Genomic DNA, 57671 nt, shown 5'->3' on the forward strand with positions numbered 1-57671 from the left:
TCCATTAAACCTTGTGACAAAGGCGCTGGTATCTTAGCATCTGCATGCATCTGCATGCATCAGCTGTGAAAATGCTGTGTTTCTGCCAGAGTCTAGAAGTAGTTTACTACAAACCAAAGATTTCTATGAGTCTCAACTCACTTTAGGCATTTCAAAACGAGTCCATTATGAGTACGAAACGAGCATTAAAAAAATCGATAGCCTTCTTTCAGTATTAGTATTAAGTTAAGGAAAAACAATATGAAAACCAGTCAAGCAGAACAGGTTTATTGGGATGCCTTAGAGCGCCTCATAACTAATACAGCTAAAATTGTCGATACGAAGTCATCCCGTTTCAAGCTTACTAGGGACGCTGTAGATAGAGAGGCAGGTAAAGGAAAAGGATATGTTAGAAATGAGAGGTATCCAAAACTGTGCGGGGCTATAAAAAAAGCGGAAGAAGAACGTAAAAACCTTGTTCCAAAAACCCTTAATGGTACTGCTAAGCTAAAACACGAAAAAGAACTTAAATTAATAGCTAAATCAAAGTATATTACACTAAAAAAAGAATATGACCTTCTGATGCAGGATTATCTTAATATTCTAAGACAGAATTTTGAGCTTCAATCAGAACTAGTAGATTCCTCTAATGCTAGATTGGTTAGAGGAGCCGATAAATAGCTTAACCTTTTTACTGCTCATTTAGCTCTAATCTATTTATATAGCCTATTTAAAGCATTACTTCCCATACTACGTTTATTAAGATATTTTATGAGTATTCCTATGAATGACGATGATTTATGTATTAGCCTAATAAATTTATTCGAACATCTATTTCCAAATTTATCAATAATTAGTGGAGCAGATGAACCTTACTATAAAGCGCCAATAGCAAATACAAAAGCAAGGATATTTTTTAAAGAGAATTATCCAAGAAGTCTATTACATGAGATAGCTCATTATTGTTTAGCGGGACAGAAACGACGTAAACTAGATGATTACGGTTATTGGTATACTGAATGCGGTAGAACAAATGAAGAGCAGCAACTGTTTCAATTGGTTGAAGCAAGACCACAAGGTTTAGAAAAAGCTATGTGTAAAGCTATAGGTATACATTTTTCACCTAGCTTTGATGATTTTTCAAGTCGACCGATATCAGAGTTATTTTTAAAAGACTTAGAGGTTCATTATCAGGAAATGATCACGAACCCTCCTCCCGCAGCTAAAATAGCTTTAGAAGCCCTATTACTTACTGACTTTGCTATAGCAACTAAACGTAGAATTATTACTTAAGCGATACGATTTCTGGTAAATTAGCTAGCTACTACTATTTTTCAGTATATCTAAAACTTACCCACGCTGAAGTTACTACATATTATATTTTAGGGACATTCACAATAACTGAAGAATAGTCATTCTGCATATTCAATAAATTTGTATATGGTGATTGATTTGAAACTTCTTCTGATTCGAAACTATTTAGTAGAGCTTCAACAGTACATCTGAATCCACAGTCTCTAATTCTATATACCCTATCAAAAAACACTTTCTCAACAGCAGACTGAGGGTGCTGACTATCACGGTTGTACTGTCTTTTCTTGAGGTTGTAATTAGTTATATCGTCATACCTTCTTTGAATATTACCGTAAATTGAATTTGATGCGTGAATTCTAGTAATACATGGTTTATTGCGATAAGAGGACGCATTCTCTACTGCTCCCCAGATGATGTAGTACACCTCACTAATAGAATAACTCAATAAACAGATATCTAATAAGCTCTCCATCTTTTCACTAATGCTAGGTGATAAGTCATTCATCTCAGACCGTTTATTCAAATATCTAATGCATTCCTCTAGCTGGATACGCTGACACCATTCTCTATACTCTAGACTCTCACCTAAATTATTTCTAAACTCTTCACCTTTACTATCAATAATTAGTTGATGTAGCTGCGCTTTGTTGTAAGCGAAATTAAAGTTTATTTGAAAAAAATCAATCTTAAGATCACCTTGTTCACCAGCTTCTACATAGTGCTCAGCATCGTGAGTATTAAACAGCAATAGGTTTTTACTGCATAAACGCCGAAGTATTTTAGCATCTAATCTATGCAGTGGAGATAGAGGGATTTGTAAATTGTCACGTAGCGATATGGTCGTTTCGAGATTATCAGCACCAACGCTTTCAATCACAGCGACCAGTAAGAGGTGGTCTATATTGCTGATGTCCTTGACACTAGGTATTGATAGGTTTTGAAATTGTCGATGACGCTCAAGCAAAGCTATTAAATTTCGTTTTACCTCTAACTCTTGCTGTCTAATTTTTTCAGCTTCAATTAAATAGTCCCTGCGTTCAAGTTGTTGTATTTGATGTCTACAATCATCACATGTCCAACTATTTATACTTAGTTGTATAAGCTCTGAGCGCGTACAACAGGTCTTATGAGTACCACAGCTGCTACATTGGCAGTCGAGTATGATAAGGGTCGCATGTTTCTTGGCTATGGTGGATATTTCGTTCGAGCTAAAGCCGAACTCTTTACCTATTTCTCTACACGTATATATGAAACTGTTTTTTCTATCAGTAGCTAACGACCAGTATTTTTCACAGATTAGTTTAAATTCCTGAGTTGCGTCTGACTTGTACTCTATTTTAGTTTCCATAGCTACCTCGTTAATACCGACTATATCCCGTGGATATTATAGCGAACCACTGTGACTATTGCTATTTTAATAGCGATTAATCCTATGACGGCAGACGAGCGAATGTTAGCTTTTGGACAGCGAGTACGTGAGGCGCGAAAAAGCAGAAGAATATCTCAAGAAAGACTAGCTGAGATGGCAGGTATTGATCGTAGCTATATGGGTAATATAGAGCGTGGTGAGAAGAATATTACTTTAAAGAAAGTATACGAGCTATGTGATGCGCTGGAGATTAAAATAGAGGAGCTGGTTTAGGATAGGATAATGTAAAATAGCCAAAAAGATTTATATTATGTTTAAGTCAACATCAAGATAGTCTCACTACCTAAACAAGAATAAATAGTTGGATGTCATTATGAACGAGTCTAAAGGTCAAGTACTAGCCACTGATGATGAGCGTCTGACTCTTGTGAGTCAAGAAGAGATAAGACGCCGACGCCGAACTAATGCGGACGCTTTAGCGAATTTTGCAGTTGATAATATTCCTACCAATCCTGATACGCGCCATATTTTGATGATTACGTTGAGAGCCGTATTGCGACTCGTGAAGAAGCAAGAGAGCTATTACGTGCGCATTATATTAAAGAAATATCTCAAAGATGATGCTAGCTTATTGTTAGTTAATAACAACCAGGTATTATTAACTGAACCTGGATAATCTCTATAACTCTAGTCCTTCCTACGGCTGTTGTTTATCTTTTTCATCGCTATATGAATAGAAGGTTTAGGTATAGTGCACAATGCAAAGACTTATCTCGTGTCTGTACACAAATGAGTAGCTGTGAACAAGCTAAACAAGTGCTTAAATGCGGAAATACTAGGTTAGATCGTGACAAGGACGGTGTGCCATGCGAATCAATATCCCCTAGTGGTTAATTACGGTAGCTTCTGTTGTGCTTGTTGGGTGCAACTCAGGCACCACAGAGTATGATCTTTACGGTGCAGGCTAAATTGTTGTCAACGAGCAGACATGGAGTGAGAATAGCGCGACTCCTTATCCGTTTACGGTGGCTGAAGGTGAGATCTCATGCGGATACAATCCTGGCTTTGGTCGTAAAGTGTATTTTGAGCCTGAAGGATATATTGATGAGTCCAGTATCGGAACACCACTTAATAAGTCAGCTGTAGATGCTTTAAAGCAAACTGATATGAGTACTAATGTGTCTTACAGGATAAAAGAAAATGCTGATCTAAGCGATGCCGTACAGATTGGATTGAAGGTCTGTGGTGAGCAACAGGATATAATCGAAAATCGTTGATTTGATACCAGAGAAAACACAACTTTTTCTACAAGCTGAACTTATGTTGTATTGTCCAAATATAGTTCGGACAATTTATTACGTAATTTAGATTAGCTGATTAAATACACTATTTTACTTAGTGTACAATATCTTATTTTTTAAGAGAAATTGTACATTCTTTCGTTAAAAAACCACTTTTTGATGATCTCAATTATATCTTTATTATTCATACACTTAACGACGTACATTTATTACTAGGAGTTTACTAGAGCTTAGCCATTGGTGTGTGGCCGGAGAAGCTCGTAGAAGGTTGTCTGACTTTGGCTACTGGTATGCACCAGATGGACGATCAGCAGCTCAGCAGCAGTCTTTTGAGCGCGTCGAAATTAAGCCGCAAGCATTGGAATGTCTATTTACTTTAGCTTGCGGGCGACCTTTCCAAGTATCGCAGGACAATTTATTTGCAGCGTTTGATACGAGTGATAGCACCTTCGAACATGACGTTTATCGACAAGCAGAACAGTATATTACTGAGCCTCAGACACTACCACGTGATGCTAAAATCTTATTACTTACTTTACTTGAGGTTTCCACACCCAATTAGACTAAACCGATGGCAATATAGCTTTCAATGGTATGATTTTTATAACGCAAATGGTTAAGGATCTTATACGAACAATAACGCCTTGCCACTAAAGTTACATGTGCTATGCGCTATACTAATAATCAAATCGATATTTTAAACCAATAAAATTTATTAACGTTTAAAATATACTTTATGAATCACGCCCTATATTAAACAGACTTAACTCAGCCACCGAAACACTTATTTAAATGAAGAAAAACCTCATAATTATAAGATAAGGAAGCACTATGCAAGTATTCTATATTCACCCAGACAATCCACAGCCTCGATTGATTGAGCAAGTGGCTGACCTGCTACGTAAAGACCAACTGATCATCTACCCTACCGATACCAGCTATGCCTTTGGTTGTCGTCTGGGTGCAAAAGATGCGTTAGAAAAACTTAAACAAATTCGTGAGCTTGATGATAAACACCAATTTACCTTATTATGTCGTGACTTAAGTGAGATTGCTAATTACGCTACAGTAGATAATGTGCAGTTTAAACAGCTAAAAGCACATACCCCAGCACCTATTACATTCATCCTAAATGCCACAAAAGATGTACCCAAGAAGCTGTCTCACGCTAAGAAAAAAACAATCGGTATCCGAGTACCGAGTAACGCTATTGCTCAAGCACTTTTAGAAGCTATGGATGAACCAATATTGACCAGCTCACTAGTCTTACCTAACCGTGATGACATACTTGACGATCCATTCGAGATTGAGGATATCTTAGGCAATCAAATTGATGGTCTAATCAATGCAGGTATAAAAACAACCAAGCTAACCACCATTGTAGATATGACTAGCAGCCAACCTGAGATTGTCAGGCAAGGTGCTGCTGATGTTAATTCACTACTGCTCTAATAAAATGAATAATGTGATTAACCAAATTCAAGACATAAAAAAAAGCTCCAATTAATTGGAGCTTTTTTATGAATCATATATTCAGTATAAAACTAGTCACGATCAACTAATTCTACATATGCCATTGGCGCATTGTCACCATCACGATGACCGCATTTTACGATACGCAAATAACCACCTGGACGAGTCTGGTAACGAGGACCTAACGTGCCAAATAATTTGCCTACCATAGCTTTGCTACGCATACGGCTGAATGCTAAACGACGGTTAGCAACGCTGTCTTCTTTAGCCATAGTGATTAATGGCTCGGCAACGCGACGTAGTTCTTTAGCTTTTGGTAAAGTTGTTTTGATCAGTTCATGCTCAAATAATGAGTTAGTCATGTTCTGAAACATTGCCTTACGATGACTGCCGGTACGACCCAGCTTGACTCCACTCTTACGATGGCGCATAGTCAAAAATCCTTAAAGTTTAACGGCTACGATAAGAAAAGCGATCATCAACACGTAAATCAGCTGGTGGCCAGTTATCTAGGCGCATACCGAGCTCTAAATCTTTAGACGCTAAAACGTCTTTGATTTCAGTTAATGATTTCTTACCAAGATTTGGGGTTTTTAGAAGTTCAGTCTCTGAACGTTGTACCAAATCACCGATATAGTAAATGTTTTCAGCTTTCAAGCAGTTGGCTGAGCGAACCGTTAGTTCAAGATCGTCCACAGGGCGTAATAGCACCGGATCAACCTCTTCTTTCTCTTTCACAGGCTCAGGCGCTTCTTCAGCTTCTAGGTCAACAAAGATAGAAATCTGTTGTTGTAAAATAGTGGCTGCTTTACGAATTGCTTCTTCTGGATCTATAGTGCCATTAGTTTCAAGCTCAATGATAAGACGATCAAGATCAGTACGCTGCTCTACACGAGCGTTCTCAACCTGATAAGCAACACGAAGCACAGGACTAAAACTTGCATCAAGCTTTAAGCGTCCAATTGCTTTAGTATCACCATCTTCACGGCGCTGGTTTGCTGGCTCATATCCACGACCCATTACTACGCGCAAACGCATCTTAAGATGACCACGATCACTCAATGTACCCAATACCAATTCTGGATTGATGATGTCAACATTGTGCGGTAACGTGATATCTGCAGCAGTAATAGTGCCTGGACCTTGTTTATCCAAGGTCAAAAATACTTCATTTTGGTCATGAAGCGTAATTGCCAAGCCTTTTAAGTTCAAAAGCAAGTCAAGTACATCTTCTTGTAGCCCTTCAAGCGTAGAGTATTCATGGTCAACACCATCAATCTCGGCTTCAATGACTGCAGCACCAGGTAATGAAGATAACAAGATACGACGTAAGGCATTACCTAGGGTATGCCCAAAGCCGCGTTCTAACGGTTCGAGCGTGACTTTCGCAATCGTTTCGTTAACCGTATCCACGTTAATGGCATTCGGCGTTAGAAACTCAGTTGCATTTAGCATCATGATGTCACCTCGATTTATTAAACTGGTTTAATTAACGTTAATTGCTCAATGCCATTTTCATGACATCGAGCAGTACGTCATTTACTTAGAGTATAGCTCAACGATCAAGCTTTCGTTGATTTCAGCAGGTAGATCAATACGATCAGGCGCATGTTTAAACGTGCCTTGTAGTTTGCTGTGATCAACATCTAGCCATTCTGGAATACCACGTTGTGTCGCTAGTTCAATAGCGTTTTTAATACGTAGTTGTTCGCGAGACTTCTCTTGGATAGCGATGACATCACCATCTTGAAGCTGAATTGATGGAATGTTCACACGAACAAACTCATCACGGCCAGCTTTCTTTACCATAACAGTACGATGACTGACTAGCTGACGTGCTTCTGCGCGAGTTGAGCCAAAGCCCATGCGATATACAACGTTATCTAGACGGCTCTCAAGCATGGCTAGTAGGTTTTCACCTGTAGCACCGCGCTTACGAGCAGATTCTTTATAGTAATTAGCGAATTGACGCTCTAGTACACCATAAATACGCTTAACTTTCTGCTTTTCACGCAGCTGTAGAGCATATTCAGAGGTCTTGTTACGGCTTACGCCATGTTGACCTGGTGGACGACCAGCTTTTTTCGTTTTTACGTCGTATGGTTTAACGCCAGACTTAAGGCCTAAATCCGTACCTTCACGACGTGATAATTTGAGTTTTGGTCCAATATAGCGGGCCATTGTTATGTCTCCTATAAGCTTTCAATATAAAAAGCTTCGTCTTTAATATTAGACGCGGCGCTTTTTCGGCGCACGGCAACCATTGTGTGGGATTGGGGTTACATCAGAGATGCTGTTGACTTTATAACCCAATGCACCTAGTGCTCTTACCGCAGACTCACGACCCGGTCCTGGTCCTTTGACCAAAACGTCGATATTCTTAACACCATATTCTTGGGCCGCTTTACCAGCGACTTCAGCTGCAACCTGAGCTGCAAATGGTGTAGATTTACGTGAACCACGGAAGCCTTGTCCACCTGAAGTGGCCCAAGCCAATGCATTACCCTGACGATCGGTAATCGTAACAATGGTGTTATTAAAAGACGCATGGATATGGGCTACGCCCTCCGATACTGAACGGCGAGTCACCTTTTTGCGACTGCGAGTGTCTTTTGCCATCTTTTAGCTTCCTAAGTTAATTATCTTTTGAGAGGGCGTGTCGGACCCTTACGAGTACGAGCGTTGTTCTTGGTGTTCTGACCTCTAACTGGTAGGTTACGACGATGGCGGATGCCACGGTAACAACCAAGATCAACTAAACGCTTAATATTCATTGAAACTTCACGACGAAGGTCACCTTCAGTCATGTAATTTGCAATTTGTGCACGGATAGCATCTAACTGTGTATCATCTAACTGACTGACTTTAGTAGTAGGGGCAATGCCAACTGCTTCTAAGATTTTCTGAGCAGTGGTACGACCTACACCAAAGATGTAAGTTAGTGAAATAACAGCATGCTTATTATCCGGAATGTTTACGCCGGCAATACGAGCCATTGATTTCTCTCCATTAAAGAAAAATAAGCGTTATCTAACGATAAGGCATTACTTTTCAGATTTGTTGCTGTCAATACTAAAGCCTTTGTAATCTCAATCTCTGCTTTGGTCTGATAACAGACTTATTCTTCGATAGTATTATAAAAGTTTTTGCATAAACTACGGCAAGTGGCGGATGATATCGCATCCGCCGTTATTTTTCAAGTATTAATTTAAATAGTAACAAAAACCTAAGGCTTTGTGATACTAAGTATTAACCCTGACGTTGCTTGTGGCGAGGTTCTGCTGTACAAATAATATGTACACGGCCTTTACGGCGCACAACTTTACAGCTACCACAAATCTTTTTAACTGATGCTTGAACTTTCATAGCATGCTCCTTGAAATATCGTACCGCTCATTTAAGGTTGAGTGGGCGATTGAATTAACGTCTGATCATGATATTGATGGGTCATCAAATGCGCTTGAATCTGCGAGATGAAGTCCATTACCACAACCACCATAATCAGTAAAGACGTACCACCGAGTTGAAACGGCACACCAAACGATGACTGGACGACCATTGGCATTAAACAAATAACCGTCATATACATCGCGCCAATAAAGGTCAATCGGTTTAATACATGATCGAGGTAACGCTGAGTTTGTTGTCCTGGGCGAATACCTGGGATATACGCACCACTACGTTTAAGGTTTTCAGCTACTTCACGTGGGCTAAATACTAGCGCCGTATAAAAATAGCAGAAGAAAATAATCATTGCACCAAACAATACCAAATATAGCGGCTGCCCTGGAGACAATACTAACGCCATATTCTGTAATATTTTTTGTGTAAAGGTAGGATCGGTTGATTGACCAACCCACTGTCCTAAACTTGCTGGAAACAACAATAGAGAACTCGCAAAGATAGCGGGAATAACCCCTGCCATGTTTAGCTTCAACGGCAGATGAGACTGCTGCTGAGCATAAATTTTACGACCCTGTTGCTGCTTTTGTGCGTAGTTTACGGGAACACGGCGTTGGGCACGTTCAATATAAACAATGCCAGCAGTAACCGCGATACCTAGCAACACAAAAATAAATAGTACAATCAAGTTCATCTGACCTTGATTGACCTGTTCGATAGACTGCGAAATCATACCTGGCGTACCAGCCACAATGCTCGCAAAAATGAGCATTGAGATACCGTTACCTACACCACGCTCTGTAATCTGCTCACCAAGCCACATTAAAAACATAGCGCCTGCTACTAAAGAAGTAACAGCTGGAATATAGAAAGTAAGACCAGAAGATAAGGTAAGGTTTTGACTGATTAAGCCAGCACACATCCCTAATGACTGTACTAGGGCTAAGGCAAGCGTTCCCTGACGGGTATACTTGTTTAGCTTGCGTCGTCCCGCTTCACCCTCTTTTTTGAGGGCTTCAAGCGATGGCAATACCGCAGACATCATCTGTACAATAATCGATGCTGAGATATATGGCATAATACCAAGTGCCATAATAGACATACGCTCTAGTGCACCGCCTGAGAACATATTAAACATGCTCAGAATGGTGTTTTCGTTGCGCGAAAACAGATCAGCCAAGTTAACCGGATTGATACCCGGTACTGGAATATGTGACCCTAAACGATAAACAATCAATGCGCCGATTAAGAATAATAAACGCGTCCATAATTCATCATACTTGCGTATAAATGCAAATGGATTGAGCGGTATACCAGTCGATGACATTGATTGTTTTGACACGTTATTACTCCTCGATGCTACCACCAGCAGCTTCGATTGCTAGCTTAGCGCCTTTAGTCACTTTGATACCTTTAAAAGTATAAGCTTTAGTGACTTCGCCTGATAACATAACACGGGCACGCTTCATATCATGACGGATAAGGTTAGCAGCTTTAAGTGTTTCAATGCTAACAACATCGCCTTCAATTTGGTTTAGTTCAGACAGACGTACTTCAGCTGTCTTCATTGCCATTTTACTGGTAAAACCAAATTTAGGTAGACGACGATATAAAGGCATTTGACCACCTTCAAATCCTGAGCGTACGCTAGAACCTGAACGAGATTTCTGACCTTTTACACCACGACCACCAGTCTTACCAAGACCTGAACCGATACCACGACCACGACGTTGTGCAGTTTTCTTTGCACCAACACCTGGTGATAATTCATTTAATCTAAGACCCATTACGCTTCCTCCACTTTTACCATGTAGTTAACGCGATTTACCATACCACGAGTTGAAGGAGTATCTTCTACTTCAACAGTATGGTTAATACGGCGTAAACCCAATCCTTTCAAGCTCGCTTTGTGGCTCTTTAGGCGATGGGCACCCGATTTAAATTGAGTGACTTTCATTTTTTTCATCGTAACTCACCTAGTCTAAGTTAACCCAAGATTTCGTCTACAGATTTACCACGTTTAGCTGCCATCTTCTCTGGAGTTGACATATCACGTAAACCGTTAAACGTTGCGCGAACAACGTTAGCAGTATTGGTAGAACCATAACATTTAGTCAAAACATCTTTGACACCAGCAACTTCTAATACAGCACGCATTGCGCCACCAGCGATTACGCCAGTACCTTCAGATGCAGGCTGCATATAAACTTTACTAGCACCATGACGTGCTTTGATCGGATGATACAAAGTTGCATCATTTAGCTCAACAGTAATCATATTACGTTTGGCAGCTTCTAGTGCTTTTTGGATAGCAGCTGGCACTTCACGTGCTTTACCGCGACCGAAACCAACACGACCGTTGCCATCACCCACTACAGTTAGTGCAGTGAAAGAGAAAATACGACCACCTTTAACAACTTTTGCAACACGATCAACGGTAACTAAGCGTTCTACTAGACCGTCAGTCTGTTCATTTTTATCATTTTTATCATTTCTAGCCATGATTAAAACTCCAATCCGTTCTCGCGAGCTGCTTCTGCTAAAGCTTTAACTCGACCATGATATTTGAAACCACTACGGTCAAAGGCAACTTTAGTGATACCAGCTGCTTTTGCGCGTTCTGCGATCAATTGGCCTACAGACGTTGCTGCATCAGCATTACCAGTAGCGCCTGAGCGCAAGCTGACGTCTAAGGTAGATGCCTGAGCAATCACTTCACCACCGTTCGGAGAGATAATCTGGGCATACATATGTTTTGGCGTGCGGTTAACCGTTAAGCGATTAACGCCTAAAAAACGGATATGCGCGCGGGTTTTCTTAGCTCGACGCAGACGAGCTGCTTTTTTATCAAACATTTCAACTCACCTTATTTTTTCTTGGCTTCTTTGCGAATCACATGCTCGTCACTATAACGAATACCTTTGCCTTTATAAGGCTCAGGTGGGCGGAAACCACGGATATTAGCCGCTGCTTGACCAAGCTGCTGCTTATTGTTTGATTTCAAAACAATTTCAGTTTGCGTTGGGGTTTCAGCTGACACACCTTCAGGTAACGTATACTCTACTGGATGAGAGTAACCAACGTTCAAAGTTACTTTGTTGCCAGTAACTTGTGCGCGGTAACCAACACCAATTAATTGAAGACGTTTTACAAAGCCTTCATTCACGCCTGTAACATAGTTGTTAAGCAGAGCGCGCATGGTGCCAGTGTGCATCATAGCTTCTTTTGAATCGACTGTAGGTGAGAAAATGATAACATCATCTTCCTGTTTCAGCTCGACCAATGCATGCAGGCGTAAAGACAAATTGCCGTTCTTGCCTTTAACTTCGACCTGCCGATCGTTCAAAGTAACGCTTACACCATTTGGCAGCGTCACTGGGGCTTTAGCCACACGAGACATAGGAATATTCCTTAAAAAATTAACTTCTTTATATTAGCGAAAAAACTAACAGGCTAAAAAGCGTGTTAGTTTAGCATAGTTGACTACGTTAGACACCTACCAATGTTAAATAATTTACCATTACCACATTGATAGAAGCCCAACAGTATCAAATAGACTTTATCGTCGTGTAACTTACGCTACAAATGCGACGATTTCACCACCGATACCAGCAGCGCGTGCAGCACGATCACTCATGATACCTTGGCTAGTTGATACGATAGCAACACCCATACCTTGCTTAACAGTAGGGATAGCGTCTTTACCGCGGAACTGGCGTAAACCAGGACGGCTAAAACGTTGAATAGTTTCGATGACAGCACGGCCTTCGAAGTATTTTAGTTCAATAGTAAGGCTTGCTTTGTTGTTTGCTTTTTCAGTAACAACAGCACTAGCCACATAACCTTCGCTAACTAGTAAATCAGCAATTGATTTACGTAATTTAGAGCTCGGCATTGCTACCGATACTTTGTTAGCCATTTGTGCGTTACGAATACGGGTTAGCATATCCCCAACGGTATCTTGCATACTCATATAGTTACCCCTTACCAGCTTGCTTTACGAACACCAGGCACATCGCCTTGCATGACACGCTCACGCAGCATATTGCGTGATAAGCCAAACTTGCGGAAGTAACCGTGAGGACGACCGGTGATAGCACAACGATTGCGCAGACGTACTGGCGATGAGTTACGTGGAAGAGCTTGTAGCTCTAACATCGCTTCCATACGAGTTTCGTCACTTGCAGTCATATCACTGATAGTTTCTTTTAGCTTGATACGCTTATCAGCGTACTTAGCAACCATTTTTTCGCGCTTCAATTCGCGGTTAATCATGCTCTTCTTTGCCATAACGTCTTTACCTTATTTAAATGGGAAGCCGAATGCTTTAAGCAACGCACGACCTTCTTCATCAGATTGAGCTGACGTGGTGATTGTCACATCCATACCGCGGATACGATCAATCTTGTCAAAATCTACTTCTGGGAATACAATTTGTTCTTTGATACCCAATGAGTAGTTACCACGTCCGTCAAAGGCTTTAGGTGAAAAACCGCGGAAATCACGAATACGAGGAATTGCAATGGCAACGAGACGATCTAAAAATTCGTACATTTGCTCACCGCGTAGCGTTACTTTACAGCCAATTGGCCATTCTTCACGAATCTTAAAGCCAGCAACTGATTTACGCGCTTTGGTGACAACAGGTTTTTGACCAGCAATTGCAGTCATATCAGCTACAGCACCTTCAAGTAATTTCTTATCTTGAGACGCACCGCCTACACCCATGTTAAGTGTGATTTTAGTGATTTTAGGCACTTGCATCACATTCGCCAAACCAAGCTCTTCTTGGATTTGCTGCTTTAATTTATCGTTATATAAAGATTTTAATCTTGCCATTACCATTACACCCTTAGTGTCTTACGCAGTCGCCACTACTTCACCGTTCGAACGATAGACGCGTTGTTTCTGGCCGTCTTCGCTGAACTGATAAGTAATACGATCAGCTTTTTGGGTTTGCGCATTTAATATTGCGACATTTGAAATATGTAGGAAAGCTTCTTGCTTAAGAATGCCGCCTTCAACGCCAGCTGCCTGATTTGGCTTCTGATGTTTAGTGACAATGTTAATGCCTTCTACTTTAATACGATCATTTTTTACAGCTTGTACAGTACCTTGCTTGCCTTTATCTTTACCAGCAATCACGATAACTGTATCGCCTTTACGTAATTTTGACATGGATTACCTCACAATACTTCTGGTGCTAGTGATACAATTTTCATAAACTGATCACCACGTAGTTCACGAGTTACCGGTCCAAAAATACGAGTTGCAATCGGTGCTTTGTTTTGGTTCAACAATACCGCAGCATTGTCGTCAAAACGTAACACAGAACCATCAGGACGACGAACGCCTTTTTTGGTGCGTACAACTACAGCATTCATCACGTCGCCTTTTTTAACACGACCACGCGGAATGGCTTCTTTAACCGTTACTTTAATAATGTCGCCAACTGATGCATAACGACGATGAGAACCACCCAGTACTTTAATGCACTGAACTCGTCTTGCACCGCTATTGTCTGCAACTTCCAGCATTGACTCAACCTGAATCATAGCGTTACTCCACACGTATGAGCAATAAAAACCAGTTGCTGCCGCTAGCACAGTATGAGTAGACGGCATTGTAATATAAATAACCGCGACTTACTCTTAATGTGAGTGATATACGCTCGGCGCAATCAGCATCCTTAAAAAGGCGGATATTTTAACAGCTTCTGGCTTTTAATGCAATTTACTTAGATTTTTTCTACTTTTTCAACCACATCAACCAAAGTCCAAGACTTGGTTTTTGAGATTGGACGCGTTTCTTTGATACGGACAAGGTCGCCTTGTTGGCAAACGTTGTTCTCATCGTGTGCTTTGATTTTCGTAGAACGACGAAGCTGTTTGCCATATAGAGGATGACGAACCAGACGCTCAATCAAAACTGTGATGGACTTGTCCATCTTGTCGCTGACAACTCGTCCTGTCAATACGCTAGCATTGGTAGCTGTTTGATTGTTATCGCTCATGAGTCGCCTCGTTGTTTCTCGTTAATCAAAGTCTGAAGCTGTGCAATCGTACGACGATTGCCACGTACTTCATGGGTATTACCCAACTGACCAGTTGCTTTAGCCATACGAATACGGAAAGCATCAAGTTGCTTTTCATCAAGTAACTGGGTCAGTTCTTCTAATGATTTATCACGTAATTCACTGATCTTCATTACATTATCGTCCGCTTAACAATGGTAGTTTTAAAGGGCAATTTTGCTGCAGCAAGTATAAATGCTTCGCGAGCAAGCTCTTCTGAGACCCCTTCGATTTCATATAACACTTTACCAGGTTTGATTTCGCATACCCAATATTCGACTGGACCTTTACCTTTACCCATACGTACTTCTAATGGCTTGTTGGTAATCGGTTTGTCAGGGAATACACGAATCCAAATCTTACCGCCACGCTTAATTTTACGAGTGATGGTACGACGTGCTGCTTCAATTTGACGGGCAGTCATACGACCACGAGTCAAAGATTTTAGACCAATTTGTCCGAATGCAACGGTGCTTCCACGATGAGCTAGCCCAGTGTTACGACCTTTGTGCATTTTACGAAACTTGGTACGTTTTGGCTGTAACATAGTTTAACCTCTGTCTGAGTTTCGACGATTTCCGTTTCCACGACCACGGCGTTTTGGCGCACGAGCCTGCTCTTCTTTAACGGGATTATATACACTGTTCATACCGTCAAGGATTTCGCCACGGAAAATCCAAACTTTAACACCGATAGTGCCGTAAGTTGTCTCTGCACGTACTGACGAATAGTCAATATCAGCGCGGAGTGTATGCAGTGGCACACGACCTTCACGGTACCATTCAGTACGAGCAATCTCAGCACCGCCAAGACGGCCAGACAACTCAACTTTAATACCTTTAGCACCAGAGCGCATGCTGTTCTGTACAGCGCGTTTCATCGCACGACGGAACATAACACGACGCTCAAGCTGGCTACTGATACCGTCTGCTACCAAACGTGCATCAAGATCAGGTGACGTGATTTCTTCAATGTTGACCTGAGCAGGTACGCCCATTATTTTGGTCAATTCTTTTTGAAGTCTTTCGATATCTTCGCCTTTTTTACCGATAACAATACCAGGGCGCGCAGTGGCGATGGTAATCTTAGCAGCGCCAGTAGGACGCTCGATCATGATGTTGCTGATCATAGCGTTGTCTAGCTTTTTGCGTAGATATTCACGAACTCTAATGTCGTTGATTAGGTATTCTGAGTATTGTTTAGGGCTAGCATACCAGTTTGCGTTATGCTTTTTTACAACACCAAGACGAATTCCGATTGGATGTACTTTTTGACCCATAACTTATTCCCCTACCTTAATAGTGATGTGACAGGTACGCTTACTGATACGATCAGCGCGGCCTTTGGCACGTGGTAGGATACGTTTTAGCGTAATGCCTTCATCAACGTAGATAGTTGATACTTTAAGAGTATCGATATCTAGACCGTTGTTGTTTTCGGCATTGGCGATGGCTGAGTTAAGACATTTCTTAACAAACACAGCGCCTTTTTTATTACTATACGTTAGGATATCCAAAGCACGCTCGATAGATTTGCCACGAACTTCATCAGCAACGAGTCTAACTTTTTGTGCCGATATGGCGGCACCGCGTAATTTTGCAGTTACTTCCATGATAAGCACCTTATTTCTTAGCTTTTCTGTCAATGCCATGACCACGATACGTACGAGTCGGGGCAAATTCACCTAGTTTATGACCAACCATCTGTTCGCTCACAATAACCGGTACATGAGTACGGCCGTTGTGAACAGATAAAGTTAGGCCAACCATTTGTGGCAAAATCATCGAGCGGCGCGACCAAGTCTTAATTGGCTTGCGTGAGTTGGTGTCTAATGCATTCTCAACTTTAGCAAACAAATGCGCGTCTATGAATGGACCTTTTTTCAATGAACGAGGCATGAAATTCTTCCTTTATTTCTTCTTGGCGCGACGGCGGATGATCATGTTGTCAGTACGCTTATTGCTACGCGTTTTAAGTCCTTTAGACTTCTGACCCCAAGGGCTAGTTGGATGGCGACCTTTGTTACGACCTTCACCACCACCATGTGGGTGATCAACCGGGTTCATAGCGACACCACGAACTGAAGGACGAACACCACGCCAACGTGAAGCACCGGCTTTACCAAGTGATTTCAAGTTGTTTTCAGTGTTAGAAACTTCGCCGATAACAGCACGGCAATTCACGTGTACGCGACGAGTTTCGCCAGAACGCAAACGTAGAATAGCATAAATACCGTCACGACCTAACAACTGAACACTAGCACCCGCTGCGCGAGCCATCTGTGCACCTTTACCGATTTTAAGTTCGATATTGTGAATCACAGTACCCAATGGGATGTTTTTCAGTGGTAAACAGTTACCTGGACGGATTGGTGAAGTTTCACCTGACATTACTGTATCACCAACTGCTTGTTTTTTAGCAGCGATGATGTAACGGCGTTCGCCATCAGCGTACTTAAGTAGTGCAATATGCGCAGTACGGTTAGGATCGTATTCAATACGCTCTACCGTAGCTGGGATATTGTCTTTAGTACGTTTGAAATCGATAATACGATAATGTTGCTTATGACCACCGCCAATGTGACGAGTAGTAATGCGGCCATTATTGTTACGACCACCGGTCTTGCTTTTTGATTCTAGAAGCGCTGCAAACGGACGACCTTTATAAAGGTGTGGATGCACTACTTTTTCAACAAAACGACGGCCTGGTGATGTTGGCTTTGCTCTTACGATAGGCATGAGTGTAATCCTTATTCGTTATTCGCTGTTTCACTAGTAGAAGCAGTCGTGTTCGCGACCTCTTCACCAGCATCAGCCATTTGTACATCTTGACCAGCTTTTAAGGTAACATAGGCTTTTTTGTAGTCATTACGACGGCCAATACTTTTACCAAAACGCTTTGTCTTACCTTTAACATTCAAAGTGTTTACTTTTAATACTTCAACACCTTCAAACATCATCTCAACTGCTTTTTTAACTTCAAGCTTAGTAGCCTTAGAGTCAATTTTAAATACCTGCACACCAAGTGAGTCGCCAAGCATTTGAGATTTCTCTGAGAATACAGGTCCTCTTAGGATCTGATAAAGTCTTGCGTTATTCATGCTAGTGCTTCCTCAAATTGTTTCGCAGCTTCAACTGACATGATTACTTTGTCAAAAGCAATCAAGCTCACTGGGTCAACTTCACTTGTATCAAGTACGTTGACATGTGGAATGTTGCGAGCGGCTAAGTATAAGTTTTCGTCAACTTCTTTAGTGACGATCAATGCACGAGGTGCACCAAGCTCATTTAACTTTGCGATCAGCTCTTTGGTCTTAGGACCAGAAACGCTCAACTCTTCTACCAAAATCAGACGCTCTTGGCGAATCAATTCGGCTAGGATGCACTGCATCGCACCGCGATACATCTTACGGTTTACTTTCTGTGACCAATCTTGTGGTTTGGCCGCAAATGCACGTCCGCCCCCACGCCAGATTGGGCTACGAATAGAACCCGCACGAGCGCGACCAGTACCTTTTTGGCGCCATGGCTTAATACCACCGCCAGAAACTTCGGCACGGGTTTTTTGTGCGCGTGTACCTTGGCGAGCACCAGCTAAATAAGCGGTGACGACTTGATGCACTAGTGCTTCGTTGAATTCACGACCAAATGCCGTATCAGAAAGCTCAACCGCAGCACCTGTAACTGTTTTTAAATCCACGTTAATCCCCTTGCTTAGGCTTTGACTGACGGACGTACGATAACATCGCCACCGGTGGCACCTGGGATAGCACCCTTGATGACAAGTAACCCTTTTTCGGCATCAACCGAAATCACTTCTAGGCCTTGAACGGTAACGCGTTTGTTACCCATCTGACCCGCCATCTTTTTGCCTTTGAATACTTTACCTGGTGACTGGTTCTGACCAGTTGAACCATGTGCACGATGAGATACTGAGTTACCATGAGTCGCATCTTGCATACTAAAGTTGTGACGCTTTACAGGACCCTGAAAACCTTTACCTTTACTGTTTCCTGTAACATCAACCATCTGACCTTGTTCGAACAAGTCAGCTAGAATCTCGCCACCAATTTCACGACCTTCAAGATCGCTTTCGTTGGCACGAAATTCCCAAACACCACGACCAGCGGCAACGCCAGCTTTAGCGAAGTGACCTTTTTGAGCTGCTGTTACGCGGCTGTCACGACGAGTACCTGTGGTGACTTGGATGGCTTGATAGCCATCTACATCAGTATTTTTTACTTGAGTAATGCGGTTAGCACTGATCTCAACCACTGTTACAGGGATAGATGCGCCTGCTTCAGTGAAGACACGGGTCATGCCGCATTTTTTACCGACTAAACCGATCGCCATTTTAGACCTCTTTATATCTTATATTAATGGGTTGGGTGTTTATGTGCATTAACCCAAAGCAATTTGAACGTCAACACCCGCCGCTAAATCTAATTTCATTAGCGCATCCACAGTTTTATCAGTAGGCTGAACGATATCAACCATACGCTTATGAGTACGGATTTCGTACTGATCACGAGCGTCTTTGTTTACGTGTGGTGAAGTTAGAACGTTGAAGCGCTCAATGCGAGTCGGCAACGGTACAGGACCACAAACTTGCGCACCGGTGCGCTTTGCAGTATCAACAATCTCTTGTGCAGATTGATCGATCAGACGATGATCAAAAGACTTAAGACGGATACGGATTCTCTGGTTAGCCATGCCAGCAAGCTCCTAATATGTGCTTTTGTCATTCTTGCTTTGCAAAGATATGATCAAAAGCCGTTTGGTTAAATATTTACTTAAAGCTGCCTTCTGTTCTTAACCAGAATGAGTTCTTTATTGGAACTTATAGCCTGCTAAAAGCAAAATAGTTTAAAGCCCCACCAACCCTTCCATTATCGGATGTTAGTAGAGGCATAATGAAATAGTGCTAGAAACGATGCTCTAGCTGTCATAGCGCCAGCTGTTTGATTGGCTGCGCATATATAATTCAGTGGTGTATATTATACATAGTATTTCGTTCATTGCAAGGGCTATATCTATAGCGAATCCAGATATTACGCTTTATAAACAAAGCTATCTATTTCTAATAATTACCTTTATCTATGTTAGTAGTGGAAATCGTATCAATCCAAAACGATGTCGTATTGCTCTTGAGTATAAAGATTTTCTACATCAAAAGTAATGACTCTACCTAATAAATACTCTAGATCTGCGACGGTGTCCGACTCTGAAGTTAGTAACAAGTCAATAACGGCTGCATGCGCCACTACGGTGAACTTTTTTGGAGAATTATAAGTACGGGCACAACGCATAATTTCACGGAATATCTCAAAACAGACCGTCTCGGCAGTTTTTACAAACCCACGACCTTGACAGGTCGAACATGGCTCACAGAGCTGCTGCCCTAGTGACTCACGTGTGCGTTTACGGGTCATCTCTACCAAGCCAAGCTCACTGACTTGCGTAATCTTAGTTTTGGCATAATCTTGCGTAAGCTGTGATTGTAAGCTCTCGAGCACATCATCTTTATGCTGTTGTTCAAGCATATCAATAAAGTCCAAGATGATAATGCCGCCTAGATTTCGTAAACGTAACTGACGGGCAATAGCATGTGTAGCCTCTAGATTGGTTTTATAAACCGTGTCTTCTAAAGAGCGACCACCAACGAAAGACCCTGTATTGACATCTATCGTTGTCATTGCTTCGGTCTGGTCGATAATGAGATAACCACCCGACTTTAGGTCGACACGGCGCTTCAAAGCATCTTTTAAGTCATCTTCGACACGGTGTACATCAAAGAGTGATTGCTCAGCGGTATAGTGTACGATTCGATCATATACAAAAGGAACAAACTCTTTGGCAAAGTATCTGACTTGCTCATAGATTTGCGCATTATCAATGATAACTTTTTCGGTATCAGCATGTACCAAGTCTCGGATCGAGCGCAATGGTAACGCTAGCTCTTGATAAATCAGCTCTGAGCTTTGATGATGATTGATTTCTTGGCGACGGGCACAGATAGTACGCCAAAGCTGCAATAGGTAGTAAATGTCTTCTTCGAGCTTATCAACAGGAACACGTTCAGCAGCAGTGCGAGCAATCAATCCGCCTTTTAGGTTGACCGTCTGCATCAAGCTAGTCAGCTCAGTCTTTAGACGAGTACGTTCCTCTTCACCATCGATGCGCTGAGATATACCGATATGTTCACTTGATGGCAGATAAACCAAGTAGCGTGACGGTAGTGATACATTGGTGGTTAAACGAGCGCCTTTGCTGCCCAATTGATCTTTTGTCACCTGTACTAAGATACGTTGGCTTTCGTGCAAACGATGCTGAATGAGTGTTTTAGAAGTCGGTATGACTTCCGTATTCTGAGTGTTGACTATCGGTAGTGTGACGTCCAAGTCATCAGTAGCACTTTCTATCGCGCCATTGGTTTGATTTTTGGCAGTGTCAGTCGTTTTCTTTACTGCACGAGGCTCACGCTGCATATCATTGACATGTAAGAATGCTGTGCGCGACTGCCCGATATCAACGAATGCTGCCTGCATTCCAGGTAGGACACGTACGACTGTACCTAGGTAAATGTTACCCACCAACCCCAGTTTATGATGACGTTCAATATAAATCTCGCCCAAGATGCCGTTGTCTAGTACTGCGACACGGGACTCCATTGGACTAATATTAATCAGCAGCTCTTCGGACATAATGTTTTCTCTTATCTCTCAGCTTTCTTGTTAGACGTTCATCGCCTATTATCTTTATAGTGTAACAAATGCGGCTTGCTCTCGCCCATTACTCTCACGTGTCATTATGTGCAGAGAGTTGACGACTGATTTCTCGCTAATAAACCCTCTCTACATAGATTTATCTTATCTATTTAATCGAGATTCGCATCGGTAAGCGTTTTAATTAATGCCAGCGTTTGCGAAAGCGGTAAACCAACAACATTGGTATAGCTGCCATTGATACTGCTGACCCATGCCGCACCCAAGCCTTGAATACCATAACCACCTGCTTTATCAGCAGGCTCACCACTATCCCAATAGTTACTCATCATCTGTGGTGTCAGCGGGATAAAGCTCACTTCTGTACGTTCAGTGATTTTCTGCTGCTTGATAATCTGGAAAGTTGGATTATGCGTTGATACATCGTGCTCTGATGTTGTGGGCAACAGCTGTATGTGAGTTGCTTGAACCGCGGTCCATACTTCATGAACACTATCAGACATTTGCTGCCACATACTATAAGCGTGCTCGCGATCGATTGGTTTAACCAAAACCGTTTTACCGTCTGGCAGTACACCAATGGTGTCAGACGTTAAGATGAGAATCTGCTTAGCAAGGTCACTCTTAGTTGCATTGCCCGTCTCATTTAGCTTTTGTATCGCAGCCTCAGCTTTGGTGACGACCATGCGCTCGATATAGTCTTTTGGCGATTCGTTATCATATTGCGTTTCATCAATATCCACGCTCAAGATACTAAAATCCAGTTGCGCTCTTTCTAATAGCTCACGACGACGCGGCGAACCAGATGCTAAAACGATATCCATCGCAACTCTCTTTATATAAATTCATGTGTATTGAATACTAAAAAATTTTATTAATAGGCGTGTCAGAATCGGCCTGAACAATCGCTATCGCTCTATGAGTTATGAACGAGCATCATTATTCATAGGTATTATTGTTCATAAGCACTGTTGCTCATAAACGTAGTGATTAACGCGCAAACTTACGTAGAGCGAATAAAACCAGAGGCCAGCTCAGGATGCTCATTAATAATGATAGGGTGGCTTGAGCGACAAAAACATTTTGGATGAACATCTGTAGCATCCACAAGTTCAATTGAAAAATGATCAATCCAAAACTGGCTACTAGCCATGCACTAGCGGTGTTCATTTGTCTGATATATACACTGGTAATTTTGATAAAGAGAGCGACTACTACTGCGGCAAAGGCCTGCTCTCCCAAGTGGGTATCCATCAGTAGATCAGCAATAATACCGATGGTAAATGCCGTAAAGATGCCAACATAGCGCGGTTGAAACAACAACCAAAAAATCAGCACCATAATCATGACCATAGGACGCAGCGTGGCCATACTAGGGCTCAATGGATATACATTAAGTGAGGAAGCAACGACAAAGCTTAGAATAATCGTAACAATGAGTACTACCGTTGCATTCTCAGAATCAGGATACGACATGAGTACTTACCTTAGCGGGTGTTAGCGGCGGCTATTAGAGCATAGCTAGGCATTAATGGGATGAACACTGTGATTGAGAATATACCAATAAATAGGCTATTCGGCGACTATCAACGCATTGTTCGCTAAATGATGCTTATCTAGCGCTCATCGAGAACAATATCATTGCTGTTGGCTCGTTTGTCTTGCAGAATGAGAACATACGCATTGTCAATAAAGTTAGCTGCTGGCGTGACTTCTATGCTTCTAAAGTTGTCCGCTTGTCCATCTTTGACATGAGCAACACGGCCGACACGGTAACCCGCTGGAATACGACCACCGAGCCCTGACGAAACCAACTCATCCCCCACACGCACGTCTGAGGTTTTGAATACGTAATCGAGGCTCAATGACGTTGGTATCCCTTTCCCTGTAACGATAGCACGTTGACCTGTGCGCTTGACAGTAACGGCAACCGATTGCTGTTCGTCAGTAATCAATAGCAAACGACTGGTATTAGGATAAACGTTAATAATTTGCCCTAAGATACCTTTTTCATCAATGACCGTTTGTCCAACTTGCACACCATCTTGTGCGCCTTTATTAAGCATCACAATTTGTCTGAGCAAATTGGTATCTGTACCGATAACTTGTGCGAGAGTGAGATCAAACTGTTCAGGCTCAGTAGTCGACAGAATACCTTGCAGGCGCGCATTTTGTGCCAAGATATAGTCTTGCTGCTGGAGCTTGGCTTGCGCGTGTATCAATTGAGACTTTAGCTGTATGTTTTCGCGGCGTAGGGCTTCTTTAGATTGCAAGCTTCCACTCACCCAATGCTTGGCGTAGCTCGGTAATAACGATAACTCATAAATAGGCTGCATAGCGGCATGGCTAGTATTACGTATTGGTTTAAACCAGTCTGAGTTTTTGCTATCAAACCACATCAACACTAAGGCTACTATCAATACGATGGCAGTCTTGCGAAGTGCTAATGGCTGGCGCGCAAAAATACTTGGAATCATAAGTCGTCTAACTCAGAGGTTATAAAATAAGCGGTAGCCAGTACGGAATTCTAGCATTGAATAATGTGATTAAAGGTAGCGCAGCGGGCTACCTTTAATTTTATATCTTTATAACCTGTTACTTCATTTTAACAATAACTAAGCACTGTGTACTATCAAAAACGATAGAACTTAGTTAATACGTTTTACACAAAAATCATGTTTAAACTTTTGTTGTTGATAAAGTCAAGAGCGATACCACCGCCGCGGCTGACACAAGTCAGTGGATCTTCGGCAACTGTTACAGGCAGACCTGTTTCTCTTGAAATTAATTTGTCTAAATCACGTAATAAAGCGCCGCCACCCGTCAATACAATACCGCGCTCTGCGATATCCGATGACAGCTCAGGTGGTGTTTGCTCAAGCGCTGCTTTTACTGCGCTAACGATACCACTCAATGGATCACTTAGTGCTTTCTGTACTTCTTCTGAATTGACTGTGAACGTTTTTGGCACGCCTTCTGCCATGCTACGACCACGCACTTCTACTTCTAACTGGCCTTCTTCGTTCAGTGCAGAGCCAACTTCTTTTTTGATACGCTCAGCGGTCGTCTCACCAATGACACAACCGTGCGTACGGCGTACATGGGTAATGATTGCTTCATCAAAAATATCGCCACCGATACGGATAGACTCAGCGTAGACGCAGCCAGATAGAGCGATAACAGCAATCTCAGTCGTGCCGCCACCGATATCAACGACCATAGAACCACTGGCTTCGTGAACTGGCATACCCGCACCAATCGCTGCCGCCATTGGCTCTTCTAGCAACAATACTTTGCTAGCGCCTGCTGATGATACTGCCTCACGAATCGCTTTACGCTCAACTAGGGTAGACTTACAAGGCACACAAACGACCACATTAGGCTGTGCCATAAAACGCTTGGCTTTTACCTTCATGATAAAATGCTTGAGCATCTTTTGGGTCACTTCAAAGTCAGCAATCACGCCGTCTTTTAGTGGGCGAATCGCCGTGATATTGGAAGGTGTACGACCAAGCATCTGCTTGGCATCGATACCAACAGCAGCAACAGTAGGGTTTTGCGTACGATTACTTCGTAGCGCCACTACCGTAGGCTCGTCAAGTACGACACCTTTATTAGGAATAAAAATGAGGGTGTTCGCAGTACCGAGGTCGATAGCGATATTATTTGATAAAAATCCAAACAGGTTCATGACTAATATATCCAGCGTCTTACGAATGAGGCGAATGAGATTGACTGAGGTGTTACTCGTCAGTGTTGAGCAGGTCGTCATTAGACATTACCTGAAGCGAAAGCTGAACATCGCAACAAGCCAAACCTAAGCAATAATGATGAAATGAAAAAATCGAGCTAAATTATACCTATTTAGCTCAAAAAAAACACAGGTATTTGCATCAATAAGTAAGGAATTTAGTCTTAAACGTTAAAAGTTGTTTCAAAGTTTGAAATAGCAGTCTCTATCGCTCAAATCTAATGAAACACCATTTAATTCAATAACTAACAAGGGTTCTACAGGCAGATGAGGTTTTGCTTAATAGCACAAGTGCATACTGTAACGTATTTCAGAACATAATGGGGAAGCAATTGGAAATCAACCGTGAATTATTCAGTCAATTTTGCAAATCACTTGCTCTTGGTTGATATTGTGCATCAATCAAGCGTCATGCTCTGTAAACTTAGGTCAGATGCTTTATAATAACGTAACTCTATATCAGATTTTATCTTAGTACCTGTTCAGTATCTAATCTATTATTTAAATCTAACTAGTACCCAAATCTAACAAAAACTGTCCTTCACTGGAGAAACTATGTCACAGCAGCCAACAACGTCTGACAGCAACGTCAGTCGTGAAGAAATACTAGAAGTTGCCAGCCTTGCGCGTTTAGGTGTCGATGAGACTACGGCCGATAACTATGCCGACGACATCAGTAAAGTACTAAAGCTTATGCATACGCTTGCTAACGTAGATACCACTGATATCAAACCATTATCGAACATCCATGAAGCCTGCCAAGAGCTGCGTGTCGATGTTGCCAAACACGATATCAACCGCGAACGCAATCAATCGGTCGCGCCAGCCATTGAAGACGGTTTGTATTTGGTACCACAAGTGATTGAGTAAGCGGTCGGTTATTTCTCTTCCTTTATTTCATTCGATTTTATGTTATTAACATTTTGACGGACGACACCTTATGTCTGAACTTCATTTATTAAGTACCCAGCAGCTTATTACGGGCTTACAAGACAAACAATTTAGTAGCCTTGAGCTGACAGAACACTATATCAAGCGTATCGATGCGCTAGACAGCAAAATTAACAGCTTTATCACTCACACCTCTGAGACAGCACGCGCACAAGCAAAAGCGGCAGACGAGATGCGTGCACAAGGCGATCAGCGTCCACTACTCGGCGTCCCTATGGCACACAAAGACATCTTTTGTACCCAAGGCGTATTGACGACTTGTGGCTCAAAGATGCTGCATAACTTTGTGTCGCCTTATGATGCTACTATCGTCTCGAATATCGACAAAGCAGGCATGATTAGCTTGGGCAAGCTCAATATGGATGAGTTTGCGATGGGCTCAGACAACAGCAGCTCATACTACGGTACAGTACAAAACCCTTGGAATCTAGAGCGTGTCCCTGGTGGCTCATCAGGTGGTAGTGCTGCCGCTGTTGCCGCTGGTTTCGTCCCTGTCGCCACAGGTAGTGACACTGGTGGCTCTATTCGTCAGCCAGCCTCATTCTGTGGACTAACAGGCATCAAGCCTACTTATGGCCGCGTATCACGCTTCGGTATGATTGCTTATGCTTCAAGTTTGGATCAAGCTGGCAGCATGGGACGCAGCGCTAAAGATTGCGCCTACCTACTACAGCCAATGATTGGTCACGATCCACGCGATGCAACTTCTATCAAATATGACATGCCTGACTATGTACAAGACATCAATGATGCAGAAGCCTCTGCTGGTGACAAACCATTTGCTGGCTTGCGTATTGGCGTGGCTAAAGAATACTTCGGTACAGGACTTGATAGCGAAGTTGAACAAGCAGCACGTGCCGCTCTGAAGAAATATGAAGAGCTGGGTGCAACGATCGTAGAAGTGAACATCACTGATCCTGAAATCACGCTTGCCACTTACTACATGCTAGCCCCTGCCGAAGCATCATCGAACCTATCTCGCTTCGATGGCGTACGTTTCGGCTATCGCTGTGAAAACCCAACGGATCTGATCGATCTATACACGCGCTCACGCTCTGAAGGCTTTGGGCCTGAAGTACAGCGCCGTATCTTGACCGGTACTTATGCACTATCGGCAGGCTACTTTGATGCTTACTATACCAAAGCACAGAAAATCCGCCGCTTAATCGTTAAAGACTTCGATGAAGCATTTGCGAGCTGTGATGTGATTGCCAGTCCAACCGCACCAACCGCTGCTTACAAGCTCAGTGATAATCTCGACCCTGCGACCATGTACTTAGGCGATGTTTATACCATCGCGGTCAACTTAGCGGGTTTGCCTGCGCTTAGCCAACCAGTCGGTTTGACCTCAGACGGTCTACCAATTGGATTGCAATTAATCGGTAAGCATTGGCAAGAGAGTCAACTGCTCACGACCGCGCATCTGTTCCAGCAGCATACGGATCATCATCTACAGCACTCTGCCATCGCAAAGGAGACGGTATAATGAATACAGCAACTACTACTGATAACAATGCCGTCCGCGAGCACGCCGTGCGTAAAGAGCTATTCGTTGATGGCTATGAAGTCGTCATCGGCATCGAGATTCATTGCCAGTTGAACACGGAAAGTAAGATATTCTCAAGCGCGCCGACTGACTTCGGTCACGAGCCAAACAGCCAAGCCAGCATCGTCGATTTGGGCTTGCCTGGTGTGTTGCCAGTTCTAAATGCTGGTGTGGTCGATCGTGCCTTAAAATTCGGTATCGGCGTCAACGCTGAGTTAGGTCTATTTAATACGTTTGACCGTAAAAACTACTTCTATCCAGATTTGCCGAAAGGCTATCAAATCACCCAGATGGCCAATCCTATCGTGGGTGAAGGCTACATCGATGTCGTGGTCAATGAAGGGGATAAGAACGAATATCCTAAACGTATGGGTATCACTCGCGCGCATTTGGAAGAAGACGCTGGTAAATCTGTCCATGATGCCGTCGATGGTATGACTGGCGTCGATCTCAACCGTGCTGGTACGCCACTAATTGAAATCGTCTCTGAGCCTGATATGCGCTCGGCTCACGAAGCACTTGCCTACATCAAAGCGATTCATCAGTTGGTCACTTGGCTAGGTATCTCAGACGCTATCATGGCAGAAGGCTCATTCCGCTGTGATTGTAACGTCTCTGTGCGCAGACCAGGTGATGAGCTTGGTACGCGTACCGAGCTAAAGAACTTGAACTCGTTCCGCTTTATCGAGCGCGCTATTAACCGTGAAATCGAGCGTCAAATCGATATCTTAGAGGATGGTGGCAAAGTCGTTCAAGCGACGATGCTGTATGATCCAGAGCGCGACGAAACTCGTGTGATGCGTACCAAAGAAGATGCCAACGACTATCGCTATTTCCCTGATCCTGATCTGCTACCTGTCCGTATCGAGCAGCATACGGTTGATTCGATTAAAGCTGCCATGCCTGAGCTACCTGTAGCCCGTCGTGCGCGCTTTGAAGAAGCGCTTGGTCTATCAGAATATGATGCTCGCATCCTGACTGGCAGCCGTCAAATTGCTGATTACTTCGAAGATGTGGTCGCAGAAGTGGGTCAAGCAGACGCCAAAATGGCTGGCAACTGGGTCATGGGCGACTTGCTAGGCGCGCTAAACAAAGACGACAAAGACATCGTCGACTCCCCTATCAGCGCCAAGCAATTGGCAGGTATGCTAAAACGTATCAAAGACGACACGCTATCTGGCAAACTGGCTAAGAAAGTCTTTAGTGCTCTATACGAGCGTGAAGGCGGCGATACAGATGATGCAGCCGATAAGATCATCGAAGAAAAAGGCCTCAAGCAAGAAACCGACACTGGCGCTATCAAAGCCATCGTTGAAGAAGTCATCGCTAAGAATCAAGCGATGGTTGATGAGTATCGTGGCGGTAAAGAAAAAGCCTTTAACGGTCTGGTCGGTCAAGTCATGAAAGCCAGTCGCGGTAGTGCCAACCCGCAACAAGTAAACCAAATCCTAAAAGAGCTTTTGGGTTAACTTTGTGATAAGAGCACGTTGCTTGTACTTTTACATGAAAAATTACTATTCATCAATAAAAGTACAAGTAACTTATAAGAGGGATTCTCTTACTATGCTTGCAATGAATTTAGATTAGCATTTTGATTTATACATTCTAGGTGTTTCATAAGCTTTTTAAATATTTCTACATACGTAGCTTTAGGGAAATTTTAAATGATCAATAAGTATAGCTTGAGCAAGAATGTTACGTCTATACAATGTCTAGATTCCTTGAATTCGCAAGAAAATATGGTCGTTCAATATTTTAATTCTGCTTTGTTTGATAAAGATGCGGCAGAATTAAATATTATTATTGCAAATGAATTTGATGTGCGTTTGACTTTAAATGAAGGCGAATCTACCTCTGATTTATTACAGCGCGCTAGAGAAGTTATGTCTCAAATAGTAGAGATGGATTTAGAGGCAAACGAAAATCAGCAAAATACGATTGAAAAGTATCAGCCGTACATATATGAAGTCGAAATTAATTTGCAAGACGATGAAGTTAATCTAGAGTATGTTTCAAGCGTTGTTAATACCGCTTGGGGCATGTTCTTTAGACGTACAAAAGAAGGCAAGTGGCTTTTTGACAATATAGGTTAGTGGGTTATTTGTACAACAATTAATCCTTGCAATATGCATAATTTTGCGTAAAATAGTCAGTCACTCGGGGCGTAGCGCAGTCTGGTAGCGCACTACACTGGGGGTGTAGTGGTCGCAGGTTCAAATCCTGCCGTTCCGACCAAACATAGATATAGGGCAGACCGTCATTGACCGTCTGCCCTTTATTTTGGGCGTTTTTTGGGTTTTACTACTTTATAGGTGTATGGCGTTCCATATAGAATGTTGGTATTATTGTTGGTATCGAGCAGTACCAACACAAACAATACCAACAGAGGATAAGTCCATGCCTTTAACCCATACAGGTATAAACAAGCTTTCACCTAGCCCCACCTCTATAGAGACAAAGCGACCTGATAAGCATAGCGATGGTAACGGGCTGCAATTATGGATTAGATATACGGGCGTTAAGTCATGGATCAGCGCCTATCGCTGGCAAGGTAAACAGCAAACCCTCACTATCGGCACTTATCCAATAATGAGCCTTCAAAATGCACGGCAACGTAATATCGAGATCAAAAGGTTATTGGCTGATGGTATCAATCCAAAAGAGGATAAAAAAAAGACACAAGCTAATAGTGACGGCTCAAAAGCATTCGATACCCTAGCACAGCGCTGGCATGATGACCGTAAAGCCCACATAGCCCCTAATACCTATAACCGTGATTACTCACAGTATCAGCGTGATATTAAGCCCGTTATTGGTCATATGAATATAGAAGACATTACCGCGCCTGATGTATTAGCCATAGGCAAAGCAGTAGAAGCGAGGGGTGCAACTGACATGGCAAGGCGTGCAATACGTCAAACGGGGCAAATATTCAAACAAGCTATACGTGAGGGGTTGATTGATCATAACCCAGCCAATGATTTAACCGAAGCCCTAAAACCCCATAAAGTTAAGCATCATAGTCGTATCACTAGCCAGCAATTACCAAAACTACTACAAGACATTGAGGCTTATGGCGGTGACCTACTGGTCAAGCTGGGTTTTTGGGTGATGTGCTATACATTTGTGAGAACGCAAGAACTGCGCCTGATGGAGTGGAGTGAGATTGACCACAAAGCCAAAATATGGCGCATACCAGCCGAAAAAATGAAAATGGATAGACCTCACTTAGTACCACTAGCACCGCAAGTTATAACAATATTAAAACAGATCAAGGAGCTAGGATTTTCGGATAAATATGTATTTTTTAACCCCTCGAATTATAAGCCATATAGTACTAACGCTTTTATAACCGCTCTATGGCGTATGGGTTATAAAGGGCGTATGACAGGGCATGGTTTCCGTGGACTTGCCAGCACTACCCTACATGAACAAGAATACATGCACGAAGCCATAGAGTTACAGCTAGCACATGAAAAAGAGAACAAGATTAGTAAAGCATACAATGGAGCGCAACACCTACCCTATAGAACCAAGATGATGAATGAATGGGCAAACTATATTGATGATGCCTATGCTGGCAAAACTGACAATTTGATAGTGATGCCAAAGGCTCAAGATACAGGCACTGCTTAAAATACACGTAGAAGCTACTTTCAATCTATCTATAAATATAGTCAAACGTTGACTATTTAAACTTGTTACTATTTCAAAACCAATCTACTACCTGTACGAAAAATGGAATTTCTTATGTCTGAACTTAACACCTCTAGCACCCTACAGAAAATACTTAATGATTATCGCAAGGTAACCCACACTCAAAGAGATTCTGGAACTTTGTTTGAAGAATTGATGATCAAATACTTTGAGAATGAACCTAAATTCAAATCTGAGTATAAAGAGGTACTGTCCTATGCAGATTGGGCAAACAAATATGCGGACGAGTTAGGCTTACCTAATAAAAAAGATACTGGTATTGATCTAGTAGCAACCAATTACTTAGGTGAGCATCATGCTATCCAATGTAAGAACTATTTACCCAGTCATAAAATGGCAAAGTCTGATATAGATAGCTTTATGAGCGCTTCAGGTAAAAGCTATTTTAGTTATCGTATCGTCATTAGCACTGTAGATGAATGGACAGACAATGCTACTCAAATGATCGATAATCAAAATCCGCCTGTAAGCATGATCAACTTATCTGAGCTTGAACAGTCCTCTATTGATTGGGATGAGTTTTATAAAAGTGAAGAGATTAAATTTGTTGAAAAGTATGAGTTACGACCACATCAGCAAGGTGCTCATAATGGTGTAATTAACGGTTTAAAAGAAGCGGATAGAGGTAAGCTAATCTTAGCTTGTGGTACTGGCAAAACCTTTACGTCACTACGTATTGCCGAAACAATGGCTGGCAAGGGCAAAAAGGTGTTGTTCTTAGTACCGAGCTTAGCACTTTTAAGTCAAACGCTTAATGAATGGACTCAACAAGCTAAAATACCGCTGAAGAACTTTGCTGTTTGTTCAGATAGTGATGTGGGTAAACGCAATAAGAGCGATGACGATAGAGTTATTGCTACCCGTTCTGATCTCGACTTCCCTTCTACCACCAATGCTAAAAGCTTATCAAATGCAATCAAAGCATTGCATGATGACGAACACATGACCGTTGTGTATAGCACTTATCATTCTATCAATGTGCTATCAGATGCTCAGATGAGTCATAACGTCAGTGAATTTGATTTAATTATTTGTGATGAAGCCCATCGTACTACGGGTGCGACTTTCGATGATGAAGACGAATCCGCTTTTGTTATGGTGCATAGCGATGACAATATCATGGGGAAAAAGCGTCTTTATATGACAGCGACCCCACGTATTTATAGTGAAGATGCCAAGTCCACAGAATCCGTGCAGTTATGCTCGATGGATGATGAAAAGCTATTTGGTAAAGAGCTTCACGTTATCAACTTCTCACAGGCTGTTGCTTTAGATCTATTGGTTGATTATAAGGTTATTGTATTAAGTGTCGAAGAAAGCGTTATTAGCCGAAGAATACAAAGCCTATTACGTGATGAAGATAACCAACTAAATGTAGATGATGCAGCCAAAATTATTGGGTGCTGGAAAGCACTTGCAAAACATGGTCTTTATGATTCAGACGATCCTATGAGGCGTGCGGTAGCATTCTGTCAGGTGATTGGCACTGACTATAAAGGTAAAGCCCATAAAGTATCTTCTAAGCTCATATCTGAGATGTTTAGTGAGGTCGTAGAAACCTATCAAGCGGCTGAAATTAAGGCTTTACGAGAAGAAGATCCAAATGCTGTTATTCCGCACTCATTAACCTTAAGATGCAAGGCTGAACACGTTGATGGCAGTATGAACGCCAGTGAGAAGCTTGCAAAGCTCGATTGGCTAAAACAAGACCTAGAAGACAATACTTGTCATATTTTATCAAACGTACGCTGTTTATCCGAAGGCGTGGACGTACCAGCGCTTGATGCAGTGATGTTCTTAACGCCTCGCCAGTCACAAGTAGATGTAGTGCAGTCCGTTGGTCGTGTGATGCGTAAGTCTGCTGGCAAGAAACGTGGCTATGTCATTCTACCAGTCGTTGTACCTGCTGGTATGGATCCTGCTGACGCCCTTAATGATAACAAGGTCTATAAAGTAGTATGGCAAGTATTAAACGCTCTACGCTCGCATGATGATAGCTTTGATGCCATGATCAATAAGCTTGAGTTTAACGGCCGTGATAACAGCAAAATGGAAGTTATTGCCGTTACAGATAAAGTTCAAAAGAAATCAGCTGCTACTACAGGTAAAGCAGGTCAAAAAGCTAAAGGTGGTAATAATCTTGGTACTGATAATTCAGGTCAACAACAAATGGCGATGGATTTTGAGGTCGGTGAGATTGAACGCGCCTTATATGCCAAAGTTGTCAAAAAATGCGGCAACCGTCACCACTGGGAAGACTGGGCGAATGATGTTGCCAAAATCGCTAACACTCACATTGACCGTATCGAAGCTATTTTAGAAAACCCTGAATACGAAAAAGAGCATAAAGCGTTTCATGCGTTTGCAAATGAGCTACGCGACGATCTAAACAGTAGTATTACTGATGAAGAAGTGGTCGAAATGTTGGCTCAGCACCTGATCACCAAGCCCGTGTTTGACGCTTTATTTGAGCAGTATGAGTTTGCCAAGCGCAATCCGATATCAGTCGCTATGCAAGACCTATTAGATATCCTTGAGTCTCATAGGCTTGATAAAGAAGCCAAGCAATTAGAATCATTCTATGAGTCTGTAAAGATGCGTGCCAGCGGCGTGCATAGTGCTGAAGGTAAGCAAAAAATTATCTTAGAGTTATACGATAAATTCTTTAAAAACGCTTTCCCACGTATCACCGAACGCTTAGGTATTGTCTATACGCCTACTGAGGTCGTGGACTTTATCATTCATAGTATCGAAAACGTACTTAATGATCAGTTTGGTGCCAGCCTAGCTGATGAGGGCGTGCATATACTCGACCCATTTACAGGTACGGGCACGTTTGTCACTCGCTTGCTTCAAAGTGGGTTGATTCCTAAAGACAAGTTACCTCACAAGTATAAAAATGAGATACATGCTAATGAGATCGTACTACTGGCTTACTATATCGCCTGTATCAATATCGAAACGGTCTATCACTCTACAATACTAGACGTTGATACAAAGGATAATAGCGAAGCGAATGAGGTTGGCTATACCCCATTTGAAGGTATTTGCTTGACGGACACTTTTGAGATGTATGAAAAAGGTGATCTAGTTAGTGAATTATTAGAAGACAATAGCGAACGTCGTAAACGCCAAAAAGCATTAGATATTCGAGTCATTATGGGTAATCCGCCTTATTCAGCAGGGCAAACCAGTGGTAATGATAACAATGCGAATGTGGCATATTCTTCATTAGATGAGCGTATTAGAGAGACTTACGCAGAACACTCAACAGCGACTTTGAAAAACTCACTATATGATAGTTATATCCGTGCAATTCGTTGGGCATCTGATCGTATAGGCGATACAGGAGTCATTGGGTTTGTTACAAATGCAAGCTTCATTGATGGTAATAATGCAGATGGTTTACGCAAGTGTTTGGCTGAAGAATTTAGTAATCTATATATTTTTCACCTACGTGGTAACCAACGCACTAGTGGTGAACGCTCTCGTAAAGAGGGCGGTAAAATATTTGGCTCAGGCAGTCGAGCACCAATAGCTGTCTCTATTTTAATAAAAAACCCTGAAAGCAAAAATTTTGGTCAAATCAAATTACATGATATTGGGGACTACCTAAATCGTGAGCAAAAGCTAAAAATTATTACTGAATATAAGGACTTAAACGGTATCACTGCTGTCGATGCTTGGCAGAACATATTGCCTGATGATTTTAACGATTGGGTAAACCAAAGAGATCCTAATTTCGATAAATATGTTAATTTAGGAGATAAGAAGGATAAAGAAGCTATAAATATTTTTAATGTTTATTCCTCTGGAATTAAATCCAGTAGAGACACTTGGGTGTATAACTACTCAAAAACCAAGTTGACTCACAATGTTAAAAGCACAATAGACTTTTATAATAGTGAAGTTAAAAGGTATCAAGACTCTGGTAGTAAATCTGAGGCAACTGAATTCGTTAACTTTGATTCGAAAAAATTTCATTGGGATAGAGCTAATAAAACAGACTTAACGAAGGGGAAAAAATATTCTTATTGCAATGAAGACATATTTACTAGTTTATATAGACCGTTCACGAAAGAATGTGTCTATTTTAATAGGCAGTTAAACAATACTATTTACCAAATGTATAGAATTTTTCCTAAAAACTATATAACAAATAAAGTTATTTATTTGAGTGGAGGGGGTAGTTCAGGCAATGCTTTCTCGGCACTTATGACTTCTATTATTCCTGATTTAAATTTGCAGCATTCTGGAGGACAAGGTTTTCCGTTATATTTGTATGAAGAAATAGATAATAAAGACGGTGATGACGAAAATCCTCAACTAACCTTAACCGCACCTGATGAGCCAGTAGATAACGAAAACATCATTACAGACGATAATGACAAGCCTATTTATCGTCGTAAAGATGCGATCACTGACGAGGGTTTAGCTCACTTCGTTGATTATTATGCTAGTCAAATGAGCGCTGACGACAATATCAGTAAAGAGGATCTGTTCTATTATATTTATGGCTTACTGCACAGTGAAGAGTACCGTGAGCGCTATGCTGAGAATTTGACTAAGCAATTACCAAATATCCCACGAGTACAACAATATCAGGACTTCGTAGCATTCAGTAACGCTGGTCGTAAACTAGCCGACTTGCATATTAACTATGAAAATCTGGATATGTACCAAGGAATTAAGTTCAATACCAAACTTACCAATCTAAAGCTCGCTGATGGTCAGCATTGGGCTAAGTCGAAGATAGAAGATGATAAATTCTATGTGACCAAGATGAAGCACCCGAAACGCAAACATGAAGAAACGGGCAAGAATGAAGATGATCCAACTAAGATCATCTATAACAGCCAAATCACTATTGAGCGCATTCCTGAAGAAGCCTATGACTATGTGGTGAACGGCAAGCCAGCCATTGAATGGATCATCGAACGTCAAGGCGTAAAGACTGATAAAAAATCAGGCATTACTAACGATGCAAACGATTGGGCTATCGAGACGATGGATAACCCACGCTATCCGCTTGAACTGCTACTACGTGTCATTAACGTGAGCTTAAAGACGCAATCTATAGTGCGTGAGCTACCTAAGCTGGTATTAGAGAAAATTGAAGGATAGCGGTGCTTTCTAACATCGCATTATTTAATAACTAAAGCTGACGAGACAAATATAAGTAGAGATGCACTCTGCTATAACCACTTTGCAAGGCTAGGACTAATTACCCGAACGACAGCTATTCACACCCTTATGCTGTCAGTGCCTTGCATCTATTTTGATTTAAGGGTGTGGGGTGTGAGTGTGAGTTATTTATTTAAAGACTTCTTAAGACTTGAAGATGTAGGTGAGTATTTAAATCAGTATGGATATTCTTATGATCCAGAAGAAGAAGGCGGTTACTGCAGACTGAAAAATACTATATTAGACCTATATCATGAGAACAAGCTCAATGTCGTCTTCTACTATGATGATTTCGCCCTTATAAAAACATTAAGGTTTTCTAAGGATTTAAGCGTCGAAGAAGTAAAAGACGAACGATTTGAACACTATATATCAGGGTATTTCCATGCCCTAGAAGTCAAATCGGTAATAGAACACGAGTGCAATTTAAATATAATTAGAACTTCTTATAGCTATTATCATTTATATGATAAAGAACAACTACCAATCTCTGATAATGAATATAAAGTTGAAGCTGGACGTAAATTTACTTCAATAGAGTTTGGTGACAATGAGATACCATCAGTTATAGAATTTTCTGACTTAAGGTTTCCTAAAGCTGATTTGGATAAACTGTTCAATGAAAAAAATAGTGAGTTAAAAAGCGTCAAAGATGAGTTAGCAGATGTAAAAGCACAAAATGCAAAATTAATTGCCGATAAGGAAGAAAGTAAAGCTACAGGTAGCTTTATGATGGGAACACCAACAGTAGAACATGGCAAACCCAAATCCAAGACCAATGAGCAACAAGCAGAAGCACTGGCAGCCGCCAAAGCTCAAATAATTGACCTCGAAAACCAACTAGCACAAGCCAAAGCTGAACTAGCAGACAAGCCAGCTCATGACAATACTGGACAAAACCACCTATACAATTGGCAAGCAATGGATAAAAATCAATATCCACCTGAACTACATTTAGCTATTGAGATATGGAAAGAATACTATCAAGCTGATGTTGTAGAGCATATTACACAGTTTGATAGTGGCAGGTTCAATAGAATATCTACTAAACTTAATCTTAGTAAAGGTAATTTAAAAGATAGAGTTAGAACACTTTTGACACCTTTAAACTCAAAAACAAGATCACCTGAACTCTTATCTTCTTTAGAAGTCATCAATATTATTCATAATGACAAATTAGAGCAGGATTAAACAAGGTAGCACCTTAACCAGATGCCACCGCCTTAACTAAGCACCATTGCCTACCACCATACCCCACCACATATCATAGAGCCATGTTGAAAGCCGTAGCACACCGTTACGGCTAACATGGAGATATGAACATGACACACCCAATCCAAAAGACCCCAGTAATTCCTTTTACCGATAACACCTCGCACGATACCGAACCAACCACCGAAAACAGTCCAACTATGCAACTACCCACTACTGGAATGGGTAGAGCAAAGGACATTTTGCCGTTCCTACCTTTTAGCAAAACCACTCTCTTTGAATGGTCAAAAGATGGCCGTTTTCCAGCTGGCAAGAAACTTTCTCCTACGATGACAGCATGGTCATATGCAGAAGTGCATGAATGGCTTAACTCTCACATCTCAGCCTCTAGCGAGGTGTAAGCCATGCAGACACCAACCTATAGCCAAATCATTATGGCGCATCTATTAGCAGGCAAGACTATCACCAATATGCAAGCCTATGATGAGTACGGCTTCACTTGTTTGCCTCAGCGTATCAGCGAGCTACGCGCCAGTGGTGTGAACATTGATGATGAGATGGTAAAACAAAATGGTAAACGTTTTAAACGCTATTGGATCAATACAGATACACAGCACTCAGAAGGGATCGATCATGTATAAACATAGCAGCGTAGCAGCCGACGTCCCAGCCGATCGCTTAATAATCGTAGATAGATTTCATCTGCGTCTTATGGATGCTCGCGTTCAAGACATTTATAACATTACTGAACACTTAGCTACTGCACTAGACGCTATCAAAACAAAAGACGATGTTAGTCAAGGCGTTCTTGTGGCAGTCAAAGCAGCACTCCTTGCCAATAATGAGCTGGTAGGTATTGTTAGTGAAATGTTTTGCGAATACGTATTGCCGCCACAAGTGGAGGTAACAGAGCATGAGTAACAACCCTATCGAAACCAAGCCAAAGCCCCAACATATTGCAAAGGCTAACAAGTTTGGCTTACTGCGAAGGTTTATCATTTTTATGATATGGGTAGTATTTATTGGCTTACTTATATCATTAGTAGCTTGCCAGCAAAACGAACCTACAATCTTTGTTATTAAGGTGGGTAGCCTATGAAGGCTTACCCACAGCAAAGACGTAAATACGCCAAGCGCAAAAACCACTATAAAAAGTATAGAGCTATGCGCAAGCCTAATAAGGAGCAACCAAGGGGGAGATTATGAATAATACGGACAAAACAAAGCCCCAAGCTGATGACAAGGGGCTTAACACTTTACTAGGCTCAACAAAGCAAACTAGCACCGATATTATAGCAAATGATGAGATAACAAACAGCCTGATAGAGCTAGGTCAAGGCGATAAATTAAGACAGTTTGGTGATACTTTCACTATCCATAATGGCGATAGAAAAAGCGAGATAATTAACACCGCGGGCAAGATGGCTTTGATATTAAGCAACAATATGCACCAACCAGCCAATATAGGCATTTACACGCCTAATAGTGATAAGCCTATAGAGGTAACAGACCCAAACCAGCCATGCGCTTTTGTTATTGGCAGTCTTAACTTAGATAGCGACTGGTATGCAGTAAAGAACTTAGCTGAGGGTATAGAGTTATACAGGCAATTAATAAGCCAAGGGCTAAATATCACTATTTTAGTCAGTGCTAACCCTTTTCACTTTAATAGCATGGTCAAGCATTTTGCAGAGGTTAAGCAAGTCATTGTTATGGCTACCATAGATAGAAAGGACGAACTAACAAGGCCATTGCTAGGGGTAAACGTTAAAGCCATTATTACTGTTTTTGACTTACTATTATCGTTTGATAATCACCAGACGCTTGATGATGTTTTAAGCGACCCTGATACAATCACAAAAGACTTACTAGCTGATGCATGGGGGCAATTAGGCGATATAGCAGATCAAGCCAGCAAAGCCACACGCTATCCAGTAGAGGCATGGGGAAACGAAGGGCAAGTGCTAAGAGAGGCTTTAACGGCCATTACTTATCATGCACAAGTACCGCCAGCAATGGCAGGACAATGCATGCTAGGGGCTTTAGGTACTATTATTCAGCAATATATAAACGCGCCTTATGCGTTAGGTGATAAGTTTATGCCAGTATCGTTATTTTTACTCACTGAGGGCGATAGTGGCAGCGGTAAAAGCAGGACGGTAGGCTTTACCCATCAAGAGCTTTTTAGTTATCAAAATGATAAGCGTAAAGAATATCGAACTTTGCTAGATGAATGGTTAGCACAAAAGGCTAGCACGCCTAAGAAGGATTCCGAACGATGGTTACTTGAAAACCCTAAACCCAAGCAGTCCATACTTTTAGTTAAGTCTGGCACTATCCAAGGCTTTTTAGACAATATGCTGATGGGTAATACCACGGATATAGCATGGTCAACGGCTGAGGCAGCCCTATTTTTAAGCGGTCATAGCTTAACCAGTGAGACGGCAAAAAGTAACATAAGCCAGCTATGTGATATATGGAGTGAGGGCTCATTTGATAGGGTTTTATCGCCTCGCTATGACACCCTAGACCAAAACAGCATGAATGGGGTTAGGTTCACTTTAGACTTACAAGGTCAGCCAACCGTAATCGCCCCAGCGTTGAATGATGAGGCTATGAACGGTCAAGGATTGCTACCTCGTTTTCTGTTTGCCTTTCCTGACAATATGAACGGCAAGATAGTTTATAACACGGATGAACGGCTAGATGCTAAACCAAATAAAGATCCAAGATTGCAGGCTTATTGGCAACGGTGCAGATCATTACTAGACCCTATATCTGATAGTGTAAGTAAAGATAATGAGGGTAATATTATCCGCTTTAATATGCCTTTTAAGGATAGACAAGCCAGAAAAACTTTAGCTGACTATCAAACCGATAAAGAACGCCAGTTATGCAAAGGTGGTAAGTTAGAGAAATACGCCAGCTATGCTAAACGCCTACATGAGAATACTAGCCGTATTGCATCAATACTTGCTTACTTTGATGGTAAACGCTTTATATCAGCTGATGACATACATAGAGCATCATTACTGACTGACTACTCTATAAGCGAGCGTATGCGCTACACTGACCAACCCCAAGCTGGTGATAATGATGCTCAAAAGCTAATCAGCTGGCTAGTGAACTACTGCAATAGGCAATCGGTTAAAGAGTTGGCTTACTCAACAGCTCAAAGTAAAGTTACCCCTAAGCATTTACGGAAAAAACAAAACTTTGAATTACTGACTGAGGTATTAGAAAGCGAGGGTTATATCAAGATCATAACCAATGGCAGGGCTAGAACAATACAGGTAAGACCTGAGTTATTAGAGGCTAGATAAGGGAAAGCTAGGAAAACAGGAAAACGACAGCTAGAACCCGTGTTATACCTACCCTAGCCAGCTTTCCTGATTATCCACTCACTAGTCAAGTGGGGAAAGTAAAGGCTAAACAGCTACTAACTTTCCTTACTTGCCTTTTTGATTTAAGAAGGGAAAACACTATAAGTCATATATACCAAGGCTTTTATGATTTACTTTCCTACTTTCCCCATTTTCCCTACTGATGGCAAGATCGCAGGAACATGAAAATAAAAACATATGCTATTGAATCGACGCCTTTTTACTTTTCAAAAAAGGTAGTTTAAAGCACAATAAAACGTTGGAATCAAAGAATAATGGAATCAAAAAGAATAAAAAAACATCTTTGATTCCTTGCAACTAATTGATATAAATACATTTTATAAAAATCATGGAATCAAGAAATATGCCAAAATCAGGAATCAAGAATTAGAGCGACCTCTATCGAAATAAGTGGTACAGACGCTGAAAAATGCATAAGATCTAAAGCAAGTGTGCGAATTTGTGCGAGCAAAACGCGCTTATTTTATCAATCGCACTTCCCTCTTCTCATGAAGGAGAGTTACAAGTAGAAAAGATCATTCTTAAATTACTATAAATTGAATAGAAATTTAATGATAAAAATAATATTTAGTGCAACGGTAAAGAGCCAAAAAGAGCACTATTAAAAACCATTGTTGGTATTATTGTTGGTATTGTAAACATTAAGAGCGACCAATCCTATATAAAACAAGGTATACACACTACTTTTTACCTCCTGCCGTTCCGACCAAACATAGCAGTAAAGAGAAAAGCCAATCATTGTTTTCAATGGTTGGCTTTTTTTTGTGCTAAATTTGGTTGGTAATTGTATGATAGTTGATAGAGCAAAAAATAATAAAAATCTTGCAAGGCATGATGGACAATTGAAAGTCAGTCGTTCATATAGCTTTAGGCTGGTTTGTCTTATATCTACTTTGATTTAATGGTGTGTAGAGGTGTGTGCTGTGGGTATTATTTACGAAATGATGCGTAGAATGGAAGAAAGTGAAAAAGAAGTCTTTGATGATAATGAGCACGAAAGCTACGTTCTATTTTACGAGTTCCTAATTATTATTGCTTTATATGGAGATGATAGCGAAAAAATGGTTGCTAACTACCTTATAGGCGATGATGAGTTTTTGAAGCTAGATTACTATATTTACGACTCTTACTTTTCAAAAGCTGCTAACCCTGAAATTTACGACTCTTACTTTTCAAAAACTACTAACCTTGAAATACCACTACATGAAATCCCAAACTTAGATGAACTAGTTAGTAAATATGGGTTTCATAAGCAAAAGTATGATGAGAGTAGCAATGAAGAGCCATACCCAACAGAATTCTTTTTAGAACAAGTTTTAGACGACCATGTAGAGTATATTTTCAATGATAAGCATTGGAAAATTGAAGATGTATTATCATTGGATTGTATAGTCAATATAGGCTTAGATGCTAACGCTTTTAAAGAATGCTATGAAGCATTAAACAGTGATCCTAGTACAACGCTTAGCTATATAAAAGAAAGAAAGGAGTTTAAAGACAGATTAATTGCAGAACAAATAAAATCTGCTAGAAGTCAAAATATTGATCCTAATGTGTATGATGCTACTCTTAAACAGTTAGCTAAAAAAGACGATGAAATAAAAGATTTACTAAATAAAATTGAAAGCTTAGAGGGAAAAGCTGTATCAAGTAATGACGAACTTATGCACCCTAGGACTGCCAATAATGCTAGTAAAATAATAGCAGCCCTTACTAGCGAACTTTTAAAAATGGACTTAACACAGCCATTTTCTAATGATAGTAATGGCAAAATAATGGCAGCTATTGAGAAACAAGGTAATACAGTTAGTAAAGATGTTATTGCAGACTGGTTAAAGCTCGCACACGAAAATAGTATTTAATTCTAACTAGCTTCTAATTAGAAGGCCTGTTTTTCTAATTAGAACTATCGAACTACCCTATTTCATAAAATACTTCCATACCAGCCGTAGCAATCAAGTTACGGTAAATTATGGAGCTAGGCACATGAAACAGAAAAATCATATCCCAACTAAGCCAAAACAAAAGCCATCTCAATATCAGCCTAAATGGCTACTGCCAATACTTAGAATGGTACTCAGTATTCTATTGCCTTACTTGCTCTCACCACCTGATATCAGCATTCATATTCATCACATTAATATCATGTTTTAGAGCCGGAAAACTGAGCGCTACCCTAGCCGATACTCGTGTCCTATAGACTTTTATAGAGCGAGCCGTTAGGGTAAATGCTACACTTTTGCACTGGTTCATCTTATGTCAGAGCCTATCGCTCAGCCTTCATCTACTCGCCCTATAGATGATGCCCCTTGGGAGCGTTATCACCGACCTTATGTGCGGGATTTGGCTTATGCGCTTGCTTGTCCTAACGTCTTAACGCAATGGATAGATTTCGCACCGCATGAGAACACACATGCTATTTCAGTTCATAGCACCAGCTTTTGGCAGGTGCAGTTTGAGGCGTATGAGCAACGATTAACAGAGCTGGATACCACTACTGACTATCAAGCGCTGACCCGTTATTTACTCAAGCGCCCAAGTCCCAATCGACTGGGGTTTCACTTTGAAGGATTACTGTCATTTTGGTTAGAGGATGGGTTTGCGCGCGAGCTGCATCCGTACGAGACGCTCGCTAATAACATACAGTTATTTAACGGCAAGCAAACGACTGGTGAAATAGATTTAATTTTATACAATCATCAAGACAAGCTGGTCGAGCATTGGGAGCTGGCCATCAAGTTTTTTATGGGATCAGCCCCTTTTGAACCTGTGAACTGGGTTGGGATTAATGCCAATGACAATCTACAGCGCAAGATGACACATATGCAGACCAAGCAATTCCGTACAGTGTGGATAGACACGGAAAATCATGGGCAAGTTAAAATTGATAAGCGGTATGGCATTATAAAAGGACGATTCTTTTTGCCAATAGATACCAGTAATTTTAATTACCCTACTTGGCTAACACCAAGCTTTCCGATGCATGAATGGTGCGATAAGAATGACATATCCACTCTCGCTATCATCGATACAACACAATTACGAGCCGCACACTATATCGAATGGTTTACCAAGCGCGGATTTTATGATGCGTGTCAAACGCAAACGGTTCGGTCAGATAATGAGCCGCCTGCGACAGGATTATATTTTGTGGGAGATAGACCAATCGTGATTTGTCCCAGACAATCAAACCAAATAGATGAAGCGTCTTAGCTAACCTAGATACTTAAAACGGAAAAGATTAATAATTTTCAATCACCTGCATCAGCTCATATCTAAGCATGTCAGCACTGGGCATACGCTCCGCATGAAAGCGCACCATCGCAATACCTGCACTGGCAAGCGCTTTGTCTTTCTTGTCATCAGCCTTTTGCCGCGCTTTACTACTATGCGTCCAATCATCAAGCTCAATGGCAACCAGTGTAGTTTGAGCATCGACATCCACGATCACATAATCAACGCTCTGGCGACAGATACGATTAAACCAAAAGCTACGTTCTGATGTCTCACTACTATTGGCTTCAATGATTCGTGATAGCTGAACTTGGACAAATATGTGATATTCAGGCAGCGCGTTTTTTAACTTATTAAAAAATATCACTTCAGTATCCGTCATGATCGGCATCGGTGCAAACGGCCAAATAGCCAACTCATCGCCGCGTACAGGCTTTGGATCAGGCTCGACGACTACACGTTTTTCTAACAGCTTTGGTACGGTAATTAGCCCTAAAAACCCAACGGCTAAGATTAAAAATATAACACCAAACGACATGGTTTTACCTTATACATGATTAAAGCGGTCAGATAGCTATGGTGACTTAGTGGCAGTGTCGACACATAACTGACCACGGCAAGGCAGCCCTGATAGACTGACAGGTTATAAAAAGAGAAGTAGAGAAAAACGGTGCTTATCGTAACCAAGCTGACCTAAATCGGCAAACGATAAAACAAAAAACACGACAATAGATGTCGTGTTTTCGTGATGATGATATATTTAATTCAATATACTAGGGCATGTCCTAGAATACAGACTTAGCAGACCAGCTATCACCAGTATAAGACCCAAGCACCCGTTGTATTCACTTTAGGGTCACTATTAATCTTATCCTTTAGCGCCAAGGCTGCGATTTTACCACGCTCAGGGCCGACGACGACTCGGACACCGCGACTGGTACGACTGGTTTTAACCTGATAGCCCGCTGCTTGGAATTTTTTGACCAAATCATCCGCTCTGTTCTGATCATTCGCCAAAGCCACTTGTACCCCAAAGCTACCCTTGGCATCTGTCTCTTTGACTTCTTTACGAGCTTCGCTGAGTTTCTGCTGTGCTTCACGCTTGGCTTCTGCTGTTTTCTTAGCTAAGGCAGCTTCCTTTTGACGCTTGGCTTCAGCAGCGGCGGCTTCACGTTCTAATCGCTGCACTTGAGCACGTGACGGAATCGTTATATTTTGACCCAATTGTAATGATGCTGACGAAGAAATATCATTGGCTTGTGCCAATACTTCTACTGGCATGTTGTATTGTCTTGCTAGCTTAATGAGTCCATCACCTCTTTTTACTTCATAATCAGAAGGTGATTTTGGTGGCTCTTTTTTAGCCTTGGCCGCTTCGGCAGCTATTCGCTTTTGCTCTGCTAGTGCTTCAGCCTGCTTTTTTGCCTCTGCTTGTTTCTTTACTTTCGCTTGCTCGTTTGCTTCAGCTGCTTTTTTACTATCAGCTAATTTTTTAGCAGCGGCTTCTGCTTTAATTTCAGCTTGTCGCTTTGCTTCTTGTTGCGCTTGAGCAGCTTTTTGCTGTTCAGCTTCACTAGACTTTTTATCAGCAGCAGCCGATTCACTATCCGTACGAGGTTGGACGGTTAGGTCTTTAGTGATATCTTTTGCCGCTTCTGGATTTTCAGTCTCGTCAACGACTGGTGCACTGTTGGCTACATATTGCTGGCTTTCAGCACGTGCTTTAGCCAATGCTTCTGCTTCGGCTGCTTCTTGTTCTGTCAAAAATTGCTGTGCACGCTTTTCTTGTTCTGCGACACGGGCAGCACGCTCTTTTTGTTTCTGTGCCAAGATACGTTTTTCTGTCTCGATGTCAGTCGTTAACGGTTGAGCAGCTGCTTGCTCAGTACTTGGCGTATCTACCATCGCTGAGGTTGGCGTAGGCTGCTCATCGCTGCTATCGCCAATCTGTTGCACCATAGCGTATAGCATCACGCTACCGCCTAAAATCATCCCAATGCCCAATAAGGCTTGTCTCGAAAAATTCATCCGTTTACGTCTCTTAGTTGGTAATAAGGTTGATTGAGCGGCGCAGCTGTCGTCTCAAAATTATATCGTAGAGAGCTATATCATAGAGAGCTATATCATAGAGAGCTTTGATGACTAGCGATTGCCGCAGGTTACATGTATCAATTTTCAAATGCATTATCGATCTTTTAATGTCAGTGCTCTTAGTTTCAATGCTCTGAAGCATTTTGATTATAAAGCATATTTTCTATACTGTCTGCCATCACGCTACCGTTAAGATTAACATTAAATAGCGGCTGGTTTAACTTAAATTGTCAGCATCCAGTGCAGATAGCGCCTCTCCTATTGTATGGAAAGAGCCGCATACTACGATTAAGTCTTGCGGTTGACTGGCCGCTCTCACTGCATAGGTCGCGGCTTGCAAACGCTCAAATTCATGTACTTGAGCACTATCGACATGATTTACTAGTATACCCTGCAAATGCTCAGTGCTGGCCGCTCGTGGATAGTCAATTTCAGCAATAAACCACTCACTAATTGGCAATCCTGTCTCGGTCAAACGCTGTACGACTTTTTCAATGTCTTTATCAGCTAACATAGAAAACAGCATTTTAATGGTGGCAGGCGCGCTATCAGCATGTTCAGCAGTATTTTGGTCTGCGACATGCTGCTGCCAAAGCGGTAGTAATTGCGCTAATAAAAACTCAACACCTTGCTCGTTATGCGCCACATCAAATAACCAATGACGATTATCTATCTCGCGATAATCAAAGCGACCTGCTAACTTGACCGTTTGCAACGCTGACTCGATAGCATGGGTATCGACATTCAACGGACTTGCGAGTACTGCTGATAGTGCATTGGCCGTATTGGTCAACGACAATGCTGGGCGCGGCAGTTGCATAGTGACAGCAGCATTACTGTATTGCCACGTCGCTGCATCAATGTCACGGTGGCTAAAGTCTTGCCCTACCTGATAGCAGTTTACCTGATGCTTATCAATCGCTTGCTGAACGCTATTCGGCATCTCAATAGCACCGTATATCAGGCTGATATCATCACGCAATATACCTGCTTTTTCTGCGCCGATATCTTCCACATTGTCACCTAACCAGTCGACATGATCGATTGCAATATTGGTAATCACGGCCATGTCAGGATCGATAATATTGACAACGTCTAGACGACCACCTAGCCCAACTTCTAACACCCACACATCACAATCTGCTTCAGCAAATATTAACAATGCCGCCAGTGTCGTCATCTCAAAAAACGATAAGGTCAACTCGCATTGTAGCCGTGCCGCTTCTACTTTGCTAAAAGCCGCAATCAAAACTTGGTCACTGACCATCTCGCCATTGATGCGCACACGCTCATTAAAGACACTCAAATGCGGTGATTGATATAAGGCTGTTTTATAACCTGCTGCTTGACACATTTGTGCGATGACAGCGGTCGTCGAGCCTTTACCATTGGTACCTGCCACTGTAAACACATAAGCATCGTCTTTAGCTGACTGCACTACACCTAAGGCTTCAGCGACTGGCAATACGCGCGACAACCCCATGTCTATCGCCGACACGTGTATCTGCTGCATGTAATCAAGCCATTCGGTCAAACTGGCATTGTCATTAGGGCCATTCGGGTTAGAAAGTGAAGTGTCAGACATAGATAAAACCTATATTGAAATATTCGAATAGAAAATTGGTGATTAGAAAGCTATCGGTTAGAAAGTCATCGATTAGAAGATATGCCCTAGTATATAACTACCTGACCAAAACCAAAAATAGCATTTACCGTTATATGACGATAAATGCTATTAGAGAGTTCTGCATATTTTAGAGATAGTAGCATGCTACTAGGCAGTTATACCAACCGCCTGCTTATTTGGAAGGAAGCATCTACAATGTATCAAGCATCAACATTAGGCATGCGGCTTAACTTTGCCAACAAGCGATAGATCGTTTCAATCATCTGATGGCGATGTACCACTTCATCTACCACGCCGTGCTCTAATAAGAACTCTGCACGCTGGAACGGTTCTTCCAATGTCTCACGTACCGTCTGCTCAATCACACGCTTGCCCGCAAAGCCAATCATCGCCTTTGGTTCAGCTAAATGAATATCACCAAGCATAGCAAGTGAAGCAGTCACGCCACCATAGACAGGATTGGTCAAGACAACAATATACGGAATACCGGCAATTCTCAAACGCTCAATCGCAGCAGCCGTTCGGGCCATTTGCATCAATGACAGTAGGCCTTCTTGCATACGTGCGCCACCAGAAGCAGCGAAACACACTAAAGGTACTTTATCTTCTAGCGCTTTTTCGGCAGCTTGCACGAATCGATCCCCAACGACTGACCCCATAGAGCCACCCATAAAGCGGAAATCAAATGCACAAGTCACCACATCGAGGTTACGTAGCTTGCCATACAGCACAATTAGTGCCTCGCTCTCACCTGTTTTTTCTTGTGCTTCAGCCATACGTGCAGGATACGGCTTACTATCCACAAAACGCAGCGGATCTTTTGCAACGAATTCTTGTCCGAGTTCACCGTTGACCTGATCAAGTAGCCAGTTTAAGCGCTCACGAGCACTCATCGGTAAATGATGATCGCAATGTGGGCACACGTAACTGTTAAAAATCAGCGATGTATTGGTAATCATCGAATGACAGTTACTGCATTTGGTTGATGGTTCAGTCTCTACCGCACTCAATGGTGCGGTCAATTGCTGCTTAACGCCTGGTATCGGGCGATTAAACCAAGATTGCCCAGCAATGTTATTGTTAGGCTCAGCATTATTAGAAGTAGTCATATCAGGTTTTGTTATCGTATCAGTCATATTATTCGCCATTATCAAAGGCTTATCGACAAGCTGGCTCATTCACTTGTCCCTAAGAGTAAATTTAAAAGTCACATACAGTCATAACATGAGCAGTTATAAGGCACGTCTACGCGAAACTGTAACAATTTATTTGTGAGGTTAGTTTACACACGTAAACTAAATTTAGCAAAGTCATTTGACAGTGTCTTTATAAACATTGTTATTTATAAAGACTACTGTTTATAAATAACGCTATTGGGCGTGTCATCATTTTGAAAATGGTGGTAAAAATGAGTTAAATAGCAGCTAAACAAGGAAAGTAGTACAGATAATATCGAGATATTAACAAGCTACTTGACAAAGTTTGGCAAGTATTTAGCCATTTTTAGCTCATTCAACGTTTACGGTTCAGATTGAGGATACGCCCTAGCACTATAACGAAAACTTAGATGACGATAATTTAACGTTGCGTAAATCAGGCACTCAAACTATCGAGTGCGTCGCGTAGCTCATCCATTTTTACCATGATTCGTTGCTGAGCGGCGGCAATAGCGGTTGCATCATTGGCATCTATATCAGCAAAGTTCTGTACCAATGCACTACCAACGATGACACCATCTGCATGAGTGCCAATCGCCTTAGCAGAGGCACCATCACGGATACCAAAGCCCACACATACTGGCAAATCTGTCTCTGATTTGATTGCTTGGACTTGGGTCGCAACAGCGTCAGTATCGAGCGTGGCCGAACCTGTCACGCCTTTTAATGACACGTAATAGATATAACCACCACAATGCGTCAATACTTGCTCACGGCGCTCAGGCAAAGTCGTTGGCGATAGTAAGAAAATCTCATTCATCGAATGATCGGTCAAGTGCTGCGTGAAGCTACCCGCCTCTGCTGGTGGCAAATCAACCATCAAGATACCGTCAACACCTGACTGCTCACATAGCGCGACAAAATTATCATAACCAATGATTTCAACTGGATTGAGATAACCCATCAAGATAATTGGCGTCTGCGTGTCTGTTTGACGAAACTCTTCGACCATTTTTAGTGCATCACGAGTGCTCGTACCTGCTGCTAATGCACGCTCACCTGCCAATGCGACGGTTGGGCCATCTGCCATTGGATCAGAGAATGGTAAGCCAACTTCGATCATATCTGCGCCATGCTTCACTAAATCGTGCAACAGACCTACAGTGGTCGCTGGATTGGGATCGCCTGCCATTACATAAGGAATGAGGGCTTTTTTATTTTGTGATTTTAGCGTTTCAAAAGTGCTTTCAATTCTGGTCATAGTGGTCTCTTAATTGTTATCAACCGACTCATTTAACCCCTCACTAAGTAACTTCTATTGAGTAAGGGGCACTGAGCCATTTTTCTTATAAGATGTAGATTAATAGCATATAAAAGCTACTACAACTCAATCCCTTCTGCCTTCATCACTGAATGCAAATCTTTATCACCTCGACCTGACATATTAACGATGATCGTTTGATCAGGCGTCATTGTCTTAGCCAGTTTTAGTGCATAAGCAACGGCATGAGCAGATTCAAGCGCAGGAATGATGCCTTCTTTGCGCGTGACTTCATGGAAGCCTTCCAACGACTCTTTGTCAGTACAGCCCACATATTCAACACGCTTCATGTCTTTTAGGAAGCTATGCTCAGGGCCAACACCAGGATAATCCAGTCCGGCTGAGATAGAGTGAGTTTCTTGAATCTGACCTTCGTCATCTGCCATTAGGTAAGTGCGGTTGCCGTGTAGCACGCCGATACGACCAGCCGCTAGTGGCGCTGAGTGGCGACCGGTTTCGATGCCATCACCGGTTGCTTCGACGCCGTACATTTTGACCTCAGTATCATTTAGGAAGTCAAAGAACAGACCAATCGCGTTTGAACCCCCACCAACACAAGCAACCAATGCATCTGGTAATTTGCCTGTTTTTTCTAGATGCTGGATGCGGGCTTCTTTACCAATGATTGCTTGGAAATCACGCACCAGTAGCGGATAAGGGTGCGGGCCTGCAACTGTACCGATGATGTAGTACGTGCTATCGACGTTGGTGACCCAGTCGCGCATGGCTTCGTTCATCGCGTCTTTGAGCGTGCGTGAGCCAGAAGTCACCGGCACAACTGTCGCACCAAGCAAGCGCATACGATAGACGTTCATTTTTTGGCGCTCGACATCGTCCGCACCCATGTAAACGATACATTCAAGACCCAAACGGGCTGCTATCGTCGCCGTTGCCACGCCATGCTGTCCTGCACCAGTCTCAGCGATGATACGTTTCTTGCCACACATTTTGGCAAGCAGTGCTTGTCCGATGGTGTTATTAACTTTGTGTGCGCCAGTATGATTTAAATCTTCACGTTTAAAATAAATCTGCGCACCACCAATCTCATCACTCAAGCGCTTGGCATGATAAAGCGGCGTTGGGCGACCAACATAGTTGACCAAATCATTGTGATACTCTTCCCAGAATGCAGGATCGACTTTTACTTTGGTGTATAGCGCCTCTAGCTCTTCTAGAGCGGCCATCAACGTTTCAGAGACAAAGCGACCGCCGTGTACGCCAAAATGTCCACGGGCATCAGGGTATTGATTGAAATCCTGTACGTCCGTTGGATTGGTAAAGGTATTGATAGCTTGTGCGGTAGCAGATAAATTATTGTTATCGACATGACTCATGGTAATTCCTACTGTAATAAGTGGTATTTTTTAGGATAAATCAGGGAGAAATAGTTTAAGCAGCGAGCTGTTGAGCTGATATAAAGCTAGTTACTTGTGTTCGAAGGTTCGCTAGGCGTCGCGTTTTGCCATCGATCGCGTTTTACCGCTTTCATAAAGGCGCGCATTTTTGCAGGGTCTTTTTTACCTTTATCTATCTCAATACCGCCGCTGACATCGACTGCATAAATAGGCAGCTCTAAAGTCGCCGCGATATTTTCGGCATTCAGTCCACCCGCTAAGATAATTGGTAGCGAGCTGTCTTGCGGTATGAGACTCCAATCAAAGCGAGCGCCAGTACCACCGTATTTATGCTGATGGTAGGCATCTAATAAGATACTGCTCGCCCCTGCTTTGGCAAACTCATCAATCTGAGCGCGCACGCTAGCAGCACTATCCGTATCGGCATTGACACGCAACGCTTTAATCCAGCGTTTATTGACCATACTTGCCAGCTGCTGACATTGCTCAGGACTCTCATCACCGTGGAATTGTATGATATCAAAAGGCACATTGTCTGCCAGCTCGACCAACTCATCTTGAGGCATATTGACCACCAACGCCACCACGCTTACAAAAGCAGGCAAGGCTGTACTTAATATCTGGGCTTGCGCTAGCGTCACGGCACGCGGACTGGGCGGATAAAATACCAAGCCGACCGCATCAACACCTAACTGTGTCGCAGTCTGTATATCACTAAGCTGAGTAAAACCGCAGAACTTGACGTGCATTTTGTGACCTTGCATTTCATGATACTAAATATGACACCGATTATAACGGCATCAGATAGGTTCAAGCTAAAGGTAAATCGTTATATGTGATGAGGTTTTGTTAATCAAACAGCAAAGCCATTGCATCCAAAAACTTATCCTAGCATACTTTTATTCCCAGTTTTGTTTATGATTGCGATTGATTAATACAGGAATACTTGAATGTCTAAGACTGCATCGGCAACGGCCAATCCAACTGACTGCAACGACAGTGATAGTGGTAAGGCAACTAGTGCAAATCCGCCGCATTATCTGATGTGGTTTCGCCGTGACCTACGAGTTCATGATAATACCGCCTTGGCTGCGATTTGTGAACGGGCAAACGAAGATAATGCTCAAGTCAGTGCCATATTCTTTCTCACGCCTGAGCAGTGGCAAGCGCATGATACATCGCTTGTGCAAGTCGATCACATCGCCCGTACCTTGCCTATCCTCGCAAAAAAACTGAAAGAACAGTTAAACATCACTTTAACAGTACAAGTTAGCCCAAACTTTTCTGACTCAATTGACGCGCTATTAGATATCTGCAGTGCCAATCATATCAGCACTATCATGGCCAACCATGAGTACGAAGGTAATGAGATCGATCGTGATAAACAACTAACTGAGCAACTGGCAAAAAGCGATATTGAGTTTGTACGCTGGCATGATCAATGTATCTTACCACCGCAAACCATCACGACTAACGATGGCGACAGCATGTACCAAGTATTTACGCCTTTCTACAAAAAATGGCGACACACCTTGGAGGTGAGTGATATACAGATGCATCAAGCACCCGCGATACATTCGAATAATAGCGTGACTTTGGAGCTAGCAAAAAGCGCTGCAAACACGGTAAAAGAGATAGAAAGCCTCAGTACAAAAACGGTCAATGACTATCAAAAACAGTTAAACAGCAATGAAACTGATAATAATACAGATGCAAGCACCCAACTCGAACATGCTCGTGACGCCTATCCTGCTGGTGAAACAGCGGCTTGCCAACGTTTAGAGGACTTTATCACTGAGGATATCAATAATTATGACGTGAGTCGTGATGTGCCTAGCTTGCATGCGACCAGTCAGTTATCGGCTTACCTCACTATTGGCGCAATCAGCCCCAGACTGTGCTATCTACAGGCAAATAAAGCACAAGAAAAACTGCATGGTAACGACAGCGACAACAATGATATCAATCGCTGGATAAGTGAGCTAGCATGGCGCGATTTTTATCGTCATGTCTTGGACTATAAGCCAGAGCTGATTCGCCATCAAGCGTACAAGCATGAGACCGATACTAAGATTAATTGGTCATACAACACTGATGACTTTGATGCATGGTGCAAAGGCATGACAGGTGTACCGTTGGTTGATGCCGCGATGCGCTGTCTAAATGCAACGGGGTTTATGCATAATCGCCTGCGAATGGTGACGGCGATGTTTTTGACCAAAGACCTATTAATTGACTGGCGCTGGGGCGAGCGATACTTTATGCAGCAGCTGATAGATGGTGATTTTGCGTCTAACAATGGCGGCTGGCAATGGAGCGCTTCTACGGGCACTGACTCAGCGCCCTACTTCCGTATTATGAATCCCTTTAGCCAAGCCAAAACCCATGATGCAAAGGGTGAGTTTATTAAGACTTGGCTGCCTGAGCTAAAAGACATCCCTGCTACTATCCTGCACTCAGAAGAGAAAATGCGTAAAGCACTCGGTAAAAAAGGAGACTTTGCCGATATTGACTACCCTGTGCCGATGGTTGAGCATAAAGCCGCTCGACTGTTGACAATCGCTGAGTTTAAGAAAGAAGGTTAATTTTAGGGAAAATAAACAGTAGATTAGCCATTCGTAACCGATGGAAACTGACATGCGCCTGCACCTTGTGTGGTCACCGTAACGACTGCGCCTGTCAGGGCAAACAGTTGCTGCAACTGCGTCTGTGCATTTTGTAGAGCCATCGTCATTACATCACCGCGGCAGGCACGCTCTAGGACTTCTTTTTTGGCCATGCTCTGCGCTTGGTCAAATATCTTTGGATCGACTTGCATCATACCAAAAGCACCAGTCTGCCAATCATAAATCTCAATATCGTCTAAATACACCGAAAATATCTCTGATGGTGGCAAGGTGATATTGATTTGTGGCATGGTCGATGCCGTCGTGTTAGCTTCCGATATTTGGTCATCATTTACATCAGAAGCAATAGGCTGAACCACTCGTACCATCTCAGGTGTCAAGGCACTCAGATCAACCCCTGCCTCAACACGTCCATGCGCAATAAATAATCCTTTTTGCTCGTCTTGCCACAGTTTTTGCCAACTACCACCACGTTGGCTGGTGATAACGGTATCGACACTAAACGACACCGTTTCTAAACGATTTAGGTTTTGGATTTGAGTAACCACGCCTTCACGAGTGATGGTTTCTATCGGCGCTTCTTTGGTACTGTTTTGAACACTATAAATCGCAAAAACGATAGCTATTAAACCGATAAGCAACACAATCCACGACATCGTTGCGATGGGTTTTTTGCCTTGTGGATTGGTCTTATTAGCATTAATAGAAGATCGATTATCAGGGCTATTCATCTAAGTATCCTCAAAGTTTTGTCGTATGAAGCACATGGCAGATTGGTATATAAAATATAAATGCTATGTACGCAAAGTAACTTCAAGTAATAGCTACCAATACCCTACATAATTACTGATGTGTTGTTAGTCAAAAAATTCGTCAAGATTTACTAAAAATAGGCTCAACACTGGTAAATAATCGAGTTATAACAACCTCATCGCCACCTTTATGCAATGTTCGGTCTTAAAAAACAGAAAGTCATTGCGTCTTAGGCAAACTTTACCTAACATAGTCAGATTGTATGAGTAAAATGTCAGTATCAAAGTATTTATCAGGCTTTTAACCTGAATATTTTGTATTTCAGCATACTGATGCATCACTCAAGATTTCCCCTCTTCTATATTATTAGAGCGGTTGTACTAAGATGCTCTTTATAAGCATTTTATTCACTAAATGTTAGTCACTAGGAAATGCCCTAGATTATTGCTAAGTTATAAAGGTAAGCTTGCGGCGGCCATGAAACGATTAGCCATACGCTCAACATCCTACTATTTCTTCTTATTTTTTATCGTTGATAAGGTTACGCTTTATTTATGAAAGCCAGTCAATTTTTATTTGCCACACTAAAAGAAACCCCAAGTGATGCCGACATCGCCTCAAGCCAATTGATGGTGCGTGCAGGTCTTATCCGAAAGATTGCTTCTGGGTTATATATTTGGCTGCCCATGGGGCTACGCATCTTGCAAAAAGTCGAGCGCATTGTTCGTGAAGAGATGCAGAATGTTGGTGCACAAGAAGTGCTCATGCCGATGACTCAGCCTGCTGAACTTTGGCAAACGACCGGACGTTTTGACGATTATGGTCCTGAGCTATTACGCTTCAAAGACCGTCATGATCGTGATTTTGTGCTTGGTCCAACGCATGAAGAAGTCATTACCAATCTTGCCCAAGGTGAGCTACGTAGTTATAAACAGCTACCGATTACTTTCTTCCAAATTCAAAACAAATTCCGTGACGAGATTCGTCCACGCTTTGGTGTGATGCGCGCGCGCGAATTTACGATGAAAGATGCTTATTCATTCCACGTTGACCAAGCTTCATTGGCCAAAACGTACCATGATATGTATGACGCTTATACGCGCATCTTTACCCGTTTGGGTTTAGATTTCCGTGCAGTACAAGCGGATACAGGGTCTATCGGTGGTTTTGCTTCTCATGAGTTCCATGTATTGGCAGACAGTGGTGAAGACGATATCGCATTCTCAGATTCTTCTGATTATGCGGCTAACGTTGAGCTGGCTGAATCGGTAAGCACTGCTGAGCGTCAACCGCCAAAAATGGAGCGCGAAGACGTCTTAACAGAAGATATGACCAGCTGTAAAATGGTGGCTGAGCATCTAGATGTACCGTTAGAGAATACGGTCAAAACCTTAATCGTCCACGGTCATAACGAAGATGATGAGCCACAACTGATTGCTGTTGTGTTGCGCGGTGATCATCAGCTCAATACTATCAAAGCTGAAAAAATTGAAGAGGCCAATGTGCCACTGACATTAGCTTCTGATGAAGAGCTAAAAGCGGCTGGTTTGCACAAAGGTTACATCGGTGTTGATCTAGACATGCCTGTCTTTGTCGATCGTTCTGCAGCTACGTTGTCAGACTTTGTATGCGGTGCTAATGAAATCAATAAACACACGATCGGTATGAACTGGGCTCGTGATACACGTATTACACGTATCGTCGATGTGCGCAATGTGCAAGAAGGCGATCCATCTCCTGATGGTAAGGGCACGCTAAAAATCAAACGTGGTATCGAAGTCGGTCACATCTTCCAGTTGGGTGATAAATACTCGCAAGCCATGAATTGCCGCGTTTCTGGTGAAGATGGCAAACCCGTCACGCTAATGATGGGTTGCTACGGTATCGGTGTGAGCCGTATCATCGCTGCTGCTATCGAGCAGAATAATGATGAAAACGGTATCATGTGGCCGAAGACGCCAACAGTTAATGATTCAATCGCTCCTTTTGAAGTCGCTATCATACCGATGAAGTCAAAAGAAGAGACCGTCATGCAGACTGCTACAGCTCTGTATGAAGAACTAAAAGCGCAAGGCGTTAACGTGCTATTGGACGATCGTAATGAAC

General features: G+C 42.2%; 66 protein-coding genes, 1 tRNA gene and 1 pseudogene (2 of these 68 cut by a window edge). 26 read left to right on the forward strand and 42 right to left on the reverse strand.

Annotated features, from left to right (window positions below):
• From I6E84_RS10280 to I6E84_RS10290, 3 genes are all read left to right on the forward strand, one after another.
• Positions 1-69 carry the 3' end of a hypothetical protein gene (locus I6E84_RS10280; protein ID WP_197217872.1) on the forward strand. It extends 1812 nt beyond the left edge of the window, so the window shows 69 of its 1881 coding nt (coding positions 1813-1881); its start codon lies off the left edge, out of view; the stop codon is at positions 67-69.
• 171 nt (positions 70-240) lie between these two features.
• A complete protein-coding gene (locus tag I6E84_RS10285) occupies positions 241-660 on the forward strand; it encodes a hypothetical protein (RefSeq protein ID WP_197217874.1) in 420 nt (139 codons plus the stop codon).
• A gap of 90 nt (positions 661-750) precedes the next feature.
• Entirely contained in the window at positions 751-1272 is a 522-nt protein-coding gene (locus tag I6E84_RS10290) for an elongation factor P hydroxylase (protein ID WP_197217876.1), read from the forward strand.
• Between the two features lie 82 nt (positions 1273-1354).
• On the opposite strand, the gene I6E84_RS10295 is transcribed toward I6E84_RS10290, so the two are convergent.
• Positions 1355-2641 (reverse strand): hypothetical protein, encoded by a 1287-nt coding sequence (locus I6E84_RS10295; RefSeq protein WP_197217878.1) that lies wholly within the window; start codon positions 2639-2641, stop codon positions 1355-1357.
• Between the two features lie 84 nt (positions 2642-2725).
• Between I6E84_RS10295 and I6E84_RS10300 the strand changes: the two genes are divergently transcribed.
• The 6 genes and pseudogenes from I6E84_RS10300 to I6E84_RS10325 all read left to right on the forward strand — a co-directional run bounded on the left by I6E84_RS10300 (position 2726) and on the right by I6E84_RS10325 (position 5415).
• The gene (locus I6E84_RS10300; protein WP_197217977.1) at positions 2726-2935 is read left to right on the forward strand and encodes a helix-turn-helix domain-containing protein; all 210 of its coding nucleotides are present in this window, start codon (positions 2726-2728) and stop codon (positions 2933-2935) included.
• Positions 2936-3035: 100 nt separating this feature from the next.
• Positions 3036-3338 (forward strand): hypothetical protein, encoded by a 303-nt coding sequence (locus I6E84_RS10305; RefSeq protein ID WP_197217880.1) that lies wholly within the window; start codon positions 3036-3038, stop codon positions 3336-3338.
• A 113-nt stretch (positions 3339-3451) separates the two neighbouring features.
• Entirely contained in the window at positions 3452-3556 is a 105-nt protein-coding gene (locus I6E84_RS14135; protein WP_227681457.1) for an excalibur calcium-binding domain-containing protein, read from the forward strand.
• 131 nt (positions 3557-3687) lie between these two features.
• Positions 3688-3939: a hypothetical protein gene (locus I6E84_RS10315; RefSeq protein WP_197217883.1), complete on the forward strand. Its 252-nt coding sequence runs from the start codon at positions 3688-3690 to the stop codon at positions 3937-3939.
• Positions 3940-4168: 229 nt separating this feature from the next.
• Positions 4169-4525, forward strand: a pseudogene (locus I6E84_RS10320) (elongation factor P hydroxylase); the annotation flags it as partial.
• A 269-nt stretch (positions 4526-4794) separates the two neighbouring features.
• Complete coding sequence (locus I6E84_RS10325; protein WP_197217885.1) at positions 4795-5415, forward strand: L-threonylcarbamoyladenylate synthase; 621 nt, start codon at positions 4795-4797, stop codon at positions 5413-5415.
• Positions 5416-5507: 92 nt separating this feature from the next.
• Here the strand turns inward: I6E84_RS10325 and rplQ are convergent, their stop codons facing one another.
• From rplQ to I6E84_RS10490, 33 genes are all read right to left on the reverse strand, one after another.
• Positions 5508-5867, reverse strand: coding sequence for a 50S ribosomal protein L17 (gene rplQ / locus I6E84_RS10330; protein WP_010196736.1), 360 nt, complete (start codon positions 5865-5867; stop codon positions 5508-5510).
• Positions 5868-5886: 19 nt separating this feature from the next.
• Positions 5887-6894 (reverse strand): DNA-directed RNA polymerase subunit alpha, encoded by a 1008-nt coding sequence (locus I6E84_RS10335; protein ID WP_011279808.1) that lies wholly within the window; start codon positions 6892-6894, stop codon positions 5887-5889.
• 81 nt (positions 6895-6975) lie between these two features.
• A complete protein-coding gene (gene rpsD / locus I6E84_RS10340) occupies positions 6976-7617 on the reverse strand; it encodes a 30S ribosomal protein S4 (RefSeq protein ID WP_110923954.1) in 642 nt (213 codons plus the stop codon).
• Between the two features lie 48 nt (positions 7618-7665).
• Complete coding sequence (rpsK, locus tag I6E84_RS10345) at positions 7666-8055, reverse strand: 30S ribosomal protein S11 (protein ID WP_058368279.1); 390 nt, start codon at positions 8053-8055, stop codon at positions 7666-7668.
• A 20-nt stretch (positions 8056-8075) separates the two neighbouring features.
• Positions 8076-8432 carry a 30S ribosomal protein S13 gene (rpsM, locus tag I6E84_RS10350; RefSeq protein WP_010196723.1) on the reverse strand — a complete coding sequence of 119 codons (357 nt, stop codon included), beginning with the start codon at positions 8430-8432 and terminating at the stop codon, positions 8076-8078.
• Positions 8433-8685: 253 nt separating this feature from the next.
• Positions 8686-8802 carry a 50S ribosomal protein L36 gene (gene rpmJ, locus I6E84_RS10355; protein ID WP_010196721.1) on the reverse strand — a complete coding sequence of 39 codons (117 nt, stop codon included), beginning with the start codon at positions 8800-8802 and terminating at the stop codon, positions 8686-8688.
• 31 nt (positions 8803-8833) lie between these two features.
• A complete protein-coding gene (secY, locus tag I6E84_RS10360; protein ID WP_192518043.1) occupies positions 8834-10165 on the reverse strand; it encodes a preprotein translocase subunit SecY in 1332 nt (443 codons plus the stop codon).
• A 19-nt stretch (positions 10166-10184) separates the two neighbouring features.
• On the reverse strand, positions 10185-10625 hold the full coding sequence (gene rplO, locus I6E84_RS10365) for a 50S ribosomal protein L15 (RefSeq protein ID WP_110923952.1): 441 nt from the start codon (positions 10623-10625) through the stop codon (positions 10185-10187).
• A complete protein-coding gene (gene rpmD / locus I6E84_RS10370) occupies positions 10625-10804 on the reverse strand; it encodes a 50S ribosomal protein L30 (RefSeq protein ID WP_010196714.1) in 180 nt (59 codons plus the stop codon). Before rpmD ends, rplO begins: the two co-directional genes overlap by 1 nt.
• Before the next feature lie 20 nt (positions 10805-10824).
• Positions 10825-11340 (reverse strand): 30S ribosomal protein S5, encoded by a 516-nt coding sequence (gene rpsE, locus I6E84_RS10375; RefSeq protein ID WP_010196711.1) that lies wholly within the window; start codon positions 11338-11340, stop codon positions 10825-10827.
• A gap of 2 nt (positions 11341-11342) precedes the next feature.
• Positions 11343-11693, reverse strand: coding sequence for a 50S ribosomal protein L18 (gene rplR, locus I6E84_RS10380; RefSeq protein ID WP_110923951.1), 351 nt, complete (start codon positions 11691-11693; stop codon positions 11343-11345).
• A gap of 11 nt (positions 11694-11704) precedes the next feature.
• Positions 11705-12238 (reverse strand): 50S ribosomal protein L6, encoded by a 534-nt coding sequence (gene rplF, locus I6E84_RS10385; RefSeq protein ID WP_110923950.1) that lies wholly within the window; start codon positions 12236-12238, stop codon positions 11705-11707.
• Between the two features lie 174 nt (positions 12239-12412).
• Positions 12413-12811, reverse strand: a complete 399-nt coding sequence (gene rpsH, locus I6E84_RS10390) for a 30S ribosomal protein S8 (RefSeq protein ID WP_197217887.1) — start codon at positions 12809-12811, stop codon at positions 12413-12415.
• Positions 12812-12822: 11 nt separating this feature from the next.
• On the reverse strand, positions 12823-13128 hold the full coding sequence (rpsN, locus tag I6E84_RS10395) for a 30S ribosomal protein S14 (protein ID WP_021813378.1): 306 nt from the start codon (positions 13126-13128) through the stop codon (positions 12823-12825).
• Positions 13129-13140: 12 nt separating this feature from the next.
• The gene (gene rplE / locus I6E84_RS10400; RefSeq protein ID WP_110923948.1) at positions 13141-13677 is read right to left on the reverse strand and encodes a 50S ribosomal protein L5; all 537 of its coding nucleotides are present in this window, start codon (positions 13675-13677) and stop codon (positions 13141-13143) included.
• Positions 13678-13698: 21 nt separating this feature from the next.
• Positions 13699-14016, reverse strand: coding sequence for a 50S ribosomal protein L24 (rplX, locus tag I6E84_RS10405; protein ID WP_110923947.1), 318 nt, complete (start codon positions 14014-14016; stop codon positions 13699-13701).
• Positions 14017-14024: 8 nt separating this feature from the next.
• Positions 14025-14393 (reverse strand): 50S ribosomal protein L14, encoded by a 369-nt coding sequence (rplN, locus tag I6E84_RS10410; protein ID WP_010196702.1) that lies wholly within the window; start codon positions 14391-14393, stop codon positions 14025-14027.
• Positions 14394-14575: 182 nt separating this feature from the next.
• Positions 14576-14851: a 30S ribosomal protein S17 gene (gene rpsQ, locus I6E84_RS10415; protein ID WP_021813375.1), complete on the reverse strand. Its 276-nt coding sequence runs from the start codon at positions 14849-14851 to the stop codon at positions 14576-14578.
• Positions 14848-15045 (reverse strand): 50S ribosomal protein L29, encoded by a 198-nt coding sequence (rpmC, locus tag I6E84_RS10420; RefSeq protein WP_110923946.1) that lies wholly within the window; start codon positions 15043-15045, stop codon positions 14848-14850. Before rpmC ends, rpsQ begins: the two co-directional genes overlap by 4 nt.
• The gene (gene rplP / locus I6E84_RS10425; protein WP_110923945.1) at positions 15045-15458 is read right to left on the reverse strand and encodes a 50S ribosomal protein L16; all 414 of its coding nucleotides are present in this window, start codon (positions 15456-15458) and stop codon (positions 15045-15047) included. Before rplP ends, rpmC begins: the two co-directional genes overlap by 1 nt.
• Positions 15459-15461: 3 nt before the next feature.
• Positions 15462-16190: a 30S ribosomal protein S3 gene (gene rpsC / locus I6E84_RS10430; protein ID WP_110923944.1), complete on the reverse strand. Its 729-nt coding sequence runs from the start codon at positions 16188-16190 to the stop codon at positions 15462-15464.
• A gap of 3 nt (positions 16191-16193) precedes the next feature.
• A complete protein-coding gene (gene rplV, locus I6E84_RS10435) occupies positions 16194-16523 on the reverse strand; it encodes a 50S ribosomal protein L22 (RefSeq protein ID WP_010196689.1) in 330 nt (109 codons plus the stop codon).
• Positions 16524-16533: 10 nt separating this feature from the next.
• Positions 16534-16809, reverse strand: a complete 276-nt coding sequence (rpsS, locus tag I6E84_RS10440; protein ID WP_021813372.1) for a 30S ribosomal protein S19 — start codon at positions 16807-16809, stop codon at positions 16534-16536.
• Between the two features lie 12 nt (positions 16810-16821).
• Positions 16822-17649, reverse strand: coding sequence for a 50S ribosomal protein L2 (rplB, locus tag I6E84_RS10445; RefSeq protein ID WP_110923943.1), 828 nt, complete (start codon positions 17647-17649; stop codon positions 16822-16824).
• Positions 17650-17660: 11 nt separating this feature from the next.
• Positions 17661-18011, reverse strand: coding sequence for a 50S ribosomal protein L23 (gene rplW / locus I6E84_RS10450; RefSeq protein ID WP_011279789.1), 351 nt, complete (start codon positions 18009-18011; stop codon positions 17661-17663).
• The gene (rplD, locus tag I6E84_RS10455; RefSeq protein WP_110923942.1) at positions 18008-18610 is read right to left on the reverse strand and encodes a 50S ribosomal protein L4; all 603 of its coding nucleotides are present in this window, start codon (positions 18608-18610) and stop codon (positions 18008-18010) included. The genes rplW and rplD overlap by 4 nt, the downstream gene beginning before the upstream one ends.
• 14 nt (positions 18611-18624) lie before the next feature.
• On the reverse strand, positions 18625-19263 hold the full coding sequence (gene rplC / locus I6E84_RS10460; RefSeq protein WP_110923941.1) for a 50S ribosomal protein L3: 639 nt from the start codon (positions 19261-19263) through the stop codon (positions 18625-18627).
• Between the two features lie 48 nt (positions 19264-19311).
• The gene (rpsJ, locus tag I6E84_RS10465; protein WP_010196670.1) at positions 19312-19623 is read right to left on the reverse strand and encodes a 30S ribosomal protein S10; all 312 of its coding nucleotides are present in this window, start codon (positions 19621-19623) and stop codon (positions 19312-19314) included.
• 407 nt (positions 19624-20030) lie between these two features.
• Positions 20031-21614, reverse strand: coding sequence for a ribonuclease G (gene rng / locus I6E84_RS10470; protein WP_197217888.1), 1584 nt, complete (start codon positions 21612-21614; stop codon positions 20031-20033).
• A gap of 173 nt (positions 21615-21787) precedes the next feature.
• Positions 21788-22459: a Maf family protein gene (locus tag I6E84_RS10475; RefSeq protein WP_197217889.1), complete on the reverse strand. Its 672-nt coding sequence runs from the start codon at positions 22457-22459 to the stop codon at positions 21788-21790.
• Positions 22460-22625: 166 nt separating this feature from the next.
• Positions 22626-23111, reverse strand: a complete 486-nt coding sequence (gene mreD, locus I6E84_RS10480; protein WP_197217890.1) for a rod shape-determining protein MreD — start codon at positions 23109-23111, stop codon at positions 22626-22628.
• 140 nt (positions 23112-23251) lie between these two features.
• Positions 23252-24112, reverse strand: coding sequence for a rod shape-determining protein MreC (mreC, locus tag I6E84_RS10485; protein ID WP_197217891.1), 861 nt, complete (start codon positions 24110-24112; stop codon positions 23252-23254).
• A gap of 185 nt (positions 24113-24297) precedes the next feature.
• Complete coding sequence (locus tag I6E84_RS10490) at positions 24298-25326, reverse strand: rod shape-determining protein MreB (protein WP_110923995.1); 1029 nt, start codon at positions 25324-25326, stop codon at positions 24298-24300.
• A gap of 615 nt (positions 25327-25941) precedes the next feature.
• Between I6E84_RS10490 and gatC the strand changes: the two genes are divergently transcribed.
• The 15 genes from gatC to I6E84_RS10565 all read left to right on the forward strand — a co-directional run bounded on the left by gatC (position 25942) and on the right by I6E84_RS10565 (position 44613).
• Positions 25942-26256 carry an Asp-tRNA(Asn)/Glu-tRNA(Gln) amidotransferase subunit GatC gene (gene gatC / locus I6E84_RS10495; protein WP_197217892.1) on the forward strand — a complete coding sequence of 105 codons (315 nt, stop codon included), beginning with the start codon at positions 25942-25944 and terminating at the stop codon, positions 26254-26256.
• Positions 26257-26326: 70 nt separating this feature from the next.
• Positions 26327-27823 (forward strand): Asp-tRNA(Asn)/Glu-tRNA(Gln) amidotransferase subunit GatA, encoded by a 1497-nt coding sequence (gene gatA, locus I6E84_RS10500; protein ID WP_197217893.1) that lies wholly within the window; start codon positions 26327-26329, stop codon positions 27821-27823.
• Positions 27823-29352 carry an Asp-tRNA(Asn)/Glu-tRNA(Gln) amidotransferase subunit GatB gene (gene gatB / locus I6E84_RS10505; protein ID WP_197217894.1) on the forward strand — a complete coding sequence of 510 codons (1530 nt, stop codon included), beginning with the start codon at positions 27823-27825 and terminating at the stop codon, positions 29350-29352. The genes gatA and gatB overlap by 1 nt, the downstream gene beginning before the upstream one ends.
• A gap of 252 nt (positions 29353-29604) precedes the next feature.
• Complete coding sequence (locus tag I6E84_RS10510) at positions 29605-29976, forward strand: hypothetical protein (protein ID WP_197217895.1); 372 nt, start codon at positions 29605-29607, stop codon at positions 29974-29976.
• Positions 29977-30041: 65 nt separating this feature from the next.
• Positions 30042-30118, forward strand: a tRNA-Pro gene (locus tag I6E84_RS10515).
• A 162-nt stretch (positions 30119-30280) separates the two neighbouring features.
• A complete protein-coding gene (locus I6E84_RS10520; protein WP_197217897.1) occupies positions 30281-31519 on the forward strand; it encodes a tyrosine-type recombinase/integrase in 1239 nt (412 codons plus the stop codon).
• 114 nt (positions 31520-31633) lie between these two features.
• A complete protein-coding gene (locus I6E84_RS10525) occupies positions 31634-36724 on the forward strand; it encodes a DEAD/DEAH box helicase (RefSeq protein ID WP_197217899.1) in 5091 nt (1696 codons plus the stop codon).
• Positions 36725-36904: 180 nt separating this feature from the next.
• Positions 36905-37975, forward strand: a complete 1071-nt coding sequence (locus I6E84_RS10530; RefSeq protein WP_197217901.1) for a hypothetical protein — start codon at positions 36905-36907, stop codon at positions 37973-37975.
• A gap of 131 nt (positions 37976-38106) precedes the next feature.
• Positions 38107-38397: a helix-turn-helix transcriptional regulator gene (locus I6E84_RS10535; RefSeq protein ID WP_227681460.1), complete on the forward strand. Its 291-nt coding sequence runs from the start codon at positions 38107-38109 to the stop codon at positions 38395-38397.
• Between the two features lie 3 nt (positions 38398-38400).
• Positions 38401-38637, forward strand: a complete 237-nt coding sequence (locus tag I6E84_RS10540) for a helix-turn-helix domain-containing protein (RefSeq protein WP_197217903.1) — start codon at positions 38401-38403, stop codon at positions 38635-38637.
• Entirely contained in the window at positions 38630-38917 is a 288-nt protein-coding gene (locus I6E84_RS10545; RefSeq protein ID WP_197217904.1) for a hypothetical protein, read from the forward strand. Before I6E84_RS10540 ends, I6E84_RS10545 begins: the two co-directional genes overlap by 8 nt.
• 281 nt (positions 38918-39198) lie before the next feature.
• The gene (locus tag I6E84_RS10550) at positions 39199-41319 is read left to right on the forward strand and encodes a DUF3987 domain-containing protein (RefSeq protein ID WP_197217906.1); all 2121 of its coding nucleotides are present in this window, start codon (positions 39199-39201) and stop codon (positions 41317-41319) included.
• 1004 nt (positions 41320-42323) lie between these two features.
• Positions 42324-43262, forward strand: coding sequence for a hypothetical protein (locus I6E84_RS10555; protein ID WP_197217908.1), 939 nt, complete (start codon positions 42324-42326; stop codon positions 43260-43262).
• Between the two features lie 124 nt (positions 43263-43386).
• Positions 43387-43554, forward strand: coding sequence for a hypothetical protein (locus I6E84_RS10560; protein ID WP_197217910.1), 168 nt, complete (start codon positions 43387-43389; stop codon positions 43552-43554).
• Positions 43555-43656: 102 nt separating this feature from the next.
• The gene (locus tag I6E84_RS10565) at positions 43657-44613 is read left to right on the forward strand and encodes a DUF1853 family protein (RefSeq protein WP_197217912.1); all 957 of its coding nucleotides are present in this window, start codon (positions 43657-43659) and stop codon (positions 44611-44613) included.
• Positions 44614-44641: 28 nt separating this feature from the next.
• On the opposite strand, the gene I6E84_RS10570 is transcribed toward I6E84_RS10565, so the two are convergent.
• The 7 genes from I6E84_RS10570 to I6E84_RS10600 all read right to left on the reverse strand — a co-directional run bounded on the left by I6E84_RS10570 (position 44642) and on the right by I6E84_RS10600 (position 52934).
• A complete protein-coding gene (locus I6E84_RS10570) occupies positions 44642-45172 on the reverse strand; it encodes a DUF2726 domain-containing protein (RefSeq protein ID WP_197217914.1) in 531 nt (176 codons plus the stop codon).
• A gap of 275 nt (positions 45173-45447) precedes the next feature.
• A complete protein-coding gene (locus I6E84_RS10575; protein WP_197217915.1) occupies positions 45448-46662 on the reverse strand; it encodes an SPOR and LysM peptidoglycan-binding domain-containing protein in 1215 nt (404 codons plus the stop codon).
• Positions 46663-46942: 280 nt separating this feature from the next.
• Positions 46943-48310: a bifunctional folylpolyglutamate synthase/dihydrofolate synthase gene (locus tag I6E84_RS10580; RefSeq protein WP_197217916.1), complete on the reverse strand. Its 1368-nt coding sequence runs from the start codon at positions 48308-48310 to the stop codon at positions 46943-46945.
• 242 nt (positions 48311-48552) lie between these two features.
• Positions 48553-49461: an acetyl-CoA carboxylase, carboxyltransferase subunit beta gene (gene accD, locus I6E84_RS10585; RefSeq protein WP_110923994.1), complete on the reverse strand. Its 909-nt coding sequence runs from the start codon at positions 49459-49461 to the stop codon at positions 48553-48555.
• Between the two features lie 484 nt (positions 49462-49945).
• Complete coding sequence (trpA, locus tag I6E84_RS10590) at positions 49946-50770, reverse strand: tryptophan synthase subunit alpha (RefSeq protein ID WP_197217917.1); 825 nt, start codon at positions 50768-50770, stop codon at positions 49946-49948.
• A 119-nt stretch (positions 50771-50889) separates the two neighbouring features.
• Entirely contained in the window at positions 50890-52164 is a 1275-nt protein-coding gene (trpB, locus tag I6E84_RS10595) for a tryptophan synthase subunit beta (protein ID WP_227681462.1), read from the reverse strand.
• An 86-nt stretch (positions 52165-52250) separates the two neighbouring features.
• Positions 52251-52934 (reverse strand): phosphoribosylanthranilate isomerase, encoded by a 684-nt coding sequence (locus I6E84_RS10600; protein ID WP_197217918.1) that lies wholly within the window; start codon positions 52932-52934, stop codon positions 52251-52253.
• Positions 52935-53135: 201 nt separating this feature from the next.
• Here I6E84_RS10600 and I6E84_RS10605 point away from each other — a divergent pair, with 201 nt between their 5' ends.
• Positions 53136-54770: a cryptochrome/photolyase family protein gene (locus I6E84_RS10605; RefSeq protein ID WP_197217919.1), complete on the forward strand. Its 1635-nt coding sequence runs from the start codon at positions 53136-53138 to the stop codon at positions 54768-54770.
• 23 nt (positions 54771-54793) lie between these two features.
• On the opposite strand, the gene I6E84_RS10610 is transcribed toward I6E84_RS10605, so the two are convergent.
• Complete coding sequence (locus tag I6E84_RS10610) at positions 54794-55543, reverse strand: DUF4230 domain-containing protein (RefSeq protein WP_197217920.1); 750 nt, start codon at positions 55541-55543, stop codon at positions 54794-54796.
• Positions 55544-56119: 576 nt separating this feature from the next.
• Here I6E84_RS10610 and I6E84_RS10615 point away from each other — a divergent pair.
• Positions 56120-57671, forward strand: the 5' portion of a protein-coding gene (locus tag I6E84_RS10615) for a proline--tRNA ligase (protein WP_197217921.1). Its footprint extends 167 nt past the window's final position; the window shows 1552 of its 1719 coding nt (coding positions 1-1552); it begins with the start codon at positions 56120-56122; the stop codon falls past the right edge of the window.

Origin of the sequence: Psychrobacter sp. SCQQ22 (genome assembly GCF_015864605.1) — a bacterium.
GTDB lineage: Bacteria > Pseudomonadota > Gammaproteobacteria > Pseudomonadales > Moraxellaceae > Psychrobacter > Psychrobacter fozii.

Coding starts and splice junctions, on each gene's coding strand:
- I6E84_RS10535 (WP_227681460.1), top strand. CDS start 38,107: ATGACACACCCAATCCAAAAGACCCCAGTAATTCCTTTTACCGATAAC.
- rplP (WP_110923945.1), bottom strand. CDS start 15,458: ATGTTACAGCCAAAACGTACCAAGTTTCGTAAAATGCACAAAGGTCGT.
- I6E84_RS10610 (WP_197217920.1), bottom strand. CDS start 55,543: ATGAATAGCCCTGATAATCGATCTTCTATTAATGCTAATAAGACCAAT.
- rpsD (WP_110923954.1), bottom strand. CDS start 7,617: ATGGCCCGCTATATTGGACCAAAACTCAAATTATCACGTCGTGAAGGT.
- rpsS (WP_021813372.1), bottom strand. CDS start 16,809: ATGCCTCGTTCATTGAAAAAAGGTCCATTCATAGACGCGCATTTGTTT.
- I6E84_RS10490 (WP_110923995.1), bottom strand. CDS start 25,326: ATGAACCTGTTTGGATTTTTATCAAATAATATCGCTATCGACCTCGGT.
- rpsJ (WP_010196670.1), bottom strand. CDS start 19,623: ATGGCTAACCAGAGAATCCGTATCCGTCTTAAGTCTTTTGATCATCGT.
- rplB (WP_110923943.1), bottom strand. CDS start 17,649: ATGCCTATCGTAAGAGCAAAGCCAACATCACCAGGCCGTCGTTTTGTT.
- I6E84_RS10305 (WP_197217880.1), top strand. CDS start 3,036: ATGAACGAGTCTAAAGGTCAAGTACTAGCCACTGATGATGAGCGTCTG.
- rpmC (WP_110923946.1), bottom strand. CDS start 15,045: ATGAAGATCAGTGAATTACGTGATAAATCATTAGAAGAACTGACCCAG.
- gatB (WP_197217894.1), top strand. CDS start 27,823: ATGAATACAGCAACTACTACTGATAACAATGCCGTCCGCGAGCACGCC.
- rplO (WP_110923952.1), bottom strand. CDS start 10,625: ATGGGTCTTAGATTAAATGAATTATCACCAGGTGTTGGTGCAAAGAAA.
- I6E84_RS10290 (WP_197217876.1), top strand. CDS start 751: ATGAGTATTCCTATGAATGACGATGATTTATGTATTAGCCTAATAAAT.
- I6E84_RS10550 (WP_197217906.1), top strand. CDS start 39,199: ATGAATAATACGGACAAAACAAAGCCCCAAGCTGATGACAAGGGGCTT.
- rpsC (WP_110923944.1), bottom strand. CDS start 16,190: ATGGGTCAAAAAGTACATCCAATCGGAATTCGTCTTGGTGTTGTAAAA.
- I6E84_RS10520 (WP_197217897.1), top strand. CDS start 30,281: ATGCCTTTAACCCATACAGGTATAAACAAGCTTTCACCTAGCCCCACC.
- I6E84_RS10285 (WP_197217874.1), top strand. CDS start 241: ATGAAAACCAGTCAAGCAGAACAGGTTTATTGGGATGCCTTAGAGCGC.
- rplV (WP_010196689.1), bottom strand. CDS start 16,523: ATGGAAGTAACTGCAAAATTACGCGGTGCCGCCATATCGGCACAAAAA.
- rplE (WP_110923948.1), bottom strand. CDS start 13,677: ATGGCAAGATTAAAATCTTTATATAACGATAAATTAAAGCAGCAAATC.
- I6E84_RS10335 (WP_011279808.1), bottom strand. CDS start 6,894: ATGATGCTAAATGCAACTGAGTTTCTAACGCCGAATGCCATTAACGTG.
- rpsH (WP_197217887.1), bottom strand. CDS start 12,811: ATGAGTATGCAAGATACCGTTGGGGATATGCTAACCCGTATTCGTAAC.
- I6E84_RS14135 (WP_227681457.1), top strand. CDS start 3,452: ATGAGTAGCTGTGAACAAGCTAAACAAGTGCTTAAATGCGGAAATACT.
- rplW (WP_011279789.1), bottom strand. CDS start 18,011: ATGAATAACGCAAGACTTTATCAGATCCTAAGAGGACCTGTATTCTCA.
- rplR (WP_110923951.1), bottom strand. CDS start 11,693: ATGTTTGATAAAAAAGCAGCTCGTCTGCGTCGAGCTAAGAAAACCCGC.
- secY (WP_192518043.1), bottom strand. CDS start 10,165: ATGTCATCGACTGGTATACCGCTCAATCCATTTGCATTTATACGCAAG.
- I6E84_RS10600 (WP_197217918.1), bottom strand. CDS start 52,934: ATGCACGTCAAGTTCTGCGGTTTTACTCAGCTTAGTGATATACAGACT.
- rplN (WP_010196702.1), bottom strand. CDS start 14,393: ATGATTCAGGTTGAGTCAATGCTGGAAGTTGCAGACAATAGCGGTGCA.
- I6E84_RS10540 (WP_197217903.1), top strand. CDS start 38,401: ATGCAGACACCAACCTATAGCCAAATCATTATGGCGCATCTATTAGCA.
- gatA (WP_197217893.1), top strand. CDS start 26,327: ATGTCTGAACTTCATTTATTAAGTACCCAGCAGCTTATTACGGGCTTA.
- rplQ (WP_010196736.1), bottom strand. CDS start 5,867: ATGCGCCATCGTAAGAGTGGAGTCAAGCTGGGTCGTACCGGCAGTCAT.
- I6E84_RS10605 (WP_197217919.1), top strand. CDS start 53,136: ATGTCTAAGACTGCATCGGCAACGGCCAATCCAACTGACTGCAACGAC.
- I6E84_RS10560 (WP_197217910.1), top strand. CDS start 43,387: ATGAAACAGAAAAATCATATCCCAACTAAGCCAAAACAAAAGCCATCT.
- I6E84_RS10295 (WP_197217878.1), bottom strand. CDS start 2,641: ATGGAAACTAAAATAGAGTACAAGTCAGACGCAACTCAGGAATTTAAA.
- rplC (WP_110923941.1), bottom strand. CDS start 19,263: ATGGCGATCGGTTTAGTCGGTAAAAAATGCGGCATGACCCGTGTCTTC.
- I6E84_RS10325 (WP_197217885.1), top strand. CDS start 4,795: ATGCAAGTATTCTATATTCACCCAGACAATCCACAGCCTCGATTGATT.
- mreD (WP_197217890.1), bottom strand. CDS start 23,111: ATGTCGTATCCTGATTCTGAGAATGCAACGGTAGTACTCATTGTTACG.
- mreC (WP_197217891.1), bottom strand. CDS start 24,112: ATGATTCCAAGTATTTTTGCGCGCCAGCCATTAGCACTTCGCAAGACT.
- I6E84_RS10475 (WP_197217889.1), bottom strand. CDS start 22,459: ATGGATATCGTTTTAGCATCTGGTTCGCCGCGTCGTCGTGAGCTATTA.
- I6E84_RS10570 (WP_197217914.1), bottom strand. CDS start 45,172: ATGTCGTTTGGTGTTATATTTTTAATCTTAGCCGTTGGGTTTTTAGGG.
- I6E84_RS10545 (WP_197217904.1), top strand. CDS start 38,630: ATGTATAAACATAGCAGCGTAGCAGCCGACGTCCCAGCCGATCGCTTA.
- gatC (WP_197217892.1), top strand. CDS start 25,942: ATGTCACAGCAGCCAACAACGTCTGACAGCAACGTCAGTCGTGAAGAA.
- rpsE (WP_010196711.1), bottom strand. CDS start 11,340: ATGGCTAGAAATGATAAAAATGATAAAAATGAACAGACTGACGGTCTA.
- rplF (WP_110923950.1), bottom strand. CDS start 12,238: ATGTCTCGTGTGGCTAAAGCCCCAGTGACGCTGCCAAATGGTGTAAGC.
- rpsM (WP_010196723.1), bottom strand. CDS start 8,432: ATGGCTCGTATTGCCGGCGTAAACATTCCGGATAATAAGCATGCTGTT.
- trpA (WP_197217917.1), bottom strand. CDS start 50,770: ATGACCAGAATTGAAAGCACTTTTGAAACGCTAAAATCACAAAATAAA.
- rpsN (WP_021813378.1), bottom strand. CDS start 13,128: ATGGCAAAGAAGAGCATGATTAACCGCGAATTGAAGCGCGAAAAAATG.
- rng (WP_197217888.1), bottom strand. CDS start 21,614: ATGTCCGAAGAGCTGCTGATTAATATTAGTCCAATGGAGTCCCGTGTC.
- I6E84_RS10565 (WP_197217912.1), top strand. CDS start 43,657: ATGTCAGAGCCTATCGCTCAGCCTTCATCTACTCGCCCTATAGATGAT.
- I6E84_RS10300 (WP_197217977.1), top strand. CDS start 2,726: ATGACGGCAGACGAGCGAATGTTAGCTTTTGGACAGCGAGTACGTGAG.
- rpmD (WP_010196714.1), bottom strand. CDS start 10,804: ATGAAAAAAATGAAAGTCACTCAATTTAAATCGGGTGCCCATCGCCTA.
- trpB (WP_227681462.1), bottom strand. CDS start 52,164: ATGAGTCATGTCGATAACAATAATTTATCTGCTACCGCACAAGCTATC.
- I6E84_RS10580 (WP_197217916.1), bottom strand. CDS start 48,310: ATGTCTGACACTTCACTTTCTAACCCGAATGGCCCTAATGACAATGCC.
- I6E84_RS10575 (WP_197217915.1), bottom strand. CDS start 46,662: ATGAATTTTTCGAGACAAGCCTTATTGGGCATTGGGATGATTTTAGGC.
- rpsK (WP_058368279.1), bottom strand. CDS start 8,055: ATGGCAAAAGACACTCGCAGTCGCAAAAAGGTGACTCGCCGTTCAGTA.
- I6E84_RS10525 (WP_197217899.1), top strand. CDS start 31,634: ATGTCTGAACTTAACACCTCTAGCACCCTACAGAAAATACTTAATGAT.
- accD (WP_110923994.1), bottom strand. CDS start 49,461: ATGACTACTTCTAATAATGCTGAGCCTAACAATAACATTGCTGGGCAA.
- rpsQ (WP_021813375.1), bottom strand. CDS start 14,851: ATGAGCGATAACAATCAAACAGCTACCAATGCTAGCGTATTGACAGGA.
- rpmJ (WP_010196721.1), bottom strand. CDS start 8,802: ATGAAAGTTCAAGCATCAGTTAAAAAGATTTGTGGTAGCTGTAAAGTT.
- rplX (WP_110923947.1), bottom strand. CDS start 14,016: ATGTCAAAATTACGTAAAGGCGATACAGTTATCGTGATTGCTGGTAAA.